44 protein-coding genes and 1 pseudogene (1 of these 45 running past the window's edge) are annotated in these 57,671 nt (G+C 72.2%); 34 read left to right on the top strand and 11 right to left on the bottom strand.

Going from position 1 to position 57,671, the window contains the following annotated elements; translation table 11 throughout:
* Positions 1-154 carry the final stretch of an ATP-dependent DNA helicase gene (locus tag ACFWTC_RS24575; RefSeq protein WP_384028168.1) on the top strand. Its footprint begins 1,817 nt before the window's first position, so the window shows 154 of its 1,971 coding nt (coding positions 1,818-1,971); its start codon lies off the left edge, out of view; the stop codon is at positions 152-154.
* A gap of 81 nt (positions 155-235) precedes the next feature.
* Here the strand turns inward: ACFWTC_RS24575 and lexA are convergent, their stop codons facing one another.
* Positions 236-1,027 (bottom strand): transcriptional repressor LexA, encoded by a 792-nt coding sequence (gene lexA / locus ACFWTC_RS24570; protein ID WP_383922297.1) that lies wholly within the window; start codon positions 1,025-1,027, stop codon positions 236-238.
* A 469-nt stretch (positions 1,028-1,496) separates the two neighbouring features.
* Between lexA and nrdR the strand changes: the two genes are divergently transcribed.
* Positions 1,497-2,009 (top strand): transcriptional regulator NrdR, encoded by a 513-nt coding sequence (nrdR, locus tag ACFWTC_RS24565; RefSeq protein ID WP_383922295.1) that lies wholly within the window; start codon positions 1,497-1,499, stop codon positions 2,007-2,009.
* 144 nt (positions 2,010-2,153) lie between these two features.
* A complete protein-coding gene (locus ACFWTC_RS24560) occupies positions 2,154-5,042 on the top strand; it encodes a vitamin B12-dependent ribonucleotide reductase (RefSeq protein WP_383922292.1) in 2,889 nt (962 codons plus the stop codon).
* Between the two features lie 380 nt (positions 5,043-5,422).
* Here ACFWTC_RS24560 and ACFWTC_RS24555 read toward each other — a convergent pair whose 3' ends face one another.
* On the bottom strand, positions 5,423-6,382 hold the full coding sequence (locus tag ACFWTC_RS24555; protein WP_383922289.1) for a DUF1152 domain-containing protein: 960 nt from the start codon (positions 6,380-6,382) through the stop codon (positions 5,423-5,425).
* 70 nt (positions 6,383-6,452) lie between these two features.
* Here ACFWTC_RS24555 and ACFWTC_RS24550 point away from each other — a divergent pair, with 70 nt between their 5' ends.
* The 8 genes from ACFWTC_RS24550 to ACFWTC_RS24515 all read left to right on the top strand — a co-directional run bounded on the left by ACFWTC_RS24550 (position 6,453) and on the right by ACFWTC_RS24515 (position 13,709).
* Positions 6,453-7,289 (top strand): arylamine N-acetyltransferase, encoded by an 837-nt coding sequence (locus ACFWTC_RS24550; RefSeq protein WP_383922286.1) that lies wholly within the window; start codon positions 6,453-6,455, stop codon positions 7,287-7,289.
* A 32-nt stretch (positions 7,290-7,321) separates the two neighbouring features.
* Positions 7,322-7,927 carry a YdbC family protein gene (locus ACFWTC_RS24545; RefSeq protein ID WP_383922284.1) on the top strand — a complete coding sequence of 202 codons (606 nt, stop codon included), beginning with the start codon at positions 7,322-7,324 and terminating at the stop codon, positions 7,925-7,927.
* Positions 7,928-7,999: 72 nt separating this feature from the next.
* Positions 8,000-8,659 (top strand): histidine phosphatase family protein, encoded by a 660-nt coding sequence (locus tag ACFWTC_RS24540; protein ID WP_383922281.1) that lies wholly within the window; start codon positions 8,000-8,002, stop codon positions 8,657-8,659.
* 11 nt (positions 8,660-8,670) lie between these two features.
* Positions 8,671-9,588, top strand: coding sequence for an ADP-ribosylglycohydrolase family protein (locus ACFWTC_RS24535; protein ID WP_383922278.1), 918 nt, complete (start codon positions 8,671-8,673; stop codon positions 9,586-9,588).
* 174 nt (positions 9,589-9,762) lie between these two features.
* A complete protein-coding gene (locus ACFWTC_RS24530) occupies positions 9,763-11,781 on the top strand; it encodes a DUF4173 domain-containing protein (protein WP_383922275.1) in 2,019 nt (672 codons plus the stop codon).
* Between the two features lie 81 nt (positions 11,782-11,862).
* Positions 11,863-12,135 carry a TetR-like C-terminal domain-containing protein gene (locus tag ACFWTC_RS24525; RefSeq protein WP_383922272.1) on the top strand — a complete coding sequence of 91 codons (273 nt, stop codon included), beginning with the start codon at positions 11,863-11,865 and terminating at the stop codon, positions 12,133-12,135.
* A 157-nt stretch (positions 12,136-12,292) separates the two neighbouring features.
* Positions 12,293-13,003 (top strand): ribonuclease HII, encoded by a 711-nt coding sequence (locus ACFWTC_RS24520; RefSeq protein WP_383922269.1) that lies wholly within the window; start codon positions 12,293-12,295, stop codon positions 13,001-13,003.
* A 76-nt stretch (positions 13,004-13,079) separates the two neighbouring features.
* Entirely contained in the window at positions 13,080-13,709 is a 630-nt protein-coding gene (locus ACFWTC_RS24515) for a hypothetical protein (RefSeq protein ID WP_383922362.1), read from the top strand.
* Between the two features lie 205 nt (positions 13,710-13,914).
* On the opposite strand, the gene ACFWTC_RS24510 is transcribed toward ACFWTC_RS24515, so the two are convergent.
* Positions 13,915-14,544, bottom strand: coding sequence for a hypothetical protein (locus ACFWTC_RS24510; RefSeq protein WP_383922266.1), 630 nt, complete (start codon positions 14,542-14,544; stop codon positions 13,915-13,917).
* A 371-nt stretch (positions 14,545-14,915) separates the two neighbouring features.
* On the opposite strand from ACFWTC_RS24510, the gene ACFWTC_RS24505 reads away from it, so the two are divergent.
* Positions 14,916-17,075, top strand: coding sequence for a RecQ family ATP-dependent DNA helicase (locus ACFWTC_RS24505; RefSeq protein WP_383922265.1), 2,160 nt, complete (start codon positions 14,916-14,918; stop codon positions 17,073-17,075).
* A gap of 91 nt (positions 17,076-17,166) precedes the next feature.
* Here the strand turns inward: ACFWTC_RS24505 and ACFWTC_RS24500 are convergent, their stop codons facing one another.
* Complete coding sequence (locus ACFWTC_RS24500) at positions 17,167-18,951, bottom strand: non-ribosomal peptide synthetase (RefSeq protein WP_384074547.1); 1,785 nt, start codon at positions 18,949-18,951, stop codon at positions 17,167-17,169.
* A gap of 253 nt (positions 18,952-19,204) precedes the next feature.
* Here ACFWTC_RS24500 and ACFWTC_RS24495 point away from each other — a divergent pair, with 253 nt between their 5' ends.
* Positions 19,205-19,951: a tryptophan 2,3-dioxygenase gene (locus ACFWTC_RS24495; RefSeq protein ID WP_383922259.1), complete on the top strand. Its 747-nt coding sequence runs from the start codon at positions 19,205-19,207 to the stop codon at positions 19,949-19,951.
* A gap of 208 nt (positions 19,952-20,159) precedes the next feature.
* On the opposite strand, the gene ACFWTC_RS24490 is transcribed toward ACFWTC_RS24495, so the two are convergent.
* Both ACFWTC_RS24490 and ACFWTC_RS24485 read right to left on the bottom strand, forming a co-directional pair.
* Positions 20,160-21,755: a (2,3-dihydroxybenzoyl)adenylate synthase gene (locus tag ACFWTC_RS24490; RefSeq protein ID WP_383922256.1), complete on the bottom strand. Its 1,596-nt coding sequence runs from the start codon at positions 21,753-21,755 to the stop codon at positions 20,160-20,162.
* A 14-nt stretch (positions 21,756-21,769) separates the two neighbouring features.
* A complete protein-coding gene (locus ACFWTC_RS24485) occupies positions 21,770-22,972 on the bottom strand; it encodes a cytochrome P450 (RefSeq protein WP_383922253.1) in 1,203 nt (400 codons plus the stop codon).
* Between the two features lie 230 nt (positions 22,973-23,202).
* Between ACFWTC_RS24485 and ACFWTC_RS24480 the strand changes: the two genes are divergently transcribed.
* The 7 genes from ACFWTC_RS24480 to ACFWTC_RS24450 all read left to right on the top strand — a co-directional run bounded on the left by ACFWTC_RS24480 (position 23,203) and on the right by ACFWTC_RS24450 (position 33,873).
* The gene (locus ACFWTC_RS24480) at positions 23,203-24,471 is read left to right on the top strand and encodes a DUF4192 domain-containing protein (protein WP_384028171.1); all 1,269 of its coding nucleotides are present in this window, start codon (positions 23,203-23,205) and stop codon (positions 24,469-24,471) included.
* A gap of 209 nt (positions 24,472-24,680) precedes the next feature.
* Positions 24,681-26,663 carry a glycogen debranching N-terminal domain-containing protein gene (locus ACFWTC_RS24475; protein WP_383922247.1) on the top strand — a complete coding sequence of 661 codons (1,983 nt, stop codon included), beginning with the start codon at positions 24,681-24,683 and terminating at the stop codon, positions 26,661-26,663.
* 359 nt (positions 26,664-27,022) lie between these two features.
* Positions 27,023-27,769, top strand: coding sequence for an NUDIX domain-containing protein (locus tag ACFWTC_RS24470; RefSeq protein WP_383922244.1), 747 nt, complete (start codon positions 27,023-27,025; stop codon positions 27,767-27,769).
* A 137-nt stretch (positions 27,770-27,906) separates the two neighbouring features.
* A complete protein-coding gene (locus tag ACFWTC_RS24465; protein WP_384028172.1) occupies positions 27,907-29,721 on the top strand; it encodes an ATP-binding cassette domain-containing protein in 1,815 nt (604 codons plus the stop codon).
* Positions 29,722-29,858: 137 nt separating this feature from the next.
* A complete protein-coding gene (locus tag ACFWTC_RS24460; protein ID WP_383922238.1) occupies positions 29,859-30,800 on the top strand; it encodes a FadR/GntR family transcriptional regulator in 942 nt (313 codons plus the stop codon).
* A 454-nt stretch (positions 30,801-31,254) separates the two neighbouring features.
* Positions 31,255-32,841 (top strand): RNA polymerase sigma factor, encoded by a 1,587-nt coding sequence (locus tag ACFWTC_RS24455; protein WP_383922235.1) that lies wholly within the window; start codon positions 31,255-31,257, stop codon positions 32,839-32,841.
* Positions 32,842-32,937: 96 nt separating this feature from the next.
* Complete coding sequence (locus tag ACFWTC_RS24450; RefSeq protein ID WP_383922232.1) at positions 32,938-33,873, top strand: serine protease; 936 nt, start codon at positions 32,938-32,940, stop codon at positions 33,871-33,873.
* Between the two features lie 193 nt (positions 33,874-34,066).
* On the opposite strand, the gene ACFWTC_RS24445 is transcribed toward ACFWTC_RS24450, so the two are convergent.
* A complete protein-coding gene (locus ACFWTC_RS24445) occupies positions 34,067-34,303 on the bottom strand; it encodes a hypothetical protein (protein WP_351273481.1) in 237 nt (78 codons plus the stop codon).
* 447 nt (positions 34,304-34,750) lie between these two features.
* Here ACFWTC_RS24445 and ACFWTC_RS24440 point away from each other — a divergent pair, with 447 nt between their 5' ends.
* From ACFWTC_RS24440 to ACFWTC_RS24430, 3 genes are all read left to right on the top strand, one after another.
* Positions 34,751-36,871 carry a type IIA DNA topoisomerase subunit B gene (locus tag ACFWTC_RS24440; protein ID WP_383929991.1) on the top strand — a complete coding sequence of 707 codons (2,121 nt, stop codon included), beginning with the start codon at positions 34,751-34,753 and terminating at the stop codon, positions 36,869-36,871.
* A 161-nt stretch (positions 36,872-37,032) separates the two neighbouring features.
* Complete coding sequence (locus ACFWTC_RS24435; protein WP_383929989.1) at positions 37,033-37,518, top strand: DUF485 domain-containing protein; 486 nt, start codon at positions 37,033-37,035, stop codon at positions 37,516-37,518.
* Complete coding sequence (locus ACFWTC_RS24430; protein WP_383929986.1) at positions 37,515-39,107, top strand: cation acetate symporter; 1,593 nt, start codon at positions 37,515-37,517, stop codon at positions 39,105-39,107. The genes ACFWTC_RS24435 and ACFWTC_RS24430 overlap by 4 nt, the downstream gene beginning before the upstream one ends.
* A gap of 99 nt (positions 39,108-39,206) precedes the next feature.
* Here ACFWTC_RS24430 and ACFWTC_RS24425 read toward each other — a convergent pair whose 3' ends face one another.
* Together ACFWTC_RS24425 and ACFWTC_RS24420 are read right to left on the bottom strand one after the other, a co-directional pair.
* Positions 39,207-39,914: a response regulator gene (locus ACFWTC_RS24425; protein WP_384028174.1), complete on the bottom strand. Its 708-nt coding sequence runs from the start codon at positions 39,912-39,914 to the stop codon at positions 39,207-39,209.
* On the bottom strand, positions 39,911-41,527 hold the full coding sequence (locus ACFWTC_RS24420; RefSeq protein WP_384028175.1) for an ATP-binding protein: 1,617 nt from the start codon (positions 41,525-41,527) through the stop codon (positions 39,911-39,913). Before ACFWTC_RS24420 ends, ACFWTC_RS24425 begins: the two co-directional genes overlap by 4 nt.
* Positions 41,528-41,743: 216 nt before the next feature.
* On the opposite strand from ACFWTC_RS24420, the gene ACFWTC_RS24415 reads away from it, so the two are divergent.
* From ACFWTC_RS24415 to ACFWTC_RS24390, 6 genes are all read left to right on the top strand, one after another.
* Positions 41,744-45,751 (top strand): discoidin domain-containing protein, encoded by a 4,008-nt coding sequence (locus tag ACFWTC_RS24415; protein WP_384028176.1) that lies wholly within the window; start codon positions 41,744-41,746, stop codon positions 45,749-45,751.
* Between the two features lie 192 nt (positions 45,752-45,943).
* The gene (locus tag ACFWTC_RS24410) at positions 45,944-46,954 is read left to right on the top strand and encodes a LacI family DNA-binding transcriptional regulator (protein ID WP_383929974.1); all 1,011 of its coding nucleotides are present in this window, start codon (positions 45,944-45,946) and stop codon (positions 46,952-46,954) included.
* Between the two features lie 213 nt (positions 46,955-47,167).
* On the top strand, positions 47,168-48,565 hold the full coding sequence (locus ACFWTC_RS24405) for an ABC transporter substrate-binding protein (protein ID WP_383929972.1): 1,398 nt from the start codon (positions 47,168-47,170) through the stop codon (positions 48,563-48,565).
* A 99-nt stretch (positions 48,566-48,664) separates the two neighbouring features.
* Positions 48,665-49,573 (top strand): carbohydrate ABC transporter permease, encoded by a 909-nt coding sequence (locus tag ACFWTC_RS24400; RefSeq protein WP_384028177.1) that lies wholly within the window; start codon positions 48,665-48,667, stop codon positions 49,571-49,573.
* A 27-nt stretch (positions 49,574-49,600) separates the two neighbouring features.
* Positions 49,601-50,476, top strand: coding sequence for a carbohydrate ABC transporter permease (locus tag ACFWTC_RS24395; RefSeq protein ID WP_383929966.1), 876 nt, complete (start codon positions 49,601-49,603; stop codon positions 50,474-50,476).
* 59 nt (positions 50,477-50,535) lie between these two features.
* Positions 50,536-52,143 carry a glycoside hydrolase family 13 protein gene (locus ACFWTC_RS24390; protein WP_384028178.1) on the top strand — a complete coding sequence of 536 codons (1,608 nt, stop codon included), beginning with the start codon at positions 50,536-50,538 and terminating at the stop codon, positions 52,141-52,143.
* A 147-nt stretch (positions 52,144-52,290) separates the two neighbouring features.
* On the opposite strand, the gene ACFWTC_RS24385 is transcribed toward ACFWTC_RS24390, so the two are convergent.
* A complete protein-coding gene (locus ACFWTC_RS24385) occupies positions 52,291-53,517 on the bottom strand; it encodes a citrate synthase (protein ID WP_383929961.1) in 1,227 nt (408 codons plus the stop codon).
* Positions 53,518-53,587: 70 nt separating this feature from the next.
* On the opposite strand from ACFWTC_RS24385, the gene ACFWTC_RS24380 reads away from it, so the two are divergent.
* The 5 genes and pseudogenes from ACFWTC_RS24380 (at position 53,588) to ACFWTC_RS24360 (ending at position 56,782) form a co-directional block, all read left to right on the top strand.
* Positions 53,588-54,739: a citrate synthase gene (locus ACFWTC_RS24380; protein ID WP_384028179.1), complete on the top strand. Its 1,152-nt coding sequence runs from the start codon at positions 53,588-53,590 to the stop codon at positions 54,737-54,739.
* A gap of 14 nt (positions 54,740-54,753) precedes the next feature.
* Positions 54,754-55,956, top strand: a complete 1,203-nt coding sequence (locus tag ACFWTC_RS24375; protein WP_384028180.1) for a CobW family GTP-binding protein — start codon at positions 54,754-54,756, stop codon at positions 55,954-55,956.
* 148 nt (positions 55,957-56,104) lie between these two features.
* Positions 56,105-56,208, top strand: a pseudogene (locus ACFWTC_RS24370) (RNA polymerase subunit sigma-24); the annotation flags it as partial.
* Between the two features lie 24 nt (positions 56,209-56,232).
* A complete protein-coding gene (locus tag ACFWTC_RS24365; protein ID WP_383929995.1) occupies positions 56,233-56,424 on the top strand; it encodes a hypothetical protein in 192 nt (63 codons plus the stop codon).
* Positions 56,425-56,584: 160 nt separating this feature from the next.
* Positions 56,585-56,782, top strand: a complete 198-nt coding sequence (locus ACFWTC_RS24360) for a hypothetical protein (protein WP_384028181.1) — start codon at positions 56,585-56,587, stop codon at positions 56,780-56,782.
* A 157-nt stretch (positions 56,783-56,939) separates the two neighbouring features.
* On the opposite strand, the gene ACFWTC_RS24355 is transcribed toward ACFWTC_RS24360, so the two are convergent.
* Positions 56,940-57,671, bottom strand: a 732-nt coding sequence (locus tag ACFWTC_RS24355) for a transposase (protein WP_384074544.1), incomplete at its 5' end; no start/stop codon positions are given.

Genomic DNA, 57,671 nt, shown 5'->3' with positions numbered 1-57,671 from the left:
CGTCGTCGCGGTGCTGGACCCCCGGCTGGCCACGGCCCGGTACGGAAGCTTCCTCCGGGCGACGCTCCCGGACTTCTGGTACACCACGGACCGCAACCAGGTCCGCCGCTCCCTCGCCGCCATCGACGCGTCCGCCCAAGCGGACGGGAAGTAGCCCCCACCAGGAGGCGATCACGGCACAAAGCAGCCCTGGGACCGGCGCAGTGAGTCCCAGGGCTGGATGGAGGCGGCGGAGTCAGATCCGACGCAGTACGGCGACCACCTTGCCGAGAATGGTCGCTTCGTCACCCGGAATGGGCTGGTACGCGGCGTTGTGCGGCAGGAGCCACACGTGGCCGTCCTCGCGCTTGAAGCGCTTGACCGTGGCCTCGCCGTCGAGCATGGCCGCGACGATGTCGCCGTTCTCCGCGACGGGCTGGCGGCGGACCGTGACCCAGTCGCCGTCACAGATGGCGGCCTCGATCATGGAGTCGCCCACGACCTTGAGGACGAAGAGCTCGCCGTCGCCGACCAGCTGGCGGGGCAGCGGGAAGACGTCCTCGACCGACTCCTCGGCGAGGATCGGGCCGCCGGCCGCGATCCGGCCGACCAGGGGCACGTAGGACGCGGCGGGCTTGCCGGTGGTGTCGGTGGGCTGCGAGCTCGGCTGGTCGGAGCCGCGCACCTCGTAGGCCCGCGGGCGGTGCGGGTCGCGGCGCAGGAAGCCCTTGCGCTCCAGGGCCATCAGCTGGTGGGCGACCGACGAGGTGCTGGAGAGGCCGACCGCCTGGCCGATCTCGCGCATCGACGGCGGGTAGCCGCGCCGCTGCACCGAGTCGCGGATGACTTCGATGACCCTCCGCTGCCGGTCCGTGAGCCCGGAGCTGTCGGCGCGGATGCCTGGAGGTCGACCTGGCAGCGAGCGTGCGGGGCGTACGGGCTCCGCCTCCGGGTTCAGGTTTGCTTCATTCATGGCATGCACCGGCTCAAGTCGGCTCTGGGAGCGGTTCTGGGCAGTGATGGTGGCACTGTCTGCGGTGGTGGTCACGTCGGCCCCTCTCGAAATGTTCTCCCTAGCTGGACAACGGTAGTTGCTTTCGAAAGGTTGCGCCAAACACACGTTCGAGTGAAAAAACGCAGATCGTCCGGCGTGGCTATATGCAGAGGTGTATAGGCGATCGGTTTGCCGAACGAAGGTTCGGCTCGACGTGCGGTGCTTACGGTACCCTCCCGCGTCGGGTCGCCACCGTCCGGGCCGGGGTCAGTGTGGCACCGGGAAGCCCCGTGTCCGCGCTTCGGGCGTCGCGACACGCGGAGCCGTGAAAATCCCCCACAACCCAAGATCTAGTGGTTGGATGAGCGCTGCCACCCAGAGGTTGTGGTCCCCGGTCCGCCGCGGGTCCCGACATCGCATATGCTGGTGGCTACTTCACGAGCCCCCGGAAGAGCCCCGTCTCTGCCGTTGAGGGGCGCCGTGAAGTGAATTCTGCCGTGCCGAGAAGGAGGGTGAGGGAACCATGCACTGCCCCTTCTGCAGGCACCCCGACAGCCGCGTCGTCGACAGCCGCACCACGGACGACGGCACGTCGATCCGTCGACGCCGTCAGTGCCCCGACTGCTCCCGTCGTTTCACGACGGTGGAGACGGCCTCGCTGATGGTGATCAAGCGCAGCGGGGTGACCGAACCCTTCAGTCGTACCAAGGTCATCTCCGGCGTGCGCAAGGCGTGCCAGGGGCGACCGGTCACCGAGGACGCCCTCGCCAAGCTCGGCCAGCGGGTCGAAGAGGCGTTGCGCGCCACCGGAAGCGCCGAGCTGACCACCCACGACGTGGGTCTGGCCATACTCGGCCCGTTGCAGGAGCTCGACCTGGTCGCCTACCTCCGGTTCGCGTCCGTTTACAAGGCGTTCGACACACTCGAAGACTTCGAGACCGCCATCGCGGAACTCCGCGTGCACCGGCCTCACCCCCAAGAGTGCGAGCCCGGTGGGACCGCTCCGGTCCCCGTGCCCGCCTCCGCCGCCGACTGACCGGACGGCCCGCTCCGGGGAGCCTTTCGCCCCGCGGTGCGGCCGGCCGGCCCGGCGAAGAAACGTAGATACAAGACACAGCACCGTGCCGCGGAATAACGCTGGCACTTTAGGGCGTTTTTGCCCGCATATGGGAGGCCTGGCATGACAGAGACGGCGAGCGGCTCGGCACGTGGTTCCCGCGCCAAGGGGACCAAGGCTGCCAAGGGCGGCCTGCGGATCGAGCGCATCCACACCACCCCCGGCGTGCACCCGTACGAAGAGGTGAGCTGGGAGCGCCGTGACGTCGTCATGACCAATTGGCGCGACGGCTCGGTCAACTTCGAGCAGCACGGCGTCGAGTTCCCCGACTTCTGGTCGGTGAACGCGGTGAACATCGTCACCAGCAAGTACTTCCGCGGCGCGGTCGGCACCCCGCAGCGCGAGACCGGTCTGAAGCAGCTCATCGACCGGATCGTGAAGACGTACACGAAGGCCGGCGAGGACTTCGACTACTTCTCCTCGCCCGCCGACGTGGAGATCTTCGAGCACGAGCTCACCTACGCCCTCCTGCACCAGATCTTCAGCTTCAACTCCCCGGTCTGGTTCAACGTGGGCACGCCCCAGCCGCAGCAGGTCTCCGCCTGCTTCATCCTGGCCGTCGACGACTCCATGGAGTCGATCCTCGACTGGTACAAGGAAGAGGGCATGATCTTCAAGGGCGGCTCCGGCGCCGGCCTGAACCTCTCCCGCATCCGCTCCTCCAAGGAGCTCCTCTCCTCCGGCGGCAACGCCTCCGGTCCGGTCTCCTTCATGCGCGGCGCCGACGCCTCCGCAGGAACGATCAAGTCGGGCGGCGCCACCCGCCGCGCGGCCAAGATGGTCGTCCTGGACGTGGACCACCCGGACGTCGAGGACTTCATCGCCACCAAGGTGAAGGAAGAGGAGAAGATCCGCGCCCTGCGCGACGCGGGCTTCGACATGGACCTGGGCGGCGACGACATCACGTCCGTCCAGTACCAGAACGCCAACAACTCCGTCCGCGTGAACGACGAGTTCATGACGGCCGTCGAGAACGGCACCGAGTTCGGCCTGCGGGCCCGCATGACCGGCGAGGTCATCGAGAAGGTCGACGCCAAGGCGCTCTTCCGCAAGCTCGCCGAGGCCGCGTGGGCCTGCGCCGACCCGGGCATCCAGTACGACGGTGTGATCAACAACTGGCACACCTGCCCCGAGTCCGGCCGCATCACCGCGTCCAACCCGTGCAGCGAGTACATGCACCTGGACAACACGTCCTGCAACCTCGCCTCGCTCAACCTCATGAAGTTCCTCAACGACGACGGCAAGGGCAACCAGTCCTTCGACGCCGAGCGCTTCGCCAAGGTCGTCGAGCTCGTCATCACCGCGATGGACATCTCCATCTGCTTCGCGGACTTCCCGACGCAGAAGATCGGCGAGAACACCCGCGCCTTCCGCCAGCTGGGCATCGGCTACGCCAACCTCGGCGCCCTGCTGATGGCGACCGGCCACGCGTACGACTCGAACGGCGGACGCACCCTCGCCGCCTCGATCACCTCGCTGATGACCGGCACCGCGTACAAGCGCTCCGCCGAGCTGGCCGCCATCGTCGGCCCGTACGACGGCTACGCCCGCAACGCCGAGTCGCACAAGCGCGTCATGAAGCAGCACGCCGACGCCAACGCCGTCGCGCCGCGCACCGAGGACCTGGACAACTCCATCTGGGCCGCGGCCACCGAGGCCTGGCAGGACGTCCTGCACCTCGGCGAGAAGAACGGCTTCCGCAACGCGCAGGCCTCCGTCCTCGCGCCGACCGGCACCATCGGTCTCGCGATGTCCTGTGACACCACCGGTGTCGAGCCGGACCTGGCCCTGGTCAAGTTCAAGAAGCTCGTCGGCGGCGGCTCGATGCAGATCGTCAACGGCACCGTCCCGCAGGCCCTGCGCCGCCTGGGTTACCAGGAGGAGCAGATCGAGGCGATCGTCTCCCACATCGCCGAGCACGGCGTGGTCGTCGACGCCCCGCACCTGAAGACCGAGCACTACTCGGTGTTCGACTGCGCCATGGGCGAGCGTTCCATCTCCGCGATGGGCCACGTCCGCATGATGGCCGCGATCCAGCCCTGGATCTCCGGCGCGATCTCGAAGACGGTCAACATGCCGGAGACGGCGACCGTCGAGGAGATCGAGGAGATCTACTTCGAGGCGTGGAAGATGGGCGTCAAGGCGCTCGCGATCTATCGTGACAACTGCAAGGTCGGCCAGCCCCTCTCCGCGAAGAAGAAGGAAGCGGAGAAGGCCGAGGTCACCGAGAAGGCCGAGGAGACCATCCGCGCGGCGGTCGAGAAGGTCATCGAGTACCGCCCGGTCCGCAAGCGCCTCCCGAAGGGCCGCCCGGGGATCACCACCTCCTTCACCGTCGGTGGCGCCGAGGGCTACATGACGGCGAACTCCTACCCGGACGACGGTCTGGGCGAGGTGTTCCTCAAGATGTCCAAGCAGGGCTCGACCCTCGCGGGCATGATGGACGCCTTCTCGATCGCCGTCTCGGTCGGTCTGCAGTACGGCGTCCCGCTGGAGACGTACGTCTCGAAGTTCACGAACATGCGCTTCGAGCCGGCCGGCATGACGGACGACCCGGACGTGCGGATGGCGCAGTCGATCGTCGACTACATCTTCCGCCGCGTGGCGCTCGACTTCCTGCCCTTCGAGACCCGCTCGGCCCTCGGCATCCACTCCGCCGAGGAGCGTCAGCGTCACCTGGAGACCGGCTCGTACGAGGCGCTCGAGGAGCAGATGGACACCGAGGCCCTGGCCCAGTCCGCTCCGCTGGCCGCGGTGCCCTCCACGCCGAGGCCGGTCGCGGTCGCCCCGGTCCCGGCCCCGAAGACGGCGCACAGCAACGCCGAACTGGTCGAGATGCAGCTCGGCGTCTCCGCCGACGCCCCGCTCTGCTTCTCCTGCGGTACGAAGATGCAGCGCGCCGGCTCCTGCTACATCTGCGAGGGCTGCGGCTCCACCAGCGGCTGCAGCTGATACCGGGCGGGCCGCGTCGGACGCACCGTCCGGCGTAGCCCGCACGGGTAGCTGACCAGCAGCTCACGAAGGGGACCGGCCTCGGGCCGGTCCCCTTCGTCGTGCGTTCCGGCGAAAGGGTTGCCGCGGTGGGCGGCCTGGTGGCACGCGCAGGGACACTCCGGACCGGCCCCTCCCGCGGAACGGGGAGCCGTATCCCGATCACGAACGGCACCGCGGCTGGCCCCGCTCCGCCCGCCCGGAGGACCTGGCCGAGGCGCCGAAGAGTGGACCGCGCACGCCACACTCGCGGCGCGGGACGAGCGGATGCGGTGGTTCGCGGACTCCCGGGCGCCGCAGATGACGCTGCGGCGCGTTCCCCGGCGGCCGGCCGCCGGACGTCAGTGGGGGATGCGCCGGGCCGGTCGGGTGACGAGGTCCTCGCGGAATTCCGCGATCCGGGAGTGGACCTGGCGCATCAGCGAGGTGTCCTCGATGCGGTCCAGGTAGAGGCAGCGGGCCGCTATCGCCGGCAGCTCGAAGGCGAAGCACAGCGACATCAGGGGGTTCACGAAGAGCTCGCTGCCGCGGGTGCGCGCGGTGAACCGGACGTCGCCGAACGCACCGCGGACGGCCGCCGCGATGGAGCCGTTCACGATGCTGGGACGGTCGGGGGTGTGTTCCTGGGCGTGTGCCACCGCGTCCAGGAAGAGCGCGCCCTCGCGGGTGGCCCGCGGTATCGAGAACGCCCCGAGGTACGCCCCGTCGCGCTCCAGCGCCGCGATGTTCTCCAGCACCAGGCCGTGGCTGACCCCGTGGTACGCGTCCACGCCGAAGCCGACCGACACGACGAGGCGTTCCGGTACGTCGTCCAGCGCCGCCAGCGCCGCGACGCTGGCCAGGTCCTCCTCGGGGGTGCCGAGCCCGGCTTCGTCGCCGCGCATCAGGATGTCCGTGCCCCCGTCGACCAGGACGACCGCGTCGATGCGGTGGAGGTCGATCAGCGCCCGGTAGGCGGCGCGCAGGGGCTGCACCCCGACCTGCGGGAAGGCGTACACCGTGGACGGGTAGCCGAGCCTCCGGAGCCACTGGGCGAGGGTGCGCTCGGGGAAGTAGGCCTGGTGGGGCGCGGTCTCGGCGGTGATCGCGGCGAGGTCGGGTGCCACCCAGTCCTCGACGGGCAGACCGGCGAGGGAGCTGAAGGAGAGGTTGGCCAGGTGGACGTCCTTGCCCTGGTGCATGAGGGAGAGGGCAATGGGGAGCCCGGCGTAGATGTCGAACCCGCCGCCCGCGCCGGCCACCAGGACGCGTTCGGCACGGTCGAGGCGGGCGAAGAGCGGGTTGGCGTGCAGGGCGGTCATGCCGATCATTGTGGGGGGCCGCGTGGAGATCGCGCCCCGGAATTTCCACGGTGGTCGGAGTGGGGGAGTCATGTGGAGCGGTGACGAGCTGGACCTGGACGCGTACCTGGCGCGGATCGGGTACGAGGGCGGGCCGGCGGGCGGGGAACTCCGCGCGGACCTGCCGACGTTGTACGCAGTGCACCGGGCCCACAGCGCCGCGGTCACCTTCGAGAACCTGGACGTCGCGCTCGGCCGCCCCGTCGGGCTGGACGTCAAGGCGATCGAGGCCAAGCTCGTGCACTCCCGCCGCGGAGGCTACTGCTACGAGCAGAACTCGCTGCTGGCCGCCGCCCTGGAGCGGATCGGCTTCGAGGTGTCCGGGCGCGGTGCCCGCAACCGCACCCGCGGCGACTCCCTGCTCGCGGTGACGCACGCCGTCCTCGTGGCCACCGTCGACGGGGAACCGTGGCTGTGCGACGCGGGGTTCGGCTACGCGGGTCCCACGGAGCCGGTCCCGCTCGGGCGGCCCGGCGCCGTGGTGCGCCAGGGGGAGTGGAGCTTTCGCGTGCGCGAGGAAGCGGGAGGCGTCCTCGTCCTGTGCGCGCTGCGCGCGGGGGAATGGCGCGACCTGTACGCGTTCTCGCCGCAGCCCTACCACCCCGTCGACTACGTCGTGCTGAACCACTACAGCTCCTCCCACCCCGCTTCCTCCTTCGTGGGGAGGGTCGTCGTCCAGCACCCGGGCGGGCACGTCCGGCGGGCCCTGGTCGGGAGCCGGCTCACCTCCCTGTACCCCGACGGGCGGACCGAGGAGCAGGTGGTGGGCCCCGACGAGCTCGCCGCCGTACTCGACCGGGAGTTCGGTCTCCGCCTGTCCGAGCGGGAGACCGCGGAACTGGTCGCGATCCACCGCGCCGAGGACTGACCCGGGCCGCGTCGGGACCGTACGATGGCGCCGTGCTGGTCAAGTGGATTCGCTGCACGGTGACGGACCGACGCGGGTTCGAGCGAGGGCAGCGCAAATGGGCGGGGCTGCCGGGAGAACCGGGTTTCCGGGGACAGGGCGGCGGCTGGAGCCGGGGCCGGCAGGGGGTCGCGCACGTCTTCACGTTCTGGGAGAGCCGCTCCTTCTACGACTCCTTCATGGCACGGGCGCACGACCGGCTCGCCACCGCCCAGAACGGCACGTACACCGACCTGCGGGCCACCCTCTTCGACCACCGCTTCGACGTGAAGACCGGCTTCGAGCCGTGCTTCACCGACGCCGACGTCGTCCGGGTCGCCCACACCCGGGTGCGCGAGGGCCGGGTCGACCACTTCGCGCTCATGCAGGAGAAGGTGTGGAATCCGGCCATGGCGGGCTCGCCGGGCATGGTCCGCGGGCTGTTCGGCGAGGCCCCGGGCCGGGAGTTCCTGGTGCTGTCGATGTGGCACGCGGCCGCCGAGCACGGCAAGTACCGGCAGGAGCGGGTCGAGAGGCTCTCGCTGCGTGCCCAGATCCAGGCCGACGTGGAGGCCCTGACGGGGGACGTCGTCGACCTCGAACCCTCCTGGACGGTATGACCGTAGGACAACCGCGGCCCTGATCGGCGTGCCCGACGTGTCGGCCCGGCGGTGGCCGAATAGGGTCGTGGGATGGTCAGACCACGGCGCATCGTCCTTGTCCGGCACGGGGAATCGGAGGGGAACGCCGACGATTCGGTCTACGAGAGGGAGCCCGACCACTCCCTGCGGCTGACGCGGAACGGGCGCGAGCAGGCGGCGGAGGCGGGCGTACGCCTGCGGGAGCTCTTCGGCGACGAGACGATCAGCGCGTACGTCTCCCCGTACCGCCGGACCCTGCAGACCTTCCGGGAACTGCGGCTGGACCCGGCGCGCGTCCGGATGCGCGAGGAGCCGAGGCTGCGCGAGCAGGACTGGGGCAACTGGCAGGACCGGGACGACGTTCGGCTGCAGAAGGCGTACCGGGACGCGTACGGCCACTTCTTCTACCGCTTCGCGCAGGGCGAGTCGGGGGCCGACGTGTACGACCGGGTCGGCTCCTTCCTGGAGAGCCTCTACCGCAGCTTCGAGGCCCCCGACCACCCGCAGAACGTGCTGCTCGTGACGCACGGACTGACGATGCGGCTGTTCTGCATGCGCTGGTTCCACTGGTCGGTGGCCGAATTCGAGGCCCTGTCCAATCCGGGCAACGGCGAATTCCGAGTGCTCCTGCCCGGCCCGGACGGCCGGTACCGGATGGACCGCCCGTTTGAGCGGTGGACCACACCCGAGCCTTATGACCTGGACGGCTAGAGTGTCGCGCGATGACCTCTGACTCCTCTTCCGAAAGGCGCTACGCACGCGCCGTGGCCAGCCTCCGAGGGCTGGCCCTGGGTGACGCCCTGGGCTCCCAGTACTTCGTCCCCGTGAACTACCCGCTGCTCAAGCGGCGGGAACTGCCGGCCGGCGCCGGGACCTGGCAGTGGACGGACGACACCGAGATGGCCTGCTCGGTGGTGGCGGTGCTGGCCGGGCACGGCCGCATCGACCAGGACGCCCTCGCCTCCTCCTTCGCCCACCACCACGACTTCGACCGCGGGTACGGACCCGCCGTGAACCGCATGCTGCGCCTGGTCCGGGAGGGCCAGGACTGGCGCACGCTGGCCGCCGAGCTGTTCAACGGGCAGGGCTCGTGGGGCAACGGCGCCGCCATGCGGATCGCGCCGCTGGGTGCGTGGTACGCCGACGACCCCGAGCAGGCCACGCACCAGGCGGAGATCTCCGCCTACACCACGCACCAGCACCGCGAGGCCGTGTGCGGGGCGATGGCCGTCGCCGCCGCGGCGGCGCTCGCGGCGGCCCCGGACGGCCCGCCGAGCCCCGCCGACCTGCTGGACGGGGTGATCGCGCTGGTGCCGCGCAGCGCCGTGGGCGCGGGGGTGCGGCGGGCGCGGGACATGCTGGACTACGGCGACGCGACCACGGTCGCCGCGGTCCTAGGCTGCGGGCGGCGCACGAGCGCCCACGACACCGTGCCGTTCGCCCTGTGGTCGGCGGCGCGGTCCCTGGACGACTACGAGCGGGCGTTCTGGACCACCGCGCAGGTCGGCGGGGACGTCGACACGACCTGCGCGATCGTCGGCGGCGTGCTGGGTGGTCGCGGGGAAGCCGTGCTCCCGGAGGCGTGGCTGGCGCGCACCGAGGCCCTGCCGGACTGGCTGCCGGTGTCCGCGGAGCGCTGAGGGGCACCGGGATGCCCGGTCCCGGGACGGGCGGGAACAAGCCGTTCTGATTGTCACGGTCCTGCCACAGGGCCCAGTTCGATCTGGCTGGATCCGCACGTCGCAGGCCTACTCTGTCCGCTTCGCCGTACCCGTGGGACACATCCGGGGCGGCCGGCAGGGGAGGGGAACCCGATGTCAGACCAGACCGACGGGACGGACGGGACGCAGGCCGGGACGGGGGCGGCCGGCGCCACGGCGGGCGGTGAGCCCGTGCCGGATCCCGCTCCGTCCGCCGGCCTCGCCGGGGAAGCCGCTGCCGCGGGGGCGGCACCGGAGCCGACCGCGGCAACGTCCGGGACCGCGGCGGCGGGTGCCGGTCCGGGTACCGGCGCAACTGCCGGCACCGGCCCGGCTGCCTCTACCGCTATTGGTCCGGGGGCCGCTGCCGTTCCGGGCGCTGTCCCGGGAGCCGTCGCAGCCGCTGGTACCGGCCCGGCTGCCACTGCCGCTGCCCCTGCCGGCCCGGGTGCGGGTTCTGCGGCCGGGGCGCCGGCGGTGGGCGGTCACCTGCCCGCCGCTACCGCTACCGCTGCCGCCGCAACTGCCGCCGTCGGCGGGCCCGTTCCGCCGCAGCCCACCCCGGGCGACGCCGCCGCCTGGCACGCCTGGCAGGAGTACCTCCACCAGCAGCGGGTCGCCGCCGCCCGGGCCAAGGCCGCCGCGCCGGCCGACTGGGCCGTACGGATCAGGTCCGCCGAGGCCGCCCCGGTCGGTACCGCCACCCTCGTCGCGGCCCTCGTCGCGGGCCTCGCCTCCGCCCTGCTGCTGGGGGACGGCCTCGGGCCCGGCCTGCTGCTCGCGGTGGTGCCCGCCGCCGTCGCCGCGTACGCCGCCGCCCGCACGGCCCTGCGTACCGCCCGCCACTGGAGCGTGGCCTGGGCGGTCGGCTGCCTCGCGCTCCTCGCGATACCCGCCCTGCGCGACTCCGCATGGCCCTCCACGCTCGCGATCCTCGCCGCCGTCCTGCTCGGCGCGCTGGCCCTGCACGGCAGCCGGACCTGGCCCGGCATCCTGCTCGGCCCGGTCGGCTTCCTCGAAGCCGCCGTGTCCGGGGTCGGCTGGGCCTGGAGCGGCCTGCGCTCGCGCGGCGGGGCCGGCAAGGACCGCTGGCTGCCCGTGGCCAAGGCCGCCGCCGTGGCCGCCGTCCTGCTGCTCCTCTTCGGAGCCCTCTTCGCCTCCGCCGACGCCGCCTTCGCCGATCTGCTGGGCGAGCTGACACCCGACGTGTCCATCGGCGACGGGCCCGTACGCGTCCTGCTCTTCCTCCTCGGCACCGTCCTCGCGCTCGCCGCAGCCCGGATCGCCGCGGCGCCGCTGCGCTGGGACCGGATCGAGACGACTCCCGGCAGGCCGCGGTCCCGTGTCGAATGGGCCCTTCCGCTCATCGTGCTCAACCTGCTCTTCGCGGGCTTCAACGCGGTGCAGCTGGCCGTCCTGTTCGGCGGGTACGACGAGGTCCTGCGGAGCACCGGCCTCACGTACGCCGAGTACGCCCGCCAGGGCTTCTGGCAGCTGTTGTCGGCCACGCTGCTGACCCTCGCCGTGATCGCGCTCGCCCTGCGGTGGGCCCCGCGCGGCGGCGCCGGCGACCGGCGCTTCGTCCGCGTCGTGCTCGGGTCGCTGTGCGTCCTGACCCTGGTCGTGGTCGCCGCCGCCCTGCGCCGGATGGACCTCTACGTGGACGCGTACGGGCTGACCCGGCTGCGGGTGTCGGTGGCCGCCATGGAGTTGTGGCTCGGGCTGGTGATCGTGCTGATCATGGCCGCCGGGGTGCTCGGCGCGCGCTGGCTGCCGCGCGGCGTCGCGGGCAGCGCCGCGGCCGCCGTCCTCGTCTTCTGCCTGCTGTCCCCGGACGGCATGGTCGCCGAACGGAACGCGGCCCGCTTCCAGCAGGACGGCAAGATCGACCTGGCCTACTTCCAGTCCCTGTCGGCGGACGCCGTGCCCGCCCTCGACGGCCTGCCGGAGCCCCAGCGGTCCTGCGCGCTGCGGGGGATCGCCGACGGGCTGGCCAGGTCCGGCGAATCCCCCTGGTACGCGACCAGCCTGGGCGAACAGCGGGCGCGCCGGATCCTGCGGGAGCGCCCGGTCACCGCCTCGTACCAGGAGTGCGCGCGGCTCGGCACCTTCGGCACCCGCGTCGAGTACTGAGCGTCCGTACGGGGATCCCGGGCGGGCGGGATTCCCGACCGCGGATCCGTTCGGGAGGACCTGTGCCTGCTGTGCTTCCGGATGCGGGACATCGTGCACTCGTTCGCCGGACAGGCTCTGCGGTCGGTGCTTCACGAATGCGACCGCGCGTACGCCGAACGCTTCCACGAGGTCGTCCGGTCCGGCCTGCACGAGCCCGCGCAGCGGCTCATAGGGGAGCTGGTGGAGCGCGGGATCAAGCGGGGCGACGTAAGGGCGGACGCGATGGGCCCGTTCGTCGTGGACGTGATCCCAGCGGTGATGACGTACCGCACGAAGGTGTGCGGGAGCGAACGGGAAGACCGGGACATCTGAGGAGATGATCGACGGCGTGATGGTGCCGCTGTTGCGGGCGTGAGCTGCGCCGGGCTCCGTGCGGCGGTCCGGAGGGGTCCGGAGGCTCCCCGGAGCAGGGGCCTGCGAGGGGCCGGGGTGTGCAGGCGGCCCGGGGCGGCGTAACCTTGCTGGCGCCATGCCGTACGAAGCACCCACCCACACCGTCGAGCGCTCCCTCCGTGCCACCACCGGCGCCAAGGTCATCGCCGGGGTCGACGAAGTCGGACGAGGGGCCTGGGCCGGTCCCGTCACCGTGTGCGCCGCGGTCACCGGTCTGCGCCGGCCGCCCGCCGGGCTCACCGACTCCAAACTGCTCACCCCCAGACGACGCGACGCGCTGCTCGACGTCCTGGAGGGCTGGGTCACGGCGCACGCCCTCGGGCACGCCTCCCCGGAGGAGATCGACGAGCTGGGGATGACCGCCGCCCTCAGGCTCGCCGCAGAGCGGGCCCTGGGCGCCCTGCCCGTGCGGCCCGACGCGGTGATCCTCGACGGCAAGCACGACTACCTCGGCCACCCGTGGCGGGTCCGGACGGTGATCAAGGGCGACCAGTCCTGCGTCGCCGTCGCGGCGGCCTCGGTCATCGCCAAGGTCCGGCGCGACCGCATGATGGCCGAGCTCGGCCGGCAGGACGGCGGAGTCGGGGACTTCGCCTTCGCCGCCAACGCCGGATATCCCTCGCCGGTGCACCGGGCGGCGCTGGAGGAACTGGGTCCCACCCCCTACCACCGGCTCTCGTGGTCGTACCTCGACGCGCTGCCCCGGTGGCGCCACCTCAAGAAGGTGCGCCGCAGCGAGGAAGCCGTGGAACTGGAAAACGGAGGCCAACTCGGCTTCGATTTCTGATCGCACCCATGTGCCACCGACCGGTACGTTTCGTACTGGTGTTTGACAGACATCAACTCCCGCCTCTCACCCCGTCATCGAGGAGCCTCAGATTCACGAGAGTGCCCAGGGTCCCCGCGTCACGCCGGCCGCGAGCCGCACCGCGCAGACCCCCCGTCCCGTACCTGGTCCGCGTCCCGCCGCCGTACCGCGGCCCGGACGCCCCGGTCCCGTCCGGCCCGCACCGCCCGCGCAGCGTGCGCCGCAGGCCACCCCCGGACCCGTTCCCGCAGTCGCCCCCGCTCCGGCCCCCGCCGCGCCGTCCGTCTCCGCGGCGGTGCCGCAGGTCCAGCTGATCCCGGCCTCGGCCGAGGGCGCGCTGGACGCGGCCGAAGAGGCCGTCGACCTGCTGCTCGACACCGGGCGCGCGCCCGGCGACATCCTGGTGCTCACCACCGGCGACCCGCACCCGTGGGCCGCCCACGAGCTGTCCTTCGGCGAGGCCGCGTACTGGGCCCTGCACGCCGCCGGGGACGACGTCTTCTACGCCGACGCGGCGCAGGTCCGCCGGGCCGGCGGCCGTCCCGTCGTGGTCGTCGCCGCCAACGGCGGTCCGGCCGACGCGCTCGCGGCCGTGCTGCCGGTCGCGCGGGCCGGTGCCGGTTCGCTGCTGGTCGTGTGCGGCGAGACCGCGCTGGTCAACTCGGTTCTGGGTGCGGGCGTCTGACGCCCCGTAGCCGGATCCGGTACGGGCGGCGGGCGGGGCGGGCGACGGAGCCGGTCCCGCCGAAGCCCGGGGCCTGATCCGCCGCCCGCCCGGTTCGGCCGTGTGCCGGGTCTCGCCGTGTGCCCGGTTCCGGGTGCGTGCGCCCGTCCGCGCACGTACCCGCGTACCGGGCCGGTCCGGCTGCGGTCCGGTACGCGCGCCGGGTTCAGCGCGCGGCGGTCCGGCGCAGGGCCTCGCCCGCGCCACCCCCGGTGTGCAGGGCGAGGGGGGCGAACTCGGCCCCCGTGTCGCCGATCCGCTGCGGCTTCGAGTCGGAGCTCGGGTGCCGGCCGCCCCGGCCCTCGCCGAGGACCTGCCAGCCGCCGCGCGTCAGGGTGATGTACGCGCCGCAGCGCAGCCCGTGCAGGGTGCAGGCGTCCCGCAGCCCCCACATCCAGGCCCCGTCCTCCTCGGTCCAGCGCTCGTCGCCCTCGCGGCAGTAGAGCAGCACCGCCGTCCGGACCGGGGTCCGGCGCCGCAGGTCGTGCGGGAGGACCCGGCGCAACCGCGACAGCAGGGCGTTGCGGTACTCCCAGCCGTCCGCGGAGGGCGACCGCTGGACGAACGAGGCGCTCGCGACCAGCCGCTCCTCCGGGCCGAGGACGGCGATCACCGCGGTGGACGGCACGGGGCCGTGCCGGGAGTGCAGCCCGCTGACGACCTCGCGCGGATCGCGCAGCAGCGGGATGCCCGCCGCAGTCCACTCGGCGGGTTCCAGTCGTCGGCCGTGCCGGCTGGCGCCGCCGGTGAGCATGGCCGGGGACGTGGTCGAGGGCTGGGCGAATCCGAAGGTCACGGTCCTCCCTTCGGGTACACGCCCGCGAACGGGCACGGCTGGAGTGTGGGCGCGCCGCGGCCGGGCCCGGGAGGTACCGGGGAGCCGGGCGGGAACACTCCGATTCTCGCGTGGGCCCCGAGCATGCGGCAACGAGCAATTGCCGCCGCCGACCGGAATTCGCCGGTATGCCGTTCATATCCTTGCCCCGCCGCGCCGATGATGACGCATTCGGCCCCGGTGGGTGCGCCCGTACAGAGGGAACCCCTCCGGGCCGCCCCCGCCCGGGCCGCCCCCGCCCGGGGCGCCGCGGAGACGGCGGGCCGTTCGTGAGCCCCGCGTCACGCTGGGTGAGTTGCGCGATTGTCCGTGCCATCGGGTTGCATGGGGGCATGGACAACCTGGAGCTCCGCACTGAAGCCGACGCCATCCTCGCCGAGCTCGTCGGCGACCCGGGGGGTTCGGCGCGGCTGCGGGAGGACCAGTGGCAGGCGGTGGCGGCCCTGGTGGAGGACCGCCGGCGGGCCCTGGTGGTGCAGCGCACCGGCTGGGGCAAGTCCGCGGTGTACTTCGTCGCCACCGCCCTGCTGCGCCGCCGCGGCTCCGGCCCCACGGTGATCATCTCGCCGCTGCTGGCCCTGATGCGCAACCAGGTCGACGCGGCGGCCCGGGCCGGCATCCAGGCGCGCACCATCAACTCCGCCAACCCGGAGGAGTGGGAAACGATCTACGGGGAGGTCGAGCGCGGTGAGACCGACGTCCTCCTGGTCAGCCCGGAACGCCTCAATTCCGTCGACTTCCGCGAGCAGGTGCTGCCCAAGCTCGCCGCCACGACCGGCCTGCTGGTGGTTGACGAGGCACACTGCATCTCCGACTGGGGCCACGACTTCCGCCCGGACTACCGGCGGCTGCGGGCGATGCTCGCCGAGCTCGCCCCCGGCGTGCCGGTGCTGGCCACGACCGCCACGGCCAACGCGCGCGTCACCGCCGACGTGGCCGAGCAGCTGGGCACCGGGGCCGGCGAGGCCCTGGTACTGCGCGGCCCCCTGGAGCGCGAGAGCCTGCGGCTCGGCGTGGTCCGGCTGCCCGACGCCGCGCACCGCCTGGGCTGGCTAGCCGAGCACCTCGACGAGCTGCAGGGCTCGGGGATCATCTACACCCTCACCGTCGCCGCCGCCGAGGAGGCCACCGCCTTCCTGCGGCAGCGCGGCTTCAACGTGGCCTCGTACACGGGGCGCACCGAGAACGCCGACCGGCTGCAGGCCGAGATCGACCTCCAGGAGAACCGGGTCAAGGCCCTGGTCGCGACATCCGCGCTCGGCATGGGCTTCGACAAGCCCGACCTCGGCTTCGTGATCCACCTCGGTTCGCCGTCCTCGCCGATCGCCTACTACCAGCAGGTCGGCCGCGCCGGCCGCGGGGTCGAGCACGCCGACGTGCTGCTGCTGCCGGGCAAGGAGGACGAGGCGATCTGGCGCTACTTCGCCGACACGGCCTTCCCGCCCGAGGCCCAGGTCCGCCAGACCCTCTCGGCCCTCGCCGACGCGGGCCGCCCGCTGTCCGTACCGGCCCTGGAAGCAGCCGTGGAGCTCCGGCGCACCCGGCTGGAGACGATGCTGAAGGTCCTCGACGTGGACGGGGCCGTCAAGCGGGTGAAGGGCGGCTGGGCGTCCACCGGCGCCGCGTGGACCTACGACTCCGAGCGGTACGCCTGGGTCGCCCGCCAGCGGGCGGCCGAGCAGCAGGCCATGCGCGACTACGTCGGGACGACCGGGTGCCGGATGGAGTTCCTGCGCCGGCAGCTGGACGACGAGGGGGCGGTCCCGTGCGGCCGCTGCGACAACTGCGCCGGCGTCTGGGCCGATTCCTCCGTCTCGTCGGAGACGCTGACGGGGGCGGCCAGGGAGCTGGACCGCCCGGGGACGGAGGTCGAGCCGCGCCGCATGTGGCCGACGGGGATGTCCGCGCTCGGCATCGACCTCAAGGGACGCATCCCGGTCAAGGAGCAGTGCTCCACCGGGCGCGCCCTGGGCCGGCTCTCGGACATCGGCTGGGGCAACCGGCTGCGCCCGCTGCTCGCGGAGAACGCGCCCGACCAGCCGGTCCCCGACGACGTCCTGCACGCCGCGGTGGCGGTCATCGCCGACTGGGCGCGCTCCCCGGGCGGCTGGGCGCCGAACGTCCCGGACGCCTCCGCGCGGCCGGTGGGCATCGTCGCCGTACCGTCGCTGACCCGCCCGCAGCTGGTCGGTTCCCTCGCCCAGGGCATCGCGACCGTCGGGCGGCTTCCCTTCCTGGGCACCCTGACGTACACCGGGCCGGACGGCACCCACGCGGCGCGTCGCAGCAACTCCGCCCAGCGGCTCAGGGCGCTGTCCGGTGCCTTCACCGTCTCCGAGGAGCTGGCCGCGGCCCTGGCCGGGGCGCCGGGCCCCGTCCTGCTCGTGGACGACTACACCGACTCGGGCTGGACCCTGGCCGTGGCCGCCCGCCTGCTGCGGAGGGCGGGCAGCGAGCAGGTCCTCCCGCTGGTCCTCGCGGCCGCGGGCTGAGCGATACGCCCTGCCCACCGGCTGAGCGATACGCCCTCTCCGGGGTCACGACGCGGGGAGGGCACGGCTCCGGAAGGGCGCGGCTCCGGGCTCAGGTGCGGTCCCGTTCTCCGGCAGACCGTACGACGGCCGCCAGCTCCGCGAGCGTGGCGGCCTCGAATATCGTCCGCATCGGGATCACGACGCCGAACTCCTTGCGGATCTCCCGGGCGAACAGGGTGGCCAGGACCGAATGGCCTCCGAGGTCGAAGAAGTTGTCCTCGGGCCGCGCCTGCGGAACCCCCAGGACCCGCTCGGCCAGTGCGCACACGTCCGGGCCGGCGGCGGCTCCCGCGTCCGGCACGGGCGCGTGGGCGGCGGCCGCACGGAGGGCCGCACGGTCGACCTTGCCGTTGGGTGTGGTGGGGAAGCGGTCCAGGACGGTGACGGTGGAGGGCACCATGTGCTCCGGGAGTGATCCGGCCACGTACCGCCGCAGCTCCGAGCCGGTGACTCGGGTACCGGGCAGTACGGTCACGTAGCCCACGACGCGGGCCGTCGCGACGTCGCCCTCGACCACCACGCAGGCGAGACCGACGGCGGGATGCGCCGCCAGCCGCGCCTCGATCTCGCCCAGCTCGATCCGGAAGCCGCGGACCTTCACCTGGTCGTCCGCCCGGCCCGCGAAGAACAGCTCTCCGTCCACGCGGCGCCGGCCCCGGTCGCCCGAGCGGTACATCCGGCTGCCCGGCGGCCCGGCGGGGTCGGCCACGAAGCGTACGGCGGTGAGCCCGGGCTGGTTCAGGTACCCGCGCGCCAGGCCCGGCCCGGCCAGGTAGAACTCGCCCTCGGCCCCGGGACCGGCCTCCGTCAGCCGTTCGTCGAGGACGTGGACGGCGCTGCCGGAGAACGGCCGGCCGATGCCGATGTCGTCGGGTCCGGTGATCGGCCCCATGGCGATGCCGACGGTGACCTCGGTGGGACCGTAGCCGTTGAAGACCGACCTGCCCTCGGACCAGGTCCGCACGAGGGAAGGCGAGATGGCGTCACCGGTGGACACGAGCGTCCCGCCGGGCAGCACCCCGTCCGGATCGGTGACGCTGAGGGCCACCGGGGGGAGGGTCGCGTGGGTCACCTTGTTCTCGGCCAGGGTGTCCGCCAGCGGCTGGCCGGGCAGCAGGTCGTCGGCCGACGCCACCACCAGGGCCGCACCGGACAGCAGGGCCAGCGAGATGTCCCAGAAGGCGGCGTCGAAGCTGATGGACGCCCATTGCAGGACGCGGTCGCCCGGGCCCGTCCCGATCTGCTCGGCCTGGCTGGCCACCAGGCCGACGACACCGCCGTGCGTCACCGCGACGCCCTTGGGCCGGCCGGTCGACCCCGAGGTGTAGATGACGTACATCAGGTGGTCGGGGCGCAGTGTGCCGAGGCGCTCACCATCGGACACGTCGTGGCCGGGGCGCGCCCCGCACTCCGCGCGGAACGCGGGGTCGTCGAGCACGACGTCCGGCACGCCGTGGCCCGGCCTGGCGGGTACGGCCTGCTCCGAGGCGCGGACCAGCAGCACCGGGCGGGCGTCGGACACCATGTGCGCCAGCCGCTGCGCCGGGTACGCCGAATCGAGCGCGAGGTATGCGCCACCCGCCTTGAGCACCGCGAGGAGCACCGTGACGAGGTCGACGGACCGCGGGACGGAGACGGCGACGACGGAGTCCGGTCCCACGCCGCGGCTGATCAGACATCGGGCGAGCCGGTTGGCGGCGGAGTTCAGATCCGCGTAACTGACGTTCCTGCCCTCGAACAGGACGGCGGTGTCGTCCCCCGCCCGGGCGGCGACCGCTTCGAAAAGAAGCGGGACGGTGCGCTTCACGTCGTCCTTTGCGTGTCCGTGCTCCATGAGACCGGCCTCCGTTTCTCCTGGGCTGATGGATTCCCGTCGGTATGCCCAGGACGGGGTCTCCCTGCGATTTCCGCTCTCCATCATGATGGAGCGGGAGGGTGCACACAAGAAGACGAATACCTTCCTGTGGATGAAGGGACGGTATCCGGTGCGTGGGCGATGAATGAGAGTTGAAAGGTCTCGCCCGCCGGCAGTTTCGGTGTGCTATTAAAGAGGACAGTCACCACGGCGAGCGGAGGCTTGTGTCTTCATGCGTAATCCCCATTCCGCCTACAGCTCCTATCACGATTACCTGGCTCTCGACACACTGCTCGACATCCAGCGGCCGCACACGGACGAGCCGGACGAGCTGCTCTTCGTCATCGTCCACCAGTCGCACGAGCTGTGGTTCAAGGAACTGCTCCACGAGCTGGACGCCCTCCAGGCGAACCTGCGCAAGGCGGACAGTGGCCCCGCGCTGCGGACCCTGCGCCGTACCCGGGCGGTCCTCAGGGCGCTGACGGCGCAGATCGATGTTCTGGAGACGTTGACATCGGAGCAGTTCAGTGCGTTTCGTGGTGCATTGGGCAAGGGGAGCGGTTTCTTCTCGGCGCAGTTCCGCGAGATCGAGATGGTGCTCGGGCGGCGGGACGGAACGGTGGCCGAGCAGTTCCCCGAGGGCAGCTCGGGCCGGGCGCGCATCGAGGCGAGGGCCATGGAGCCCACCCTCTTCGATTCCTTCCTCGCCTACCTCTCCGCGGAGGGGTATTCACCCCACGACCTGCCGGCCGCATTGCGCGGCCTCTATGGTGACGACGGCGTGGCGGAACAGATACGCCAGGCGCTGGTGGACCTCGACCAGACATTTCAGGAGTGGCAGTACCGGCACGTGGTGCTCGTTCAGCGTGTCATCGGCGGAAAAATGGGCACGGGTGGGACGTCCGGCGCGGATTATCTGCGTGCTGCGATCTTCACGCCTTCCTTCCCTGATTTGTGGCACGTTCCTCACGCCGGTTGAACGAATGTAAACGGTCGGGGCCGTCTTCTCCGGGAGGTTGGTATTCCCGGGTATTCCGCTCTCCGGCGACAGTTTCCGGCCCATGAATGATGAATGATGTGTGCACCCGTGCGCTGGGCAGCGCACCCTTCGGTGGTACACCCCCGGCGGTGGTCGGCCCCGGCGAACGCGCCGGCAGCCGGTCACCGCCGGCGTGTGTCCGCGTCCGTCATCTCGCCGACTCGGAGGCGAGGGCGCGCAGGGCTTTCTTGTCCACCTTCCCCATCGGGGTGCGCGGCAGCCGGTCCAGCCGGACCAGCCGGTCGGGGATCTTGTAGGTGGCCAGGCCGCACCCCCGGAGGAAGTCCTTCATCGCGGACGACCGGACCTCCGCCCCGGTCAGCACGACGAACGCGTAGGTCCGTTCGCCGAGCACGGTGTCGGCCGCGCCGACCACGGCCGCGTCCTCGACCGCCGGGTGGGTGCGGAGCTGCCGTTCCACCTCTTCCGCCGACACCTTCTCGCCGGCGCGGTTGATGACGTCCTTGATCCTTCCGACGATCATGATGTTGCCGTCCGGCCGGCGCCGTACGAGATCGCCCGTACGGAAGAACCCGTCCGGGGTGAACGAGCGGGCGTTCTCCTCGGGGGCCCGGTAGTACCCGCGGATCGTGTAGGGGCCCCGTACGAGCATCTCGCCGGTCTCGCCCTCGGGCACCGGTTCGCCGGACTCGTCGACGACCCGGACCTCGTCGTCCGGCGACATGGGGCGCCCGTCCGTGTTCACGGCCGCCTCCTCCGGATCGTCGAGCCTGGTGTGGGTCAACAGACCCTCGCTGATGCCGTACCACCGCTGGATCCCGCACCCGAGGACGCGGCGCGCCCGGCTCGCGAGCGCAGGGTCGAGCGGGGCGCTGCCCACCTGGATGAGGAGCCGGGACAGTTCGCCGGGCTGTCGTCCGGAATCGGCCCACAGCCGCAGGATGGAGGGCACGAGCGTGGTCACGGTGACGCCTTCCCGAAGGATCAGCGGGAACACCTCGTCGGGCCGCAGGCTCGACGTCAGCACCGCCTTTCCGCCCAACAGGAGGCTCCCGAGCACGCCGGGACAGGCGAGCGCCGCCTGGTGCGCGACCGGATTGACGGCCAGGTAGACGGGCTCGGGGCCGACGCGCATGGCCTCCGCCGTGGCCCGCATGACGTAGACGTAGTCGTCATGGGTCCGGGGGATCAGCTTCGGCAGTCCCGTGGTGCCCCCGGACAGCAGGAACAGCGCCGGATCGGACGGGTCCACGCGCGGCAGCGGGGCGCCATCGCCGACCGACGACTCCAGCGACTCCAGCGACGTGAACTCCTGGGCGTCGCCGCTGACGAGCACGTGGGGGACCGGGGGTATCTCCCGGGCCAGCTGACGGAAGTCGAAACCGCCGAACTCGTCCTTCACCACGTAGGCCACAGCACCGGAATGGGCGCACAGGTGGGAGATCTCGGCCTTGCGGTGTCCGGGGAGCGCGAGGACCGGGATGGCCCCGGCCCGCAGCAGGGCGAAGACCAGGACGACGAACTCGGGGATGTTGGGCAGGTGGACGACCACCCGGTCGAGCGGTCTGATGCCCCGTTCTATGAGACCGCCCGCCAGCCGGTCGGCCCGCCGGGACAGCTCCGCGTACGTCAGGCGCTGCTCGTCGCAGACCACGGCCACCCGGTCGGCGTGCCGCAGGCAGGACTCGTGCAGCAGGTCACCGATCGGACGGCCGGGCCAGATCCCCGTCCGGCGGTACTCCGCCGCGAGATGGCCGGGCCAGGGCACGAAACCGTCGAGCATGACGTGTTCCCCTTTCAGGTGGATCGCGGATGGAAACCGACGGGGAGGCTGCTGTGGCCGTAGAGGAAGTTGGAGTAGATGCGCTGCGGCTCCCCGTCGAGTTCGATCTCCTCCACTGAGGTGAGGAGCGACGCGAGCAGCGCCCGCAGTTCGGCCCGGCCCAGGGCGGCGCCGACGCAGAAGTGGGGGCCGTAGCCGAAGGTGAGGTGTTTGTTGGGGCGGCGCGACAGATCGAGGACCCGCGGGTCGGCGAAGACCGTTTCGTCGTCGTTCGCCGAGGTGTTCCAGAGCGTGACGATGTCGCCCGCGCGCACCCGCTGCCCGCCGAGGGAGAAGTCGCACAGCGCCGTGCGCGCGAAGTGCATGCTCGGGGTCGCCCACCGCAGCAGCTCCTCCACCGCGGTGTCCAGGCAGATGGTTCCCTCGCGCAGCCCGCGCCACTGGTCCGGGTACCGGGTGAAGGCGAGGACCGAGCTGATCGCGGTCATCCGCGACGACTCGTCCCCGCCCAGGACCAGGCTGTAGCAGTTAAGAGCGATCTCCTCCGGGGTGAGCGGGCGACCGTCGACCTCGGCACCGGCGATCATGCTGATCACGTCGTCGCCGGGCTTCGACCGGCGCTCGAACGCGAGGTCCATCAGGTAGAGCACGATCTCGTTGCGCGCTTCGACCGCGTCGAGCGCGGCGCCGTCCGGGTCCTCGGACGCCAGGGCGGCCTTGCTCCAGAGGAGCAGCTGCTTGCGGTCCTGGCCGGGGACGGATAAGAGGTCGCAGATGGTGTTCAGCGGGATGTGCTCGGCGACCTCCGTGGCGAAGTCGAAGGAGCCGAGCTCAGCGACCTTCCCGATGAGGTCCGCCGTCCGCTGCTCGACCCTGCGCACCACCTCGTCCAGGACGCGGGGCGAGAACGCGCGGAGCATCAGGTTGCGCAGGTGGCGGTGCACGGGCCGGTCGGTGACGGCCAGCATCTTCCCGCCCGCAGAGTCGTCTCCGCGGAGCAGGACGTCGAGGACGGTGCCGCGGGCGGAGCCCAGCTGCTTCCAGTTGCCGTAGCAGGACTGGACGTCGTCGTACCCCGCCACGACCCAGAAGCCGGGCCGCCCGGTGGAGGACGGGTGCCAGTACACGGGGCTCTCCCCGCGCACCCGGTGCCAGAACTCGTACGGGTCGTTCCTCACGAAGGTGCCGGGGTCGGTGAGATCGAGCGACGGGCTCATCGAGGATCCTCCTTTCCCCGCATCGTCACGGCCGGACGGCGCACCGTCCGTGATGTCTTGCCCACATCTTTCGCGGATCCCGTGTTTTCCCGGGGCGGGCAAGGCCTCGCCTCGATGTAACCCGATGCCTCCGGCCGAGCGCCAACGAGGCCGTCGGGCTGTGGAAGTTGAAGGGTAAACAGTTATCCACAGGGGTTTTCGGATCGGATCGGGCACGGGACCTTCGGGACATGACGAACAATCACGAATCACGCGTCCCGTCCGACCACCACTCCGCCACCCCGGCCCGGTCCGGCACGGACCCGCAGATCACCCTGCGCAGCCCGGCCGAACTGGCTGACGCACTGCCCTACATGCTGGGCTTCCACCCGACCGACTCCCTCGTGATGGTCGCCGTCCACGGCGAGGGAGGCCGCTTCGGCGGCCGGCTACGCGTCGGCATTCCCGCCGCGCCCGCGGAGTGGGAGGAGACCGCCCGGCAGGCGGCCGACTGCCTGATCCGCGGCAGCGAGCGGCGCGGCGGCAAGCCCGACGGCATCGTCGTCTTCCTCTGCCAGGAGCCGCGCGGCGACGAGAGCGGCCAGCGGGTCATGACCCGGCTGCGGCCCCTCGCCCAACGCATCCGGCTGGCCTGCGGAGCCCTGGACGTGCCGGTCCTGGAGGCCCTGTGCCTGTCCTCCGGGCGCCTCTGGTCCTACGTCTGCCCGGACGCCCGCTGCTGCCCCGCGGAGGGCAGCCGGCTGGCGGCGGTCGGCACGTCGGTGATGGCGGCCGCGGCCACCTTCGCCGGACTCCAGGTCAGGGGATCCCTCAGTGAGATCGAGAGCCGGCTGGCGCCCCTGCGCGGAGTAGTGGCCGAGGAGATGGAGGGGGCTCTGGACCGGGCCGCCGCGGCCCTGGTGCCGAAGATCCTCGACGGTGCGACCCGGGAGGAGGTCGGCGCGGAGACCCTCGCCCTCGCCAAGGCCGTCATGCGGCGGATCACCCTCGCCCCGCCCGTCGAGGGGCCCCGCGGCGCCGACGAACGGGACGACGGGCTGCTCGGCCACGAGGAGGCGGCCGCGCTCATCCTCGGCCTCCAGGACCGCGAGATCCGGGACGTCGCGGCGGAGTGGATGGAGGACCAGGAAGCCACCCTGGCCCTGCGGCTGTGGCGGGCGCTGGCCCGGCGCTGCGTCGGGGCCTACGGCGAGCACGCGGCCGCCCCCCTCACCCTCGCCGGCTGGGTCTCCTGGTCCACCGGGGACGAACCGACCGCCCGGATCGCTCTGGGCATGGCCCTGCGGGCGGACGCCGAGTACCGCTTCGCCCAACTGCTCCACCACGCCTGCAACGAGGGCATCGACCCCGAGAGCCTCAGGCAGTGCCTGCGGGAGGAGCGCCGCCGCAGGGAGCCCCGGCGAAGGCACCCCGCGGCCGGCACCACCCGCCCTCCGGGCCGCCGCGACCGCACGGCCGCACGCCGCGCGTCCCGCCGCTCCGCGGGGAGCGGGCAGTGAGCCCCCGCCCGGGCCGCCGGGACAACACCGTGAGCCGGCTGCGCAGGGCCCTCGGCACACCCCTGCGGCGCCGCTACCGGCCCCGGCACGCGCGGCCGTCGCCCGGGCCCGTGACCCGCGCGGGGGTGAGGGCGTTCAGCTGGGGGGCGGTGGGGGCCCGGCCACGCCGCCGCTCAGCTGAACCGACCGGAGCGCAGACAAGGCGACACATGTCCCACGCACCTCCCCGCCCGCCCGGCGTGCCCGCCGCCCGCAGGTCCGAGCTGCCGCCCGTGCACGGCGCCGTCATCTGTGTCGCCGCGCCCTGCCTGGTCATCTCGCCCGAACACGGCCAGCTGACCGGGCGGGGGATCGAGGGGATCTACCGCTCCGGGCTCCGACTGCTCTCCCGCTGCGTCCTTCGGATCGGCGGCCGGGACCCCGTCGCCGTGCAGGGCCGCAGCCTCGGCGCCGACCGGGCCTCCTTCGCCGCGACGGTGCGCACGGGAGCCGAACCCGGCCCCGATCCGGACATCGGCGTGGAGCGGGTGCGCCACGCGGACGGCACCGAGCGGATCACCCTGCGCAGTTACGGGGCCCGCCCGGTACGGATCCCCGTGGAACTGCTGCTCGGCACCGACCTGGCCGAACTGGCCGCGGTGGCCGCGGGCCGGGCGGGGCCCGAGCTCCCCGCAGCGGTGCACGCCGCGGGCCTGCGCTGGAGCACCGGCGGGACCCAGGCCGTCACCGCCGCCGAACCCGCCCCGGACGACGCGCTCGCCTCGACCGGACTGCTGCGCTGGCAGCTCGAACTGGGCCCGGGGGAGTCCCGCACCATCGAGCTGCGGACCACGCAGGACCGCGTGGCGAGGGCCGGCGCCGGGAGGGTGGCCAACCCGCTCGCCGACGCGCTGGCCGAGGGGGACGACCCCAGGGCCGAGACGTGGTTCCGCACCAGCGTCGAGGACCTCGGCGCGCTGCTCCTGAGGGACTCCGGGGCGCCGGGCGACGCCTTCGCGGCAGCGGGGGTCCCGTGGAGGATGGGGCTGGCCCCGGCCGAATCGCTGTGGGCCGCGAGGATGGCGCTGCCGCTCGGCACCGGGCTCGCCGCGGCCACCCTGCGCATCCTGGCCCGCGCCCAGGCCGGGGGTACCGGGCCCCACGCCGGGAAGATCCCGGGGCCGCTGCGCGGGGCCGGTCCCCAGCTCCCGCCCGGCTGCACCGGCACGGAGGCGACACTGGCCTTCCCCACGGTGCTCGCCGAAGCCCGGCTGTGGGGGATGCCCGAGGAGGACGTGGCCCGACTGCTCCCCGTGGCGGAGCGGTGCCTCGACTGGCTGCGCGGAGCACTCGGGGAGGACGGCTTACTGGCCGACCCCGACCCGGGACCGCGGCGCTGCGAGACCCAGGCCCACGCCCATCGGGCCGCCCTGCTCGGCGCTGACCTCCTCGCCGGGTGCGGACGGCCTGGAGCCGCCGAGTGGCAGGAGTGGGCGGCCGCGCTGCGGGAAGCGTTCCGCCGCCGGTTCTGGATCGACGGCCCGGACGGCGGCCGGCCCGCGGCGGCCCTCCACCCCGACGGCCGCCCGCTGCACCGGCTGACCGGGGCCGCCGCCCACCTGCTGGACACCGGACTGCTCGGCGGGAGCCGGCTCGCCCCCGGCCTCCTGGACCGGGCCCGCACCGAACAGCTCGCCCGGTTGCTCGGAGCCCCCGGCATGGACTGCGGATGGGGGCTGCGCAGCATGGCGGCCAGGGAGCCGGGGCACAACCCGTTCGGCCACCGCTCGGGCGCCGTACGGGCCCACGAGAGCGCGATCGCGGTGGCCGGCCTGGCCCAGGCCGGCTTCGAGAAGGAGGCCGCGGGTCTGCTCCGGGGGCTGCTCGACGCGGCGGAGAGCTTCGGCTACCGGCTGCCGGAGATGTTCGCGGCCGAGCAGAGAGCGCGGGGCAGCGCCCCGCTCCCGCATCCGGCGGCCTGCCGTCCGGCCGCGGTGGCGGCCGCGGCCGGGGTCCACGTACTGACCGCGCTGGTGGGCATCCGCCCCGACGCTCCCGCGGCCACGGTCGCCCTCGCCCCGCTGTCCGGCGCCCCCCTCGGGGCCCTGCGGCTCTCCGGCCTCCGCGTCGCGGGGGAACCCTTCACCGTCCGGGTCAGCCGCCTCGGCCTCGGTATGGTGGAGGAGGCGGCCGATGCGCTCCAACTGGGTTGATGAACCTCCGCTTTCGGAGCGTGCGGTGCCCGCGCCGCACGGCACCGTACCCCGCCGCGGCGTCGGGACCGCACGAGTGCCTCCGGTACGCGGGCGCGGCTCAGCCTTCCGCGGGCGCACGCCGGCCCCCGGCGGTCCCGCCTTCGGGGCGGACGGTACGGCCCGGACCGTGCGCCCCGGTCGGGGCCCCGTCGGGCAGGCCGACCCGGCCGCACGGCCGGGGGCCGTGGCGCCGGGCCCGGCATCGGCGACCGCCCGGAGGCCCGGCTCGGCCGCCGGCCGGCGGGTGCTCTCCGGACAGCAGCCCTCAAGGTCACCAAAGCGCTGTTTATCGTCAGGCAGACGACTATGATCGCGGCATGTCGCCCTACGACCCGTCGGCCTTTCCGCCCTTTGCCGTCACCGTCGACCTGGTCGTGCTCACCGTCCGGCGCCACGCGCTCTGCGCGCTGGTCGTCCGGCGGGGTGAGCAGCCGTTCCAGGGACGCTGGGCGCTGCCCGGAGGCTTCGTGCGGAAAGACGAGGACCTGGCGGGCGCCGCGGCCCGCGAGCTCTCGGAGGAGACCGGGCTGTGCGCGCACGATCCCGCGGCTCCGGGCGTGGACAACGGGGCGCACCTCGAACAGCTGGCGACCTACGGCGATCCGAAGCGTGATCCGCGGATGCGCGTCGTCAGCGTGGCGCACCTGGTACTGGCTCCGGACCTGCCGGCCCCCCGGGCCGGAGGGGACGCCAACGGCGCGCGCTGGGCCCCGGTCGACGAGCTCCTGGCCGCAGACGACCAGGCCACCGCGGGACTCGCCTTCGACCACGCGGGGATCCTCGGCGACGGAGTCGAGCGGGCCCGCTCGAAGATCGAGTACTCCTCCCTGGCCACCGCCTTCTGCCCGCCCGAGTTCACCGTGGGCGAGCTGCGCCGGGTCTACGAGGCGGTCTGGGGCGTCGCCCTCGATCCGCGGAACTTCCACCGCAAGGTCACCGGGACCCCCGGTTTCCTGGTGCCCGCCGGAGGCACCACGACCCGTCAGGGCGGGCGCCCGGCGCAGCTGTTCAGGGCGGGCGGGGCCACCCTGCTCAACCCGCCGATGCTGCGCCCGGAGGTCTGACGTCCCACGACCGCCCCCTGCGGCGGCACGATCAGCAGTCCATCGGACCGGTTGCGCCGAAAATCGGACATATCGCGTTATCTTGCTTGCGGTATCCACGTTGCCGCAGAGCGGTCTCACCCCCCGCGAGAGAAGCGATGCTCCAGGCCATCGGACTGACCAGCACACCGCCCCGTCCCACCGTCCAGCCCGTCGTGGACGACCTCACCTTCGAGGCCCGCCCCGGGACCGTGACCGCCCTGCTCGGCGAGCCGGGCTCGGGCAAGACCACCGCGCTGCGGCTCATGCTCGAACTCGAACCGGGCCGCGGGGTCACCTACTTCCGCGGCCGCCCGCTGCACCGGATCGCGCACCCCGGCCGCGAGGTCGGCGTGCTGCTGGGCGACGTCCCCGGGAACCCGTCGAGGACCGTCCGCAACCAGCTGCGGATGCTGTGCGCCGCCGCCGGGGTGCCGGCCTCCCGGGCCGACACCATGCTGGAGGTCGTCGGCATCGCAGGGCTGCGGGACCAGCGGCTCGGGTCCCTCTCCCTCGGCATGGAGCGCCGCGTAGCACTCGCCTCGGCGCTGCTCGCGGACCCGTGCACCCTGCTTCTGGACGAGCCCGCCGCCGGACTCTCACCCCGTGAACGCGGATGGCTCCACACCCTGTTGCGGGGGCACGCCTCCCTCGGCGGTGCGGTGCTCTTCACCACCGACGACGCCAAGGAGGCCGCCCGCAGCGCCGACCGCGTGGTCAGCATCGAGGCCGGCCGCCTCGTCGCCGACCAGGACGCCGCCGACTTCGCCCGGACGCGGCTGCGGCCCCGGGTGGCCGTCCGGACCCCGCACGCCGCCCGGCTGGCGGACGTACTGGGCCGCGAGGCCCGGGCCTCCCAGCGCGCGGTCGAGGTCGTCGAGGAGAGTGGCAGCCGGCTGTCGGTGTACGGGAGCAACTGCGCCGAGGTGGGCGAGGCGGCGTTCCGGCACGGCGTACTGGTGCACCAGCTCGCCGACGAGACCGGCGACGCCGGCGCGCCCGCCTCCCCGCTCCCGCACGCCCGCGTCGGAGCCGGCGCGTGCGCCGGTGTCGGCACGGGCGCCGGCACCGGAGCGGCGGCGGCCCCGCGCGGCCCCGACCGGACGGGGAGCGGGACCCGGGCTTTCCGCGCCCGGCGGCCGGAATCGGCGGTGCGCCGCGTCGGCGGCCCGCTGCGGCCGCTCCGCTACGAGCTGCTGCGGGTCTTCGGCACGGCCACGCCCGTCCTCACCGCCGCCCTCGTCGTCGCCGCCTCCGTCCTCACCACCCTCGCGCTGGCGCGGGCCGGCCACACCCCGCAGAACCGGCTGCTCGCCGCCTGGCCGGAGCTGCTGCCGCTGCCGCCCGCCGCGATCGGGGCGGGACTGCTCGGCGCCCTGGCTTTCGGCGAGGAGTACCGCTATCCCGCGCTCGCCGCCGACCGCGGCACCGTGCCCCGGAGGATGGGCCTGCTCACCACTAAGCTCGGGGTCTGCGCGGTGCTGGCGCTGCTGCTCGGCGCCGCGGCCGTGACGGCCGACGCCGCCGCGCTGGCCCTCGTGTTCGACAGCGGCCCGCTGCGCATGCCCGCGCAGTGGTTCTCGCCGGCCGTGAGTTGGGCCGGTTTGCTCATCGGATGCGCCTGGGCCGGGGTCCTGGCCTCCGGTGTCTTCCGGTCCGCCACCGCGGGGCTGGCCGCGGTCCTCGCCGTACCGGTGATGGTGGTTCCGCTGGTGCGCAAGGTTCTGGAGGGGCCCTCCGCGTACCCGGCGACCGGACTCGCGGCACGGCTGCGCGGTCTGACCTGGGGGCAGTGGCCCCCGGAGGTGGACCGGGTGCTCCTCGGAGCCCTGCGCGTGATGGCCCAACCGGTCGGAACCGCGCTGGTGTTGTCGTTGACGGTGCTGCTGTGCGCCTACGGGTTCACGGGGTTGCGCAGCCGGGTCCGCTGGTGATCGTCTCCGTGCCGGAGGGGGCGCCGGCCGGCACGGTGCGACCCCTCCGGAGGGAAGCGGACCGCGACTCCGCGTAGAAGGCCCGGTTCTTTACGATAAGTCGTCAATTGCGTAGGGGGCACCGATCACCCTTTCGTGTGCTTTTCACCAAAGACCTCAAGGGTGATGGAGGCACGGCCGACAAAGGATTCGTGAGTACCCTTGCGCACACCATGATGACCGCCGCCCGCCATGCCGACTCCGGCCTCGCCGGCCCGGGCGATCTCGACCGCTACCCCTATGCGGAGACCCCCGGGTCCGGCCGCGTCGGAGCGCCCCACTGGGACGGTGCCGACGTCGAGTTGAGCCGCGTGGGCCGTCGCGCGACAGGCAGTCGCGGCCGCGGCCTGCACGGCCAACTCGTCCAGCAGCTCGGCCAGATGATCGTCTCCGGCGACCTCGGCGCGGACCGCCCGCTGGTACCGGAGGAGATCGGCCAGCGTTTCGAGGTCTCCCGCACGGTCGTCCGCGAATCGCTGCGGGTCCTGGAGGCCAAGGGCCTCGTCAGCGCCCGCCCCAACGTCGGTACCCGGGTCCGTCCGGTCGCCGACTGGAACCTGCTCGACCCCGACATCATCGAGTGGCGCGCGTTTGGGCCCCAGCGCGATGAGCAGCGCCGCGAGCTGGGCGAGCTCCGCTGGACCATCGAGCCGCTCGCCGCCCGCCTCGCGGCCGGTCACGGCCGCCCGGACATCCAGCAGCGGCTCGCCGACATGGTCGAGATCATGGGCCACGCCCTCGGCCAGGGCGACTCGATCACCTTCGCGCGCGCGGACAACGAGTTCCACGCGCTCCTCATCCAGGTCGCCGCGAACCGCATGCTGGAGCACCTCTCCGGCATCGTCTCCTCCGCCCTCCAGGTCTCCGGCAGCCCGATCGCCGCCTGCGACCGTCCGAGCGAGACCAGCGTGGCGCACCACGCACGGATGGTCGAGGCCCTCGCCGCCGGTGACGCGACGGGCGCGGAGAACGCCATGCGCCAGCTCCTGACGGTGCATCCGGAGGTCGAGCGCGTGGTGCCCGCCCCGCGCGAGCACTGACGGGCGGACGCGCGGGGGCGCGGGGGTGCACGACATGTCGCCGGGCCCGGTCGGGTCCGGCGACACGGGCGTCCGGCCCCGTTCGGCCGATGCCGCCGTGGCCGAGCCCGACCCCGGCGGCTCCCGCCGGCCCCGCCGGGCGCGTACGCCCGCGGCCGTGCTGTGACCGGGCCGTGGCCGTGCCGGAACCGGCGGGTATGACCGTATGACCTCCGTACGCGCATACGGGGTGTGACTCGGGCCACGAAGATTGGGCGTAACGCTCCGCGAGGTCACGCGATGACCTAAGAGGTGATGGCCGACGGAGGGAATGCAGCAGCCCTTGTGGGTGCTGCACAGCTCCCCGGCCCCTGCCCGCGCCGCCGGCCCATCCCCAGTCGGTGGTCGTCGGCTCCGGTCCAGCACCACCAGGCCCGGGGTCGGAAGCCGTTTCCATCGTTCCGAGAGGTTGTTCGTGTCGGCCAGCACATCCCGTACGCTCCCGTCGGAGATCGCCGATTCCGAGTCTGTGATGGCGCTCATCGAGCGGGGCAAGGCCGAAGGGCAGATCGCCGGCGATGACGTGCGTCGGGCCTTCGAGGCTGACCAGATTCCTGCGACCCAGTGGAAGAATGTTCTGCGCAGCCTCAACCAGATCCTCGAGGAAGAGGGTGTGACGCTGATGGTCAGTGCCGCGGAGTCGCCCAAGCGCGCCACCCGCAAGAGCGTCGCAGCGAAGACCCCGGCCAAGCGGACGGCGACCAGGACCGTCGCCGCGAAGACGACGGCTGCCCAGCCCACGGCCACCGCGACGACCGGGGCACCCGCGGCCGGAACGACGGACCCGGACACCGCGGTCGCCGTCGCGGAGGAGACGGGGACCGGAACCGAGCCCGCGGTCAAGAAGACGGCGGCGAAGAAGACCACGGCCAAGAAGGCCGCGCCCGCCCGGAAGACCGCTGCCAAAAAGACCGCGGCGAAGAAGACCGCCTCCAAGAAGGACTCCGACGACGGCGGGGACGGGGCCGCGGAAGAGGGGTCCGAGGCCGCCAAGGGCGAGTCCGACGAAGAGGAGGAGGGCGGGGAGAACAAGGGCTTCGTCATCTCCGACGACGAGGACGACGCCCCCGCCCAGCAGGTCGTGGTCGCCGGCGCGACGGCCGACCCGGTCAAGGACTACCTCAAGCAGATCGGCAAGGTGCCACTCCTCAACGCCGAGCAGGAGGTCGAGCTCGCCAAGCGCATCGAGGCGGGCCTGTTCGCCGAGGACAAGCTGGCGAACTCCGACAAGCTGGCGCCCAAGCTCAAGCGCGAGCTGGAGATCATCGCCGAGGACGGCCGCCGCGCGAAGAACCACCTCCTGGAGGCCAACCTCCGCCTCGTGGTCTCCCTCGCCAAGCGCTACACCGGCCGCGGCATGCTCTTCCTGGACCTGATCCAGGAGGGCAACCTGGGTCTGATCCGCGCCGTGGAGAAGTTCGACTACACCAAGGGCTACAAGTTCTCCACGTACGCCACGTGGTGGATCCGGCAGGCGATCACCCGGGCCATGGCCGACCAGGCCCGCACGATCCGCATCCCGGTGCACATGGTCGAGGTCATCAACAAGCTCGCCCGCGTGCAGCGCCAGATGCTCCAGGACCTGGGCCGCGAGCCCACCCCGGAGGAACTGGCCAAGGAACTCGACATGACCCCCGAGAAGGTCATCGAGGTCCAGAAGTACGGCCGCGAGCCCATCTCCCTGCACACGCCGCTCGGCGAGGACGGCGACAGTGAGTTCGGCGACCTGATCGAGGACTCCGAGGCGGTCGTCCCGGCCGACGCCGTCAGCTTCACGCTCCTGCAGGAGCAGCTGCACTCCGTGCTCGACACCCTCAGCGAGCGTGAGGCCGGCGTGGTCTCCATGCGCTTCGGTCTCACCGACGGCCAGCCCAAGACCCTCGATGAGATCGGCAAGGTCTACGGGGTCACGCGCGAGCGGATCCGCCAGATCGAGTCCAAGACGATGTCGAAGCTGCGCCACCCGTCCCGTTCCCAGGTGCTGCGCGACTACCTGGACTGACCGGCGGGGGCGGTCGCCGGTGGTCGCGCGGGTGCGCACGGCCACCGGGCATCCCACTCTGGGTGGAGTCATGCACACTCGGAGTCAGGAGGCCTCATGCGTCGTCCCTTCGCCCGCGCTCTGGCGGGCGCGCTGACCCTGGCAGCGGGCGCGGCCGCGGCGCCGCTGGCCCAGGCGCCGCAGGCGGCCGCGGACAGCGTGGTGATCGGCGGGAAGCCGGTCAAGGTCGCGGACAGCCCCTGGGTCGTCGCCCTCACCAGCCGTGACCGGTTCGGGGGTACGCGGGGCGGGCAGTTCTGCGGGGGCGTCATCGTGGCTCCGGCCAAGGTGCTGACCGCGGCCCACTGCCTGGGCCGCGAGGTGCTGGGCGGTCCCGTCGAGTCCGTCGCGGACCTCCGGGTCGTCGCCGGGCGCACCGAGCTGCGGGCGGCCGACGGCCGCGAGATCGCGGTGCGCGGGGCCCGGGTGAACCCCGCCTACGATCCGGCCAGCAACGCCGGGGACCTCGCCGTACTACACCTCGCCGAGGCGGTGCCGGCCCACTACGTGCTGCCGATGGCCGGTGCGGGGCACCCCGCCTACGAGCCCGGGACCGAGGGGGCCGTCTACGGGTGGGGCGACACCAGCGGCTTCGGTGACTACGCGTACGGTCTCCGGGCGGCCCGGGTGACGGTACTGGCGGACGAGGCGTGCGGGCGGGCCTACCCGGGGGACGCCGACGGGCAGTACCGGGCGGAGTCCATGCTGTGCGCGGGGGACGGGCAGGGTGGCAAGGACGCCTGCCAGGGGGACAGCGGGGGGCCGCTGGTAGCCGGGGGACGGCTCATCGGGCTGGTGTCATGGGGGCGCGGCTGCGGGAGGGCCGACAGCCCGGGGGTGTACACGCGCATCGCACCGCTGGCCGATTTCGTGACGGGCCCGGAGAGCGGCTCGGAGCGGCTCGGTGGCCAGGGGGGCGCGCAGGACGTCCGGAGGGGCTCGGAGGGGGCCGCAGGGGCCGTACGGGGGCAGAACGCGAGCGGGGGCGCGTAGCCGGACACGGGGGCGGCCGTCCCCTCGGGGACGGCCTCCCCCGTGTGGCCGCTCCGGGATGCGCGGGAAACCGCGCGGGAGCGGGGGAGTGGGTCCGGGCATGAGCGCGGGCGCCACCCCCGGTTACAGGGGGAGCGCCCGTCGACCGGCCTGGCCGGTCCTGGCTCGTCGGATGCGAGGTGCAGGCCGTGTGTCAGCGGTCCTCGGGTTCGGCGGCAGTCGCTGCCGGAGCGGACGTGAGCCGCTCGGTCTCATCCTGTATTTCCGCGGCGATCTTCTTGAGTTCCGGCTCGAACTTGCGACCGTGGTGGGCGCAGAAGAGCAGTTCACCGCCGCTCAGCAGGACGACGCGCAGATATGCCTGGGCGCCGCAACGGTCGCATCGGTCAGCGGCCGTCAGCGGGGTCGCGGGTGTCAGAACAGTAGTCACGTCGCCTCTTCTCTAGCTCGACGAGCTGTCGTACCAGGGTCAACATCCAACCAGGCCGAAAACGTTCCCGCTCGCGGCTTTTCCTCGAAACTTCCTTCCGAAGCTGGCCGGCTGTTGCCGGTTGGCGGCGAAGGAGCCGTATTGCGTTGCTTTACGGTTTCGCGTTGTCAGTCGTTGGCTTCTTGCAGTTCCATCCTCCCCGGCGTGAGTGCCAGGTTGTTCATGAGGACGTGCCCGAACACTAAATGGTTCATGCCTGGAAGGGAACGTGATGTTTGCTTCACCCCCACGGGGGATCGAACATCCGTGCGGATCTGCACTAGGCTGAGCGGCGCGCGAGGGTGGCGTTACATCGGCTCTACCAGGCCTCGGTACCCTTCGACCGGCAAGCTAGCCACCCCTGCGCCCGACCGGGCCAGAAAAGAAATTCAGCGAGGAGCGAACTGCGTGACCGCCGACACGTCCGTGCCTTCCAGCGCGCTGCTGTCCGGAGCAGACCGGGACGGTTCCAACTACACCGCGCGGCACCTGCTCGTCCTCGAAGGGCTGGAGGCCGTCCGCAAGCGCCCCGGCATGTATATCGGGTCCACCGACAGCCGGGGTCTCATGCACTGCCTGTGGGAGATCATCGACAACTCGGTCGACGAGGCCCTGGGCGGCTACTGCGACCACATCGAGGTCATCCTCCACGAGGACGCCTCCGTGGAGGTCCGGGACAACGGCCGCGGCATCCCCGTGGACGTCGAGCCCAAGACCGGCCTGTCCGGCGTCGAGGTCGTCCTGACCAAGCTGCACGCCGGCGGCAAGTTCGGGGGCGGCTCGTACGCGGCCTCCGGCGGCCTGCACGGCGTCGGCGCCTCCGTCGTCAACGCCCTCTCCGCCCGCCTGGACGTCGAGGTCGACCGCAACAGCGCGACGCACGCCATCAGCTTCCGCCGCGGCGTCCCCGGGATGTTCACCGAGCAGGGTCCCGACAGCCCCTTCGACCCCGCCAACGGCCTGCGCAAGGCCAAGCGGGTCCCCAAGGGCCGTACCGGAACCCGGGTCCGCTACTGGGCGGACCGGCAGATCTTCCTCAAGGACGCCCGGCTCAACCTGGACACGCTCTACCAGCGCGCCCGCCAGACCGCCTTCCTCGTCCCCGGCCTGACCCTGGTCGTGCGCGACGAGCGCGGCCTCGACGGCTCCGGCAAGACGGAGGAGACCTTCCGCTTCGACGGGGGGATCAGCGAGTTCTGCGAGTACCTCGCCCAGGACAAGGCCGTCTGCGACGTGCTGCGCCTGACCGGTACCGGCACCTTCAAGGAGACCGTGCCGGTCCTGGACGACCTCGGCCACATGACCCCCACCGAGGTCACCCGCGAGCTCGGCGTGGACATCGCCCTGCGCTGGGGCACGGGCTACGAGACCAACGTCAAGTCCTTCGTGAACATCATCGCCACCCCCAAGGGCGGCACCCACATCTCCGGCTTCGAGCGCTCGGTCGCCAAGACCGTGAACGAGGTGCTGCGCTCCGCGAAGCTGCTGCGCGTGGCCGAGGACGACGTGGTCAAGGACGACGCGATGGAGGGCATGACGGCCGTCGTCACCGTCCGCCTCGCCGAGCCGCAGTTCGAGGGCCAGACCAAGGAGGTGCTCGGCACCTCCGCGGCCGCCCGGATCGTCGCCGCGGTGGTGGCCAAGGAGCTCAAGGCGTTCCTGACCTCCACCAAGCGCGACGACAAGCAGCAGGCGCGCTCCGTGATGGAGAAGATCGTCGCGGCGGCCCGGACCCGGATCGCGGCCCGCCAGCACAAGGAGGCCCAGCGCCGCAAGACCGCGCTGGAGTCCTCCTCGCTGCCCGCCAAGCTGGCCGACTGCCGCAGCGACGACGTGGACCGCAGCGAGCTCTTCATCGTCGAGGGCGACTCCGCCCTGGGCACCGCCAAGCTCGCGCGGAACTCCGAATTCCAGGCCCTCCTGCCCATCCGCGGCAAGATCCTCAACGTCCAGAAGTCGTCCGTCTCGGACATGCTCAAGAACACCGAGTGCGGCGCGATCATCCAGGTCATAGGAGCCGGCTCGGGCCGGACCTTCGACATCGACGCCGCCCGCTACGGCAAGATCGTCCTCCTCGTCGACGCCGACGTCGACGGCGCGCACATCCGCTGCCTGCTGCTCACGCTCTTCCAGCGGTACATGCGGCCGATGGTCCAAGCGGGCCGGGTCTTCGCGGCTGTGCCGCCGCTGCACCGGATCGAGCTGGTCCAGCCCAAGAAGGGCCAGGACAAGTACGTCTACACGTATTCGGACAACGAGCTGCGCCAGACCCTGCTGGAGTACCAGCGCAAGAACATCCGGTACAAGGATTCGATCCAGCGCTACAAGGGCCTCGGCGAGATGGACGCGGACCAGCTGGCGGAGACCACCATGGACCCCCGCTTCCGCACCCTGCGCCGGATCAACATCGGCGACCTGGACGGGGCCGAGCAGGTCTTCGACCTGCTCATGGGCAACGAGGTGGCCCCCCGCAAGGAGTTCATCACCAGCTCCGCGGCGACGCTGGACCGCTCGCGCATCGACGCCTGACCGGGCGCCGGCGACCGGCACGCTCGGGGCCACGGCACACCGGTGCTCTTCACTCCATCACCTGATGGAGTGAAGAGCACCGGGACACCAGTCCGGAGAGCGGCCACTCGACACATCCTTGGGAGCACGCGGCCAATGCGGCGGCGGACAAGGAGAGTTCGGTGGACAAGCACGCAGGTCGCGATGCCGGAACGATCCGGCTGGACGACCCCTGGTACGACGCGCTGGCCGTCGGCTGGGGCGAGGGTGAGGAAACGTCCCCGCCGAGCCCGGCCCCCGGAGGCCGGCCCGCGCCCGGCGCATCCGACATCTACCTCGAAGTGCAGCGGAGCGCCGCCTTCCAGGAGGTCCGCAGCCGCTACCGCAGGTTCGTCGTCCCCGCCACCGCCGGCTTCTTCCTCTGGTACGTGGCCTACGTGGTCGCCGCCACCGCGGCGCCCGGCCTCATGGCCCGGCCCGTGGCGGGCGCGGTCAACGTGGCCATGCTGGCGGGGCTCGGGCAGTTCCTCAGCACCTTCCTGCTGACCTGGGCGTACGCCCGGCACGCGCGGCTGCGCCGGGACCGGGCCGCCCTCGACCTGCGCTGGACCGTCTTCGAGCAGGAACGCGGCCAGGAGCGCAGCCGGGCGAGGGGAAGGGGCCGGTGACCACCGAACACCAGACACTCGCGCTGATCCTCTTCAGCCTCTTCATCGCCGTCACCCTGGGCATCACCACCTGGGTCAGCCGGAACCGGCACGGTTCGGCGGAGGAGTTCTACGCGGGCGGGCGCCTCTTCTCGCCGATGGAGAACGGTTTCGCCATCGCGGGCGACTACATGTCCGCCGCCTCCTTCCTTGGCATCTCCGGACTGATCGCCCTCTTCGGCTACGACGGCCTGCTGTACTCGGTGGGCTTCCTCGTCGCCTGGCTGGTGGTGCTGTTCCTGGTCGCCGAACTGGTCCGCAACTGCGGCCGCTTCACCCTCGCCGACGTGGTCGCCGCCCGGATGAGCGAGCGGCCCGTGCGGATCGCGGCCGGTACCTCCTCGGTCGTCGTCTCGGTGCTCTACCTCGTCGCGCAGATGGTCGGCGCGGGCAGCCTGGTCGGTCTGCTGCTCGGCAACTCCAGCGCCGCGGCCCGCACGCTGACCGTGATCGGGGTCGGCGCGCTGATGGTGGTCTACGTGTCCTTCGGCGGGATGCGGGCCACCACCTGGATCCAGATCGTCAAAGCCGTGCTGCTGATGGGAGGGGCGATCACCCTGACCGTGCTCGTCCTGCTCCGCTTCCACGGGAACTTCGACCAGCTGCTCACCAGCGCCGCCGACCGAAGCGGGCACGGGGCGCGCTTCCTCGGTCCGGGCCTGAAGTACGGCGGCGACTGGACCGCCCGCATCGACTTCATGAGCCTCGGCCTCGCGCTGGTCCTCGGGACCGCCGGGCTGCCGCACATCCTGTCGCGGTTCTACACCGTGCCCACCGCGCGGGCGGCCCGCCGGTCGGTGGTCTGGGCGATCGGGCTCATCGGCGGCTTCTACCTGATGACCATCGTGCTCGGCTTCGGAGCCGCCGCGCTGGTGGGACCCGACGCGGTGCGGGCCTCCAACGCCTCCGGGAACACGGCGGTGCCGCTGCTGGCCGCCTTCCTCGGCGGGGGCGCCGGTTCCACCGGGGGCGCGGTGCTCTTCGCCTTCGTGGCGGCCATCGCCTTCGCGACCATCCTCGCCGTGGTCGCCGGGATCACCCTGGCCTCATCGGCGTCCGTCGCGCACGACCTGTACGCCTCCCTGAAGCGCCGGCACGCCCGGCAGCGCAGCGAGGTGTCCGTGGCCCGGGCCGCCGCCGTCGGGATCGGGGCGGTGGCGATCGCCCTCGGACTGCTCGCCCAGGACCTGAACGTGGCCTTCCTGGTGGGGCTGGCCTTCGCGGTGGCCGCGTCGGCCAACCTGCCGGTGCTGCTGTACTCGCTCTTCTGGCGCGGGTTCACCACGCGGGGGGCCGTCTGGTCGGTGTACGGCGGGCTGGTACCGGCCGTACTGCTGGTCCTGGTCTCGCCGGTGGTGTCCGGCAGCCCGGAGTCGCTCTTCCCGGGGGTGGACTTCCAGCTCTTCCCGCTCCAGAACCCCGGGATCGTCTCGATCCCGCTGGGCTTCCTGGCGGGCTGGCTGGGCACGGCGACGTCGGGCGAGGAGCCCGACGAGCGGCGGCACGCGGAGACCGAGGTCCGTTCCCTGACGGGAGCCGGGGCGGTCTGAGCGGGGAGGCCGGCTCCGGGCGGTCCGAGCCGCCACATCGGCTCCGGGCGGTCCGCTCCGGGCGGTTGGCTTCGGGCGCGGGCGGTCTGCCGCGGGGACTCAGGCGCCCTCCGAGGGGAGCCATGTGTAGCGGTGCTCGGGGCGGCCGGTCTCGCCGTAGCGCAGGGCCAGGGTGACCCGGCCGGCGCGGTCGAGGAGCTTCAGGTACCGCTGGGCGGTCTGGCGGCTGATGCCCGCGCGGTCGGCGATCTGCTGGGTGGACAGCGGGCCGTCGGCGGAGCGGAGCACCCGCCGGACCAGGTCCGCGGTGGTGGGGGAGTGGCCCTTGGGGAGTTCGTTGGGGGATCCGGCGGCGGCGAGGGCGCCGAAGATCCGGTCAACCTCGTCCTGTTCGGCCTCGCCCCCGGTCTCCAGGGTGCGGCGCAGGGCCCCGTACGCCTCCAGCCGGCTGCGGAGGCCCGCGAAGGTGAAGGGCTTGACCAGGTACTGGAGCGCGCCGAGGCGCATTGCGGCCTGCACGGTCGCCAGGTCCCGGGCGGCGGTGACCATGATCACGTCGGTGCCCTGGCCGCGTTGACGCAGGCGGCGCACCAGGTCGAGGCCGTTCTCGTCCGGCAGGTAGTGGTCGAGCAGGATCAGGTCCACCCGGTGGGCGGCGAGGAAGGTGAGGGCCTCGGCGGCGCAGTGGGCCTGCGCGGCCACGCGGAAGCCGGGCACCTTCGCCACGTAAGCCGCGTTGATGCGGGCGACGCGCACGTCGTCGTCGACGACCAGTACGTCCAGGACACCGCCGGCGGTCCCGGTCACCGCAGGGCCTCCGGGAGGACGACGGAGAACTCGGCCCCGCCGTCCGCCGCCGCGCCGGCCCGGGCGCTGCCGCCCTGCCGCTCCGCGAGGCGGCGTACGAGGGCGAGGCCGAGCCCGCGCTCGCGGTGGGCCCTGGGCTGCTTGGTCGACCAGCCCTCGGTGAAGATCTCCTCGCGGCGTGCGGCGGGGACGCCGGGTCCGCTGTCGCGCACCCGCAGCACGGCGGAGCGGCCTTCGGCGCGCAGCTCCACCTCGACCAGCGGCTCCGCCGAGCCGGCGGCGGCGTCCAGGGCGTTGTCGACGAGGTTGCCGACGATGGTGACGAGGCCGCCCGGATCGACCAGCCGGTCGGGGAGGAGGGTGGCCGCGGCCAGCCGCAGAAGGACGCCGCGCTCCGCCGCCACGGTCGCCTTGCCCACCAGGAGGGCGGCCAGCAGCGGGTCGTGCACCTTCTCGGTGACCTGTTCGGCGGTGGTCCGGTGCACCCCGGCGACCTCGGTGACGAACTCCACCGCCTCCTCGTGCAGGCCCAGCTCCAGCAGGCCGAGGAGGGTGTGGAGCCGGTTCGCGTGCTCGTGGTCCTGGGCGCGCAGGGCGTCGATCAGGCCCCGGGTGGAGTCGAGCTCGCGGCCGAGGTGTTCCAGCTCGGTGCGGTCGCGCAGCGTGGCGACGGCGCCGCCGTCCTCGGTGGGCATCCGGTTGGCGACCAGGACCCGCGGGCCCTGGACGGTCAGCAGGTCCCGGCCGGTGACCCGGCCGGAGAGGACGTCGGCGGTGCGGCCCGTGCCGAGTACGTCGTCCAGTGGGCGTCCGGCCAAGGAGGCGGCGGAGTCCGGGGCGAGGCCCAGCAGGCGGGCGGCCTCGTCGTTGACCAGCCGGACCCGGCCGTGCCGGTCGAGGGCGATCACGCCCTCGCGGATGGAGCGCAGCATCGCCTCGCGCTCCGCGAGGAGGCCGGCGATGTCGGAGAAGGCCAGGTCCCGGGTCTGCCGCTGGATCCTGCGGGACAGCAGGTAGGCGGCGATGGCGCCCGCCGCCAGGGCGCCACCGGCGTAGGCGAGCAGGCCGGGGATGACTCCGAGCAGCCGGTCGCGGACGCTGTCGTAGGCGATGCCGACCGAGACGGCGCCGACGATCTCGCCGTCCGCGGCGACGAGCGGCACCTTGCCGCGGGCGGAACGGCCCAGGGTGCCGTCGTCGATCTCCATCACCTCGCGGCCCGCCAGCGCGTCGGCGGGGTCGGTGGAGACGGGCAGCCCGATGCGCTCGGCGCTGGGGTGCGAGCGCCGGATGCCGTCCAGGCCCAGGACGACGACGTATTCGGCGCCGGTCGCCCGGCGGATCCGTTCGGCGGAGGCCTGCACCGGGCCGTCCGCCGAGGCCCCGGAGCCGAGGAGGTCGGCGGCCAGTGACGGGTCGGCCGCGGCGCTCTGCGCGATGGCCAGCGCGCGCCGCATGGCCTGGTCGTCGAGCTGCGCGCTGAGCGGGGCCAGGAACAGCCCCGTGGCCAGCACGACGACCCCGCCGGCGATGGCCAGCTGGGTCAGCAGGATCTGGGAGACCGCCCGCCTGGGCAGCCCGATGCGCCTAGCGCTCAGGAGGTGGAACCGCATGAGGAGCAACGGTAGGTCGGCTCGCGCGTAAGCGGAATTTCCATGGTGCACGCAAATCGCTTGCGTGATTTGCGCCCAGCTTGCGCAAGAGATGAAGCCATGAAAGTGCGGTCAGAGCAGTAGACGAGTCAGCAAAGCTCTGCAACTCTCGCACCGCACGACGCAAATTTCTATCTCACCTGGTTCAGAAAACTCATGCCCGAGGGACGAGGACATATGAGAAGGCTCCATTGGAGATGGCGCGCCCTGGCCGCCGTCATCAGCACGGCCCTGTTGATGACGGGCTGGCCCGCCCTGACCGCCGCAGCCGCCGGTGGTCCGAGCATCGCCGCGGGCGGACCCGCGGCCGCGAGCAGTACCAATGGCGCGTACACCGCCGCCAACGTCACCGACGGCAACCAGTCGACGTACTGGGAGAGCGCGGGCGGCGCCCTCCCGCAGTGGGTGCAGACCGATCTGGGCGCCACCACCCGCGTCGACCAGGTGGTGCTCAAACTGCCCGCCGCCTGGGAGAGCCGCAGCCAGACCCTGTCCGTCCAGGGCAGCGCCGACGGCACCAGCTTCAGCATCCTGGTCAACTCGGCCTCCTACACCTTCGGCCAGGGCAGCGGCAACACGGTGACCGTCACCTTCCCCGCCACCCAGACCCGCTACGTGCGGATCAACATCACCGCCAACACGGGCTGGCAGGCCGCGCAGATCTCCGAGCTGGAAGTCCGCGCGCCCGGTGACTCCTCCGCCAACCTGGCCCTGGGCAAGACCCTGACCGCCAGCAGCAACACCCAGGCCTACGTGCCGGCCAACGCCAACGACGGCAACACCGCCAGCTACTGGGAGAGCGTCAACAACGCCCTGCCCCAGTGGATCCAGGCCGACCTCGGCTCCTCCGTCCGCGTCGACCGCGTGGTCCTGCGGCTGCCCGAGGGCTGGGGCGCCCGCACCCAGACCCTGAAGATCCAGGGCAGCGCCAACGGTTCGGACTTCACCGACCTCACCGCCTCCAAGGCCTACGACTTTGCACCGGCCGGCGGCAACGCGGTGTCCGTCACCTTCGACGCCGCGACGACCCGGTACCTGCGCGTGCTGATCTCGCTCAACTCCGTCCAGCCCGGCGGCCAGCTCTCCGAGCTGGAGATCTACGGTCCGCAGACCGGGGACACCCTGGCCCCCTCGGCTCCGTCCGGTCTGGCCCTGAGCGAGCCCGCCACCGGCCAGGTCAAGCTCACCTGGCAGGCCTCCACCGACAACGTCGGCGTCACCGGCTACGAGGTGTACGCCAACAACCACCTGCGCACCAGCGTCGCGGGCGGCGTGACCACCTTCACCGACACCCAGCCGGGCAGTGCCACCGTCACCTACTTCGTGCGGGCCAAGGACGCCGCGGGCAACCGCTCCGGCGACAGCAACTCCGTCACCCGCAACGGCGCCGGGGGCGGCGGCTCGAACCTGGCCGTCGGCAAGCCGATCGCCGGCTCCTCCGTGATCCACACCTTCGCCGCGGAGAACGCCAACGACAACAGCACGGCCACCTACTGGGAGGGCGCGGCCGGCGCCTACCCCAGCACCCTCACGGTCAAGCTCGGCGCCAACGCCGACACCGACCGCGTCGTCCTCAAGCTCAACCCGGACAGCTCCTGGGGCGCCCGCACCCAGAACATCCAGGTCCTCGGCCGCGAGCAGAGCGCCCAGGCCGTCACCAGCCTGGTCGCCGCCAGGGACTACGCGTTCAGCCCGGCGTCCGGGAACACCGTCACCATCCCGCTGACCGCCCGCGTAGCGGACGTCCAGCTGCGGTTCACCTCCAACACCGGCTCCTCCAACGGGCAGATCGCGGAGTTCCAGGTCATCGGCGTGCCGGCACCCAACCCCGACCTGGTGGTCACCGCGCTGAGCGCGGCCCCGGCCGCCCCGGTCGAGTCGGACGCCGTCACCCTGTCCGCGACCGTCAAGAACGCCGGCCCGGCTCCGGCCGCGGCCACCGCCGTCACCGTCCAGCTCGGCGGCACGAAGGCCGGTACCGCCGCCGTGCCGGCGCTCGCCGCGGGTGCCTCGGCCACCGTCACCGCCGCCATCGGCCCGCGCGACGCCGGTACGTACCCGCTGAGCGCGATCGTCGACGAGGCGAACGCGGTCGTCGAGCAGAACGACACGAACAACACCTTCACCGGATCGCCGCTGGTGGTCCGCCCCGTCGACAGCTCCGACCTCGTCGCGTCGGCCGTGACCTGGTCGCCGAGCGCCCCGTCCGCGGGCCAGCCGGTGAACTTCGCCGTCACCGTCCGCAACCAGGGCGCCGTCGCGGCCGCCGCCGGAACGCACGAGATCACCCTCACCCTGCTGGACGCGGGCGGCGCCACCGTGCGTACGCTCACAGGCTCCTTCAGCGGCGCCCTCGCCGCCGGCGCCTCCACCGCCCCGATCGCGCTCGGCAGCTGGCCGGCCGCCAATGGCAAGTACACCGTCAGGACGGTCCTTGCCGCGGACGCCAACGAGCTGCCGGTCAAGCGCGGCAACAACACCTCCACCAAACCGTTCTTCGTGGGCCGCGGGGCGAACATGCCCTTCGACATGTACGAGGCCGAGGACGGCGTCGTCGGCGGCGGCGCCGGGGTGGTCGGCCCCAACCGGACCATCGGCGACATCGCGGGCGAGGCCTCGGGCCGCAAGGCGGTCAGCCTCGACGCGACCGGCGAGTACGTGGAGTTCACCACTCGGGCCGCCACGAACACCCTGGTCACGCGGTTCTCCATCCCGGACGCACCGGGCGGCGGGGGCATCGACTCCACGATCAGCGTCTACGTCAACGGCGTCTTCAAGAAGGCCCTGCCGCTGACCTCCAAGTACGCGTGGCTGTACGGGGCCGAGGCCTCCCCGGGCGACTCGCCCGGCTCCGGCGCCCCCCGCCACATCTACGACGAGGCCAACATCCTGCTGGGCGAGACCGTCCCGCAGGGCAGCCGGATACGCCTCCAGAAGGACGCGTCCAACACCTCCGTCTACGCGATCGACTTCGTGAGCCTGGAGCAGGCCACCGCGCTCCCCAACCCGGACCCGGCGACCTACGCCGTGCCCGCCGGCCTGACCCACCAAGACGTGCAGAACGCCCTGGACAGGGTTCGGATGGACACCACCGGCAAGCTCGTCGGCGTCTACCTGCCGCCCGGCGACTACCAGACGGCCGGCAAGTTCCAGGTGTACGGCAAGGCCGTGCAGGTGGCCGGCGCCGGGCCGTGGTTCACCCGCTTCCGCGCACCCTCGACCCAGGACAACACCGACATCGGCTGGCGCGCGGAGGGCACCGCGAAGGGCTCGTCCTTCACGGGCTTCGCCTACTTCGGCAACTACACGTCGCGCATCGACGGCCCCGGCAAGGTCTTCGACTTCGCCAACGTCTCCGACATCACCATCGACAACATCTGGAACGAGCACATGGTGTGCCTGTACTGGGGCGCCAACACCGACCGGATCACCATCAAGAACTCCCGGATCCGCAACATGTTCGCCGACGGCATCAACATGACCAACGGCAGCACGGACAACCTCGTGACCAACAACGAGGCGCGGGCCACCGGGGACGACAGCTTCGCGCTGTTCTCCGCGATCGACGCGGGTGGCGCGGACATGAAGAACAACGTCTACGAGAACCTGACCACGATCCTGACCTGGCGCGCTGCGGGCGTCGCCGTCTACGGCGGCTTCAACAACACCTTCCGCAACATCCACATCGCCGACACCCTCGTCTACTCGGGCATCACCATCAGCTCGCTGGACTTCGGGTATCCGATGAACGGGTTCGGGACCGATCCGACGACCTTCGAGAACATCTCGATCGTCCGGTCCGGCGGTCACTTCTGGGGCGCGCAGACCTTCCCGGGGATCTGGGTCTTCTCGGCCTCCAAGGTCTTCCAGGGCATCCGGATCAACAACGTCGACATCGTCGACCCGACGTACAGCGGGATCATGTTCCAGACGCAGTACGTGGGAGGGCAGCCCGTCAACCCGATCAAGGACACCATCCTGAGGGACATCACCATCACCGGCGCGAAGAAGAGCGGTGACGCCTTCGACGCCAAGTCGGGCTTCGGCCTCTGGGCGAACGAGATGCCCGAGGCGGGGCAGGGTCCCGCGGTCGGCGAGGTCACCTTCCACAACCTGAAGATGAACGACAACGCGGTGGACGTGCGGAACACGACGTCCACGTTCAGGATCAACCAGCTGCCGTAGTCGTGCGCGGGCGGGGCGCCCTTCCGGGGGTGCCCCGCTCCCGTCGCTCCCACCAGTTCAGTCACGCCCACTTGGGCTCCACCGGCGTCCGCGGCCCCAGCGCGCGGCCCCTTCCGGGCCGCGCTCGCGTGCGTCAAACTGGTTGTAATCGAACCGCAAGGAACTTGCATTCCTTGCGCTACTCTTGCGCTCATGACGCGACGACTTGCTCAAGTGGCCAAGAAGGTGGGAGTCAGCGAGGCAACGGTCAGCCGGGTGCTCAACGGCAAGCCGGGCGTTTCGGAGGCGACCCGACAGTCCGTGCTCACGGCCCTCGACGTCCTCGGCTACGAGCGCCCCACCCAGCTGCGCGGCGAGCGGGCCCGACTGGTCGGGCTGGTCCTGCCCGAGCTGCAGAACCCCATCTTCCCGGCCTTCGCCGAGGTCATCGGCGGCGCCCTGGCCCAGCAGGGCCTGACGCCGGTGCTGTGCACCCAGACCACCGGCGGGGTGTCCGAGGCCGACTACGTCGAGCTGCTGCTCCAGCAGCAGGTGTCCGGCGTCGTCTTCGCCGGAGGCCTCTTCGCGCAGGCCGACGCCCCGCACGAGCACTACCGGCTGCTCTCGGAGCGCAAGGTTCCGGTGGTGCTGATCAACGCATCCATCGACGACCTCGGGTTCCCGTGCGTGGCCTGCGACGACGCGGTCGCGGTCGAGCAGGCCTGGCGCCACCTGGCCTCCCTCGGGCACGAGCGGATCGGTCTGGTGCTGGGGCCCCCCGACCACATACCCTCGCTGCGCAAGCTGGTCGCCGCCCAGGCGGTGGTCGCCGCCGCCGGCGCCGAGCTGCCGGCCGCCCACGTGGAGCGGACGCTGTTCTCGCTTGAGGGGGGCCACGCGGCCGCCTCCCGGCTGCTGGACCGCGGGGTCACCGGCATCATCTGCGCCAGCGACCCGTTGGCCCTGGGGGCCGTACGGGCCGCCCGCCGCCGGGGGATGGACGTGCCCCGGGAGGTCTCCGTGGTGGGGTACGACGACTCCGCGTTCATGAACTGCACCGAGCCGCCCCTGACCACCGTCCGGCAGCCCATCGAGGCCATGGGCCGGGCCGCGGTCGAACTGCTCACCGCGCAGATCCAAGGGGCCGCCGTGCAGCCCGGAGAGCTCCTCTTCGAGCCGGAGCTGGTGGTCCGCGGCTCCACGGCGCAGGCTCCGCGCCGGTAGGGCGCGCAGGGCCCGTACGGCCCGCAGGCGAAGCGACCAGGGCTTCGGAACGTCCATCGGACGGTCCGAAGCCCTTTTTGCGTCCGGCGTCCGACGCTCGTCTGTCAATGACTTACCAAATCTGCGTGAGATATTGCGTTCATCTGTAGGGGGTGGTTGAGTGTGCCGTGCTCGCCCCCACGCCTCCTGCCCGATGCTCGAAGGGGTCCACCGATGAGAACCAACGTCCGCCGCAACATCGCGGCCGCCCTCGCCTCCACGCTCGCCGTCACCGCCCTCGCGGCCTGCGGTACGAGCAGCAGCGGCGACGACAAGCCCCAGGCCGGCGGGAGTTCGGCCGACGCCACCACCCCGCTCGACCCGAAGGCCAAGGTCACCATCTCCATCGACTGCATGCCGCCCGCGGCCAAGGCGGCCGAGCTCAAGCAGTGGAAGGAGGACGTGGCGGAGTTCAACAAGACCTACCCGAACGTCACCATCGAAGGCCGCTCCACCCCGGGTCAGTGCCTGGAGCCCCCGCGCTTCACCGCGATGCTCAAGGCCAAGTCGCAGCCGGACGTCTTCTACGCCTACTTCACCGACCTCCAGCAGGTGCTCGACAACGACGGGGCGCAGGACATCGCCGCGTACGTCACCCCCGCTTCGGTCCCCGCGCTCGGTGACATCGACAAGAACGTGATGGACGTCCTCAAGCGCGACGGCAAGCTCTACGGCGTCCCCACCAGCAACTACACGATGGGCCTGCTGGTCAACCGGGGGCTCTTCCAGCGGGCGGGCCTCGACCCCGACAACCCGCCCCGCACCTGGGAGGAGGTCCGGGCGGCCGCCAAGAAGATCGCGGCCCTCGGCAACGGCGTCGCCGGCTTCGGCGAGTACAGCGTCGAGAACACCGGCGGCTGGCACTACACGGCCACCATGTACGGCCTCGGCGGCGACGTCGTGGGCGCCGACGGCAAGGCGGCCTTCAACAACCCCACCGGCCGACGGATCGTCGACAACCTCCGCGCCATGCGCTGGGAGGACGACAGCATGGGCAAGACCCAGCTGCTCAAGTGGGGCGACCTGCAGAAGCAGATGGCCTCGGACAAGCTCGGCATGTTCCTCGCCGCACCCGACGACATCACGTACATGGTCCAGCAGCTCGGCGCCAAGTACGACAACTTCGGCATGGGCCCCATCCCCGGCGGCGCGGCCACCCTGGCCGGCGGCAACGGCTACATGATCAAGAAGGGCAGCTCGCCCGACAAGGTCAAGGCCGCCATCGCGTGGCTGAACTTCAAGACCCTCACGATCGGCAAGGGCCAGTTCCAGTACGACCGGAGCAAGGCCGACGGCCTGCCCGTCGGTCTGCCCCAGCCCGCCTTCTTCACCGGCGCGGGCAAGATCAAGGACGACGAGCTGAAGGCGGCGAGCGCCACCATGCCGGTCGCCAACTTCAAGCCCTTCCTGGACAACCCGGTGCCCGGCAAGGCGGAACCGGTGAAGGCGCAAGAGGTCTACAAGGTCCTCGACAAGGTGATGTCGGGCGTCCTCACCAACAAGGACGCCGACCCCGCCCAGCTCCTCGGCGACGCGGAGAAGGCGGTCAACCAGGTGCTGGGGAACCAGTAGCGGCCCGGGTGGGTCCGGCGGTGAGCCTCCCCGCCCCCCGGCCCCACCCGCCCCACTTCCCCCCCCAGACGGCGACGATCCACCAAGGAGCGAGCGGCGATGTCGGCCCCCACCCTGCCCCGGGACTCCCGCGCGGAGTTCCTGCGGGCCTTCAAGCGCAACCTCACGGCCCACGGCTTCCTGATCGGCGCCGTCCTCTGCTTCTCCTTCTTCTCCTGGTACCCGATGGTCCGGGAGTTCCTGCTGGCCTTCCAGAAGACCGAGGGCGGTGCCACCCGCTGGGTCGGCTGGGACAACTTCCGCTACGTCTTCGCGGACCCGAACGTCTGGCAGGCCTGGCGCAACACCCTGCTCTTCACCGGGCTTGCCCTGCTCTTCGGGTTCCTAATCCCCTTCGTGGTCTCCCTCGTGCTGAACGAGTTCCGTCACGCGCAGGGCTACCTGCGGCTGCTCGTCTACCTGCCGGTGATGATGCCGCCGGTGGCCTCGATCCTGCTCTTCAAGTACTTCTACGACCCCGGCTACGGCCTCTTCAACCGGGCGCTGGAGTTCCTGCACCTCCCGCCGCAGGACTGGCTCCAGTCCACCGACACCGCGATGCTCTCGGTCGTCATCGCCTCGACCTGGATGAACATGGGCGGCGCGACCCTGATCTACCTGGCCGCCCTCCAGGGCGTCCCGGGCGAGCTGTACGAGGCCGCCGAGCTCGACGGGGCCGGTCTGCTGCGCAAGATCTGGCACGTCACGATCCCGCAGACCAAGCTCATCCTCTCGCTCATGCTGCTGATGCAGATCATCGCGACGATGCAGGTCTTCGTCGAACCCTTCCTGCTGACCGGCGGCGCCGGCCCGGAAGGCTCGACCACCACCGTCGTCATCCTCATCTACCAGTACGCCTTCAGCTTCAACCAGTACGGCGGCGCCGCGGCCCTGGGCCTGTGCCTGCTCGTCCTGCTCGCGGGCTTCTCCGCCCTGAACGTCCGCCTCAGCCGCGACAACGAGAACTGACCAGGAACCCGCCGGGGAGTACTTCACATGGCAGAGCGCACGCTGATATCACCGGCCCAACTCGGCCGCACCCGGGGCAAGATCCTCTACTGGACCGTCCTCGTCCTGGTCGTGGCCGGCTTCACCCTCGTCTTCCTCGGGCCCCTCTACTGGATGGTCGCGGGCGGTCTCAAGAGCACCGAGGAGTTCGTCCAGGTCCCGCCGACGCTGGTGCCCGACTCCCTGCACACCGCCAACTACGAAGCCGCCTGGAAGGTGATGGACCTCGCCAAGCTGCTGTTCAACACCCTCTATTACGCCTTCGGCGCCCTCGCCTTCCAGCTCGTCCTCGACGTGGCCGCCGCCTACTCGCTGTCCCGGCTGCGGCCCGTCTTCGGCAAGGCCGTGCTCGGCATGATGCTGGCGACCCTGATGATCCCGGCGACCGTCCTCGTCGTACCGCAGTACCTCACGGTCCTGGACATGCCGATCATCGAGCGGAACCTGCTCAACACGCCCTGGGTGATCTGGCTGCCGTCCGTCACCAACGCCTTCAGCATCTTCCTGCTGAAGCGGTTCTTCGACTCCATCCCGCAGGAGATCCTCGACGCCGCCGCCATCGACGGGGCGAGCGCCCTGCGCATCCTGCGCTCCATCGTCCTGCCGATGTCGCGACCCATCCTCGGGGTCGTGTCGATCTTCGCGATCGTCGGCGTCTGGAAGGACTTCCTCTGGCCCATGCTGACCCTTCCGGACCCCGCCCTGCAAACGCTCAACGTCGGCATCTACTCGCTGGCCTCGGGCGTCCCCGAGAACCACCTCATCGCCGCGCTCGCGATGGCCTCGGCGCCCACGCTCGTCATCTTCCTGATCTTCCAGCGCAACATCATGAGCGGCCTGACGGCGGGCTCCCTCAAGGGCTGACCACCCCGAGCCCCAGCTCCGCCGCCGCGCCCGGCCGCCCCCTGCGAAAGGACCCCTCCGTGGCTGACTTTCCCCTGCCCCGACCCGCCGCCGACTGGTGGCGCACGGCCGCCATCTACCAGGTGTACGTACGCAGCTTCGCCGACGGCGACGGGGACGGCACCGGTGACCTCGCAGGCGTCCGGGCCCGCCTCCCGTACCTCGCCGACCTGGGCGTGGACGCCCTCTGGTTCACCCCCTGGTACCTCTCCCCGCTCGCCGACGGCGGCTACGACGTCGCCGACTACCGCACCATCGACCCCGCCTTCGGCACCCTGGCCGAGGCCGAGAAGCTCATCGCCGAGGCCCGCGAGCTGGGCATCCGCACCATCGTCGACATCGTCCCGAACCACGTGTCCGACCAGCACGCCTGGTTCCGGGCCGCCCTCGCCGCCGGCCCCGGCAGCCCGGAGCGGGAGCTGTTCCACTTCCGCCCCGGTCGCGGCGAGCACGGCGAACTGCCCCCCGGGGACTGGCCCTCGCAGTTCAACGGCGCCGACACCTGGACGCGGGTGCCGGACGGGGAGTGGTACCTGCACCTCTTCACCCCGCAGCAGCCCGACCTCAACTGGGACCACCCGGCCGTGCGCCGGGAGCACGAGGAGGTGCTGCGCTTCTGGTTCGAGCGCGGGGTGGCCGGCGTACGGATCGACTCCGCAGCCCTGCTCGCCAAGGATCCCGCCCTGCCCGACCTGGCGGGCCGCTCGCCGGAGCCCTGGCCGGGCGAGATCCACCCGTACATCGACCGCGACGAACTGCACCCCGTCTACCGCTCGTGGCGGGCCATCGCCGATGAGTACGGTGCGATCTTCGTCGGGGAGGTCTGGCTGCCCGACTCCGAGCGGTTCGCCCGCTACCTGCGCCCCGACGAGCTGCACACCGCGTTCAACTTCTCCTTCCTCAGCTGCCCGTGGGACGCGGAGCGGCTGCGCACCTCCATCACGGAGACCCTCGCCGAGCACGCCCCGGTCGGGGCCCCGGCCACCTGGGTGCTCTGCAACCACGACGTGACCCGTACGGTCACCCGCTACGGCCGAGCCGACACCGGCTTCGACTTCGCGGCCAAGGCCTTCGGAACCCCCACGGACCTGGAGCTCGGCACCCGTCGGGCGCGCGCCGCGGCCCTGCTGACGCTGGCCCTGCCCGGCGCCGTGTACGTCTACCAGGGCGAGGAGCTGGGGCTCCCCGAAGCCGACGTGCCGATCGGCCGCATCCAGGACCCGATGCACCTCCGGTCCGGCGGCACCGACCCCGGGCGGGACGGCTGCCGGGTGCCGCTGCCCTGGACCGCCGAGCCCTGGAGCGACCCGTGGCTGCCGCAGCCCGCGGACTGGCCGGCGTACGCGGCCGACCGGCAGGACGGCGATCCGGACTCCATGCTCTCCCTCTACCGCACCGCCCTCGGGCTGCGCCGCGCGGCGGCCGGCTTCGGCGGGGGCGGGCTGGAGTGGCTGCACGCGGCGCCCGGGGTGCTGGCGTTCGCCCGCCCCGACGGGCTGCTCTGCGTGGCCAACCTGTCCGGGGAGCCGGTCCCGCTGCCGGCCCACACGAGCCTCCTGCTGGGCAGCTCCGCCCATGACGACACGGGGCTGCTCCCGCAGGACACGGCGGTCTGGCTGCGGACCTGACGCCGCAGCCGGACCGCCGGCACCACCGCCCGCGCGGCCGGGTGTACCGGGTGCCGAAGAAACCGCGGGGGCCCTGAGCCGCGGGGCCCCGCGGGCTTCCGGCGGACCCGCGGGGCCGGCGGGCGCGGGCCGGGGGGCCCGCGCCCGTCAGGGCATCGGCTGCGGCGGGCGCGGACCCTGGTACTGGCCGCTGGGCCGCATGCGCAGCGGCCGCTCCTCGTACTCCTCCAGCGCGTGTGCGATCCAGCCCGCCGTGCGCGCCACCGCGAACACGGTCTCCCCGGCTTCCGCACGCATCCCGTACGACACCGTCAGGACGGCCAGCGCCAGGTCCACGTTGGCGTACAGCCCGGGCCTGCGGGCGGCGGTCGTGGCCACCACCTCCCGGGCGGCCGCCAGCGCGGGCCCCGCCTGCGGCAGCGCCGCCAGGCGGGCGAACAGGGCGCCGGCCCGGGGGTCCTCGCCCCGGTACAGCCGGTGCCCGAGCCCCGGAACGCGCCGTCCCGCCCGCAGGTGGTCGGCGACGACGGGCGCAGCGCCGCCCCGTTCCAGCGCCTCGGCCAGCATCCCGTGCGCGAGCCGCCCAGCCGCACCGTGCAGCGGCCCTTCCAGGACGCCGAGTCCGGCCGACACCACCGCGTACGGATGGGCCCGCGCCGACGCGGCCACCCGTACGGCCAGGGTCGACGCGGCCAGGTCGTGGTCGATCAGCAGCCCGAGCGCCAGGTCGAGCACGGCCAGCGCGTCCGGGTCGGGCTCCCGCTCCGTCAGCCGCGGCCACAACTGCCGGGCCGTGCGGCCGTCCCCGGCCCACTGCGCCCGCCCGAGCACCGGCAGGGCTCCGACCAGCGTCGGAATCAGGCAGCGCGCGGAGCCCAGTACGGCCTCGGGGGAGAGGTCGAAGCGCAGCGGGTCCGTGACAGCTGCGGCGGCCGTCGCCACCCGCAGCCGGTCGACCGGCCCGCTGTGCCCGGGCAGCGCGGCCACCGCCCGCCGGGCGGCGGCCAGGGTGTCGGGCGGAGCGGTGAACCGGGCCCCGCGGGGCAGGGCTCCGGTCCAGAGCCATTCGGCGACCTCTTCGCAGGGGTGCGCCGAGGCCAGCTCGACCGCGTCGACGCCCCGGTAGTAGTACCGGTCGTCCTCGATGAGGGTCAGCGAGGTCCGGACGGAGAGTTCCCCCGCCGGGACCGCCGCCTCGCGCCTGCTGCGCCGGGCGAGGGCCTCCACCTCGTGCGCGTCGAAGGTGCTGCCGCGGCCCACCGCGTCCCGCCGGCTCGTGAGCTGGCCGCGGCTGACGTACGCGTACACGGTCGCGGGCTTCACCCCGAGCAGCTCCGCGGCCTGCCGGGTGGTGAGCCGTTGCGCTTCGTCCATGCACGGCACTCTATACACATTGATTCAATCAATATTGACAATGATTGTGTCAATCATCGATGGTCGATCCATGAACACCACCGTCGAAGTACCCCGCGGTCTCGCGGGAGTCGTGGTCACCGAGACCGAAATCGGTGACGTCCGGGGCCGCGAGGGCTTCTACCACTACCGTCAGTACTCGGCCGTCGAGCTCGCCGGCAGCCGGGCCTTCGAGGACGTCTGGCACCTCATGTTCCGCGGCACGCTCCCGTCGGACGCGGCCGAGCGGGCCGCCTTCGCCGCCGAGATCGCCCCGCTGCGCAGGCTGCCCGCCGCGGTCCGGGACGCCCTGCCGGGACTCGCCCGGGCCACCGCCCTCTCCGGCCCCCTCGCCGGGCTGCGGACGGCCCTCTCGCTGCTGGGCGCCTCCGCGGGCTTCCGCCCCGTCTACGACCTCGACCCCGGCCGCCGGGCCGCCGAGGCGCTGGCCGCCTGCGCCGCCGTACCGACCCTGCTCACCGCCCTGCACCGGCTGGGGCAGGGGCAGGAGCCGGTCGAGCCGCGCGACGACCTCCCGTACGCCGCCAACTACCTCTACATGCTGACCGGCAGCGAACCCGATCCGGTCAGGGCCCGCGCGGTCGAGCAGTACCTCATCTCCACCATCGACCACGGGTTCAACGCCTCGACCTTCACCGCCCGCGTCATCGCCTCCACCGGCGCCGACGTCGCGGCCTGCCTGACCGGGGCCGTCGGGGCCCTCTCCGGACCGCTGCACGGCGGCGCCCCGAGCCGGGCCCTGGACACCCTGGACGCCATCGGCACCGTCGAGCGCATCGAGCCGTGGATCCGCGAGCGGGTGCTCGCCGGCGACCGGATCATGGGCTTCGGGCATCCCGTCTACCGCACCGAGGACCCGCGCTCGCGCATGCTCCGCGACATCGCCCTGGGCTTCGGCGGCCCGCTCGTGGACTTCGCGGTCGAGGTCGAGCGCCAGGTCGAGCGGATCCTCGCCGAGCTCAAGCCCGGCCGCGAACTGCACACCAACGTGGAGTTCTACGCGGGCGTGGTCATGGAGCTGTGCGGGCTGCCGCGCGCCATGTTCACCCCGACCTTCTGTGCGGCCCGCGTGGTCGGCTGGAGTGCGAACATCCTCGAACAGGCCGCCGACTCGAAGATCATCCGCCCCTCGGCCCGCTACACCGGACCCCTCGCTCCGGAACCGGTCCCGGCCGCGGGCTGACTACGATCGACCGGGTGAACAGCAGGCAGCCCGTCCCCGTCGTCGTCCTCGCCGGTTTCCTCGGCTCGGGCAAGACCACCGTGCTCAACCACCTCCTCACCCACCGCGGAGGCACCCGCATCGGAGTCGTCGTCAACGACTTCGGCTCGATCGAGGTCGACGCCATGTCCGTGGCCGGCCGGCTCGGCGACTCGATGGTCTCCCTCGGCGGCGGCTGCCTGTGCTGCGCCGTCGACGGCAGCGAGCTCGACGCGTACCTGGAGAAGCTGGCGGCGCCCGCCCACCGCATCGACGTCATCGTCATCGAGGCGAGCGGGCTGGCCGAGCCCCAGGAGATGATCCGGATGCTGATGGCCAGCGAGAACCCGGACGTCCGCTACGGCGGCATGGTGCAGGTCGTGGACGCGGCGGAGTTCGACGCGACCCGGGACAAGCACCCGGAGACCGACCGGCACCTGGCGGTCGCCGACCTGGTGGTGCTCAACAAGACCGACCGGGTGGACCCCGCCGAGCGGGCCCGGATCGAGGGGGTCCTCGACACGCTCTGCGCCCCGGGCACCCCGCGGATCGGCGCCGACCACGGCCGGATCGATCCGGAGCTCCTCTTCGACCGCCGGCCGTGGACCGAGACCCGCGGACAGCTCTCCTTCGAGGACCTGCTCGCGGAGGGGGACGGCCCCGGACACGGAGCGGACCGCGAGCAGGGCCACGAGGCGGGCCACGAGGCGGGCCACGAGGCGGGCCACGCGCAGGATCCCGATCACGCCCACGGCCCCGGTTGCGGCCACGACCGGGCCGCCCACCCGCACGCGGCGTACGAGAGCCTGGAGTTCACCTCCCGCGAGGCCCTCTCCCCGCGCCGGTTCATCGACTTCCTCGACCGCCGCCCGCCCGGCCTCTACCGGATCAAGGGCTTCGTGTACTTCGGGGTCCCCGGGCACGGGGGGCGGTACGAGGTCCACGCGGTCGGCCGCTTCCTCCGCTTCGCCCCGCAGCCGTGGGGGCGGGGCGAAGCGCGCCTGAGCCAGCTGGTCCTGATCGGCTCCGGCATCGACGCCGCCGGGCTGCTCCGCGACCTGGAGGCCTGCCGCGAACCCGCCCCGCACGAGCTGGGCCCCGAGAGCATGTGGGGCGTACTGCGGTACGTGGCGCGGCAGGGGCAGGGGCAGGAGCAGTGGCTGGGGCATGAGCAGGAAGCCGACCGTACCGAGGACTGACGGCTCCCACCCGGCGGTCGGCCGCCGGCGAATCCGCTGAACGTCGTCGCCCGGCAGCCTGCCGGCGACTACGAGCCCGGCCGGTCCCACTGAACGCGGCCGGCCGGCCGGGCGGGACGAGCGGAAGCGGAGGGGGACGTGGCGTGAGCAGGCCGAGGACGCGGTGCAGGCGACGTGGCTGCGCTACGACGGCTCGACGACCCGGCCCGAGTCGGCCAAGGTCGGCCTCCCTCCGCGGCCGTGACACGGCTCAGGACGTCCGGCCGAAGCGCGGCAGTGGACGACGACCGGCGGGAGCTCAGCCTCTCGGGCAAGCGCAGGCTCGGCGGCCCGGCCCTCGTACGCCAGGCCACCACGGGTGTCCGGTCCCGCGCCGTCCTGCAACTGCGAGAGGACCACGGTGGTGCGCGGTTCAGTGCACTGGTGGGTGGCGAGTTCGTGCCGGGAGAAGGTGACCGGCTCGCCTGACGGGTCAGGTGCTGGGAGACGGTCCGGCCCACGTCGCAGCAGGGGCTGCTGAGCGGCGCGCTGCTGCCGGGCCTGCCCGGAAGGACCGGACCATGCTGCGGCGTGCGGCGTGCGGCCTGCGCGCAGAGCTCGACGGAGGGTCCCTTCCAGCCGGCGACTGGTGCTCGACCGGGAGGGCTACGAGCAGGACCCCTCTCCGCCGCTGCTCGCGACGGCGGCTGAGCTCCTGTTGCACGTGCTGCTGGCGGGCGCCTTCGGATCGCCCGTCGAACCGGTCATCAGGACCTGGGTGGCCACCGGCCGCATCCCGGTGGCCCCGCCCGCAGGCGCCGTCTCGATACCCCCGCCCACGACCTGACCTCGCGGGCGCGGACGCACCGGTCGAGCCCGCCCTGCGAAGCCCCGCTACCCTCGTCCGCTACCCCCGTCCGCCTGCGGCCACCGCTCCCCGACTGACAGTGAGGATGTACGTGAGCGTTCCCCGGCGGGGTCTGACCCACCTCCTAATGACGTTGTCAAGCCTCCGCTGTGACCGGGAGTTCGCGTTGATAGCACCGTCCGTCACGTATCAGTGCCCACAGAACGTTGACCCGTCGCCGGGCCAGCGCGAGGACGGCCTGGGTGTGCCGCTTGCCTTCGGCACGCTTGCGTTCGTAGAAACGCCGCGATGCGTCGCAGTTGCGGATGCTGATCAGCGCGGAGGTGTAGAAGACGCGTTGCAGGCCGCGGTGGTAGCGCCGTGGGCGGTGGAGGTTGCCGCTGACGTTGCCGGAGTCCCGTGGGACGGGGGCGACTCCGGCGAGGCTGGCCAGGCGGTCGGCGGTGGCGTAGCGGCTCATGTCGCCGGCGGTGGCGGCAAGGAACTCGGCGCCCAGCAGCGGGCCGATTCCGGGCATGCTGGAGATCACTTCGGCGAGTTCGTGGTCGCGAAACCGGGCCGCAATGAGCTTGTCGATCTCGGTGATCTGCTCGTTGAGGCCCATCACCTCCTTCGCCAGGGTATGGATCACCTGTGCGGTGATCTTCTCCCCAGGGACGGCGGTGTGCTGGCGCTCTGCCGCTTCCAGGGCCGCCGTGGCGAGGGCCTCGGGGCTGCGGACGTGGCGGTTGCGCAGCCAGGTCTCCAGCCGCTTGCGGCCGGTGCGGCGCAGGGCGGCCGGGGTCTGGTAGCCGGGTGTGTCCTGAACATGAATAGGAGTTGGTAGTAGGGCAGCTTCTGGAAATGATGCTGTGCGAGGGATGAAGGA

Origin of the sequence: Streptomyces sp. NPDC058619 (assembly GCF_042717785.1) — a bacterium.
Taxonomy (GTDB): domain Bacteria; phylum Actinomycetota; class Actinomycetes; order Streptomycetales; family Streptomycetaceae; genus Streptomyces.
This window is presented reverse-complemented; position numbering and strand designations above follow the sequence as displayed.

Bases quoted from the DNA above. Each gene is read 5' to 3' on its own strand.
- ACFWTC_RS24535 (WP_383922278.1), top strand. From the start codon at position 8,671: ATGACCTCTGACTCCTCTTCCGAAAGGCGCTACGCACGCGCCGTGGCC.
- ACFWTC_RS24500 (WP_384074547.1), bottom strand. From the start codon at position 18,951: ATGGAGCACGGACACGCAAAGGACGACGTGAAGCGCACCGTCCCGCTT.
- ACFWTC_RS24530 (WP_383922275.1), top strand. From the start codon at position 9,763: ATGTCAGACCAGACCGACGGGACGGACGGGACGCAGGCCGGGACGGGG.
- ACFWTC_RS24380 (WP_384028179.1), top strand. From the start codon at position 53,588: ATGAACACCACCGTCGAAGTACCCCGCGGTCTCGCGGGAGTCGTGGTC.
- ACFWTC_RS24485 (WP_383922253.1), bottom strand. From the start codon at position 22,972: ATGAGCCCGTCGCTCGATCTCACCGACCCCGGCACCTTCGTGAGGAAC.
- ACFWTC_RS24555 (WP_383922289.1), bottom strand. From the start codon at position 6,382: ATGACCGCCCTGCACGCCAACCCGCTCTTCGCCCGCCTCGACCGTGCC.
- ACFWTC_RS24400 (WP_384028177.1), top strand. From the start codon at position 48,665: ATGTCGGCCCCCACCCTGCCCCGGGACTCCCGCGCGGAGTTCCTGCGG.
- ACFWTC_RS24490 (WP_383922256.1), bottom strand. From the start codon at position 21,755: ATGCTCGACGGTTTCGTGCCCTGGCCCGGCCATCTCGCGGCGGAGTAC.
- ACFWTC_RS24525 (WP_383922272.1), top strand. From the start codon at position 11,863: ATGCGGGACATCGTGCACTCGTTCGCCGGACAGGCTCTGCGGTCGGTG.
- ACFWTC_RS24415 (WP_384028176.1), top strand. From the start codon at position 41,744: ATGAGAAGGCTCCATTGGAGATGGCGCGCCCTGGCCGCCGTCATCAGC.
- ACFWTC_RS24480 (WP_384028171.1), top strand. From the start codon at position 23,203: ATGACGAACAATCACGAATCACGCGTCCCGTCCGACCACCACTCCGCC.
- ACFWTC_RS24520 (WP_383922269.1), top strand. From the start codon at position 12,293: ATGCCGTACGAAGCACCCACCCACACCGTCGAGCGCTCCCTCCGTGCC.
- ACFWTC_RS24505 (WP_383922265.1), top strand. From the start codon at position 14,916: ATGGACAACCTGGAGCTCCGCACTGAAGCCGACGCCATCCTCGCCGAG.
- ACFWTC_RS24560 (WP_383922292.1), top strand. From the start codon at position 2,154: ATGACAGAGACGGCGAGCGGCTCGGCACGTGGTTCCCGCGCCAAGGGG.
- ACFWTC_RS24420 (WP_384028175.1), bottom strand. From the start codon at position 41,527: ATGCGGTTCCACCTCCTGAGCGCTAGGCGCATCGGGCTGCCCAGGCGG.
- ACFWTC_RS24405 (WP_383929972.1), top strand. From the start codon at position 47,168: ATGAGAACCAACGTCCGCCGCAACATCGCGGCCGCCCTCGCCTCCACG.
- ACFWTC_RS24465 (WP_384028172.1), top strand. From the start codon at position 27,907: ATGCTCCAGGCCATCGGACTGACCAGCACACCGCCCCGTCCCACCGTC.
- nrdR (WP_383922295.1), top strand. From the start codon at position 1,497: ATGCACTGCCCCTTCTGCAGGCACCCCGACAGCCGCGTCGTCGACAGC.
- ACFWTC_RS24540 (WP_383922281.1), top strand. From the start codon at position 8,000: ATGGTCAGACCACGGCGCATCGTCCTTGTCCGGCACGGGGAATCGGAG.
- ACFWTC_RS24495 (WP_383922259.1), top strand. From the start codon at position 19,205: ATGCGTAATCCCCATTCCGCCTACAGCTCCTATCACGATTACCTGGCT.
- ACFWTC_RS24470 (WP_383922244.1), top strand. From the start codon at position 27,023: ATGTCGCCCTACGACCCGTCGGCCTTTCCGCCCTTTGCCGTCACCGTC.
- ACFWTC_RS24450 (WP_383922232.1), top strand. From the start codon at position 32,938: ATGCGTCGTCCCTTCGCCCGCGCTCTGGCGGGCGCGCTGACCCTGGCA.
- ACFWTC_RS24475 (WP_383922247.1), top strand. From the start codon at position 24,681: ATGTCCCACGCACCTCCCCGCCCGCCCGGCGTGCCCGCCGCCCGCAGG.
- ACFWTC_RS24385 (WP_383929961.1), bottom strand. From the start codon at position 53,517: ATGGACGAAGCGCAACGGCTCACCACCCGGCAGGCCGCGGAGCTGCTC.
- ACFWTC_RS24550 (WP_383922286.1), top strand. From the start codon at position 6,453: ATGTGGAGCGGTGACGAGCTGGACCTGGACGCGTACCTGGCGCGGATC.
- ACFWTC_RS24395 (WP_383929966.1), top strand. From the start codon at position 49,601: ATGGCAGAGCGCACGCTGATATCACCGGCCCAACTCGGCCGCACCCGG.
- ACFWTC_RS24410 (WP_383929974.1), top strand. From the start codon at position 45,944: ATGACGCGACGACTTGCTCAAGTGGCCAAGAAGGTGGGAGTCAGCGAG.